57 protein-coding genes and 4 tRNA genes are annotated in these 55,775 nt (G+C 59.7%); 38 read left to right on the top strand and 23 right to left on the bottom strand.

The annotated features are described in order from the left end of the window. Positions 1-127 precede the first annotated feature (127 nt). The gene (locus tag KGA98_RS19175) at positions 128-646 is read right to left on the bottom strand and encodes an ankyrin repeat domain-containing protein (RefSeq protein ID WP_150812353.1); all 519 of its coding nucleotides are present in this window, start codon (positions 644-646) and stop codon (positions 128-130) included. A gap of 97 nt (positions 647-743) precedes the next feature. Beyond that, a complete protein-coding gene (locus KGA98_RS19170; protein ID WP_218542831.1) occupies positions 744-2,582 on the bottom strand; it encodes a long-chain-acyl-CoA synthetase in 1,839 nt (612 codons plus the stop codon). 370 nt (positions 2,583-2,952) lie between these two features. Between KGA98_RS19170 and KGA98_RS19165 the strand changes: the two genes are divergently transcribed. Continuing rightward, on the top strand, positions 2,953-3,231 hold the full coding sequence (locus tag KGA98_RS19165) for a DUF3509 domain-containing protein (protein ID WP_057715744.1): 279 nt from the start codon (positions 2,953-2,955) through the stop codon (positions 3,229-3,231). Between the two features lie 122 nt (positions 3,232-3,353). Here KGA98_RS19165 and mtnC read toward each other — a convergent pair whose 3' ends face one another. Genes mtnC through aroC form a run of 5 tightly spaced genes read right to left on the bottom strand, consistent with a single transcriptional unit; the run spans position 3,354 to position 7,497 of the window. Then, entirely contained in the window at positions 3,354-4,037 is a 684-nt protein-coding gene (mtnC, locus tag KGA98_RS19160; RefSeq protein ID WP_218542829.1) for an acireductone synthase, read from the bottom strand. Between the two features lie 4 nt (positions 4,038-4,041). Next, positions 4,042-4,587 carry a 1,2-dihydroxy-3-keto-5-methylthiopentene dioxygenase gene (locus tag KGA98_RS19155; protein ID WP_102672392.1) on the bottom strand — a complete coding sequence of 182 codons (546 nt, stop codon included), beginning with the start codon at positions 4,585-4,587 and terminating at the stop codon, positions 4,042-4,044. 20 nt (positions 4,588-4,607) lie between these two features. Then, positions 4,608-5,228, bottom strand: coding sequence for a methylthioribulose 1-phosphate dehydratase (locus KGA98_RS19150; protein ID WP_057715747.1), 621 nt, complete (start codon positions 5,226-5,228; stop codon positions 4,608-4,610). Further along, positions 5,225-6,376 carry an MFS transporter gene (locus KGA98_RS19145; RefSeq protein ID WP_090453989.1) on the bottom strand — a complete coding sequence of 384 codons (1,152 nt, stop codon included), beginning with the start codon at positions 6,374-6,376 and terminating at the stop codon, positions 5,225-5,227. The genes KGA98_RS19150 and KGA98_RS19145 overlap by 4 nt, the downstream gene beginning before the upstream one ends. 29 nt (positions 6,377-6,405) lie before the next feature. Continuing rightward, on the bottom strand, positions 6,406-7,497 hold the full coding sequence (gene aroC, locus KGA98_RS19140; protein WP_057715749.1) for a chorismate synthase: 1,092 nt from the start codon (positions 7,495-7,497) through the stop codon (positions 6,406-6,408). Between the two features lie 128 nt (positions 7,498-7,625). On the opposite strand from aroC, the gene KGA98_RS19135 reads away from it, so the two are divergent. Then, the gene (locus tag KGA98_RS19135; protein ID WP_150812350.1) at positions 7,626-8,579 is read left to right on the top strand and encodes an alpha/beta hydrolase; all 954 of its coding nucleotides are present in this window, start codon (positions 7,626-7,628) and stop codon (positions 8,577-8,579) included. Between the two features lie 88 nt (positions 8,580-8,667). Continuing rightward, positions 8,668-9,459 carry a hypothetical protein gene (locus tag KGA98_RS19130; RefSeq protein WP_150812349.1) on the top strand — a complete coding sequence of 264 codons (792 nt, stop codon included), beginning with the start codon at positions 8,668-8,670 and terminating at the stop codon, positions 9,457-9,459. Between the two features lie 162 nt (positions 9,460-9,621). Here the strand turns inward: KGA98_RS19130 and prmB are convergent, their stop codons facing one another. Further along, complete coding sequence (prmB, locus tag KGA98_RS19125; RefSeq protein ID WP_057715752.1) at positions 9,622-10,530, bottom strand: 50S ribosomal protein L3 N(5)-glutamine methyltransferase; 909 nt, start codon at positions 10,528-10,530, stop codon at positions 9,622-9,624. A 238-nt stretch (positions 10,531-10,768) separates the two neighbouring features. On the opposite strand from prmB, the gene KGA98_RS19120 reads away from it, so the two are divergent. From KGA98_RS19120 to KGA98_RS19100, 5 genes are all read left to right on the top strand, one after another. Next, positions 10,769-11,359 (top strand): cysteine hydrolase family protein, encoded by a 591-nt coding sequence (locus KGA98_RS19120; protein ID WP_056721821.1) that lies wholly within the window; start codon positions 10,769-10,771, stop codon positions 11,357-11,359. Between the two features lie 131 nt (positions 11,360-11,490). Then, on the top strand, positions 11,491-11,811 hold the full coding sequence (locus KGA98_RS19115) for a hypothetical protein (RefSeq protein ID WP_008048404.1): 321 nt from the start codon (positions 11,491-11,493) through the stop codon (positions 11,809-11,811). A gap of 78 nt (positions 11,812-11,889) precedes the next feature. After that, positions 11,890-12,447: a Smr/MutS family protein gene (locus KGA98_RS19110; RefSeq protein WP_057715753.1), complete on the top strand. Its 558-nt coding sequence runs from the start codon at positions 11,890-11,892 to the stop codon at positions 12,445-12,447. A 77-nt stretch (positions 12,448-12,524) separates the two neighbouring features. Then, positions 12,525-13,070 (top strand): GTP cyclohydrolase I FolE, encoded by a 546-nt coding sequence (gene folE / locus KGA98_RS19105; protein WP_007988130.1) that lies wholly within the window; start codon positions 12,525-12,527, stop codon positions 13,068-13,070. Positions 13,071-13,174: 104 nt separating this feature from the next. Further along, entirely contained in the window at positions 13,175-13,546 is a 372-nt protein-coding gene (locus KGA98_RS19100; RefSeq protein WP_218542828.1) for a glutathione S-transferase N-terminal domain-containing protein, read from the top strand. A 157-nt stretch (positions 13,547-13,703) separates the two neighbouring features. On the opposite strand, the gene KGA98_RS19095 is transcribed toward KGA98_RS19100, so the two are convergent. Continuing rightward, complete coding sequence (locus KGA98_RS19095; RefSeq protein ID WP_218542827.1) at positions 13,704-14,870, bottom strand: PLP-dependent aminotransferase family protein; 1,167 nt, start codon at positions 14,868-14,870, stop codon at positions 13,704-13,706. Positions 14,871-14,952: 82 nt separating this feature from the next. Here KGA98_RS19095 and KGA98_RS19090 point away from each other — a divergent pair, with 82 nt between their 5' ends. From KGA98_RS19090 to KGA98_RS19080, 3 genes are all read left to right on the top strand, one after another. Next, entirely contained in the window at positions 14,953-15,399 is a 447-nt protein-coding gene (locus tag KGA98_RS19090) for a MarR family winged helix-turn-helix transcriptional regulator (RefSeq protein WP_102671808.1), read from the top strand. 317 nt (positions 15,400-15,716) lie between these two features. Next, a complete protein-coding gene (locus KGA98_RS19085) occupies positions 15,717-17,066 on the top strand; it encodes an NCS2 family permease (protein WP_057715756.1) in 1,350 nt (449 codons plus the stop codon). A gap of 72 nt (positions 17,067-17,138) precedes the next feature. Continuing rightward, on the top strand, positions 17,139-17,765 hold the full coding sequence (locus KGA98_RS19080) for a LysE family translocator (protein ID WP_150812347.1): 627 nt from the start codon (positions 17,139-17,141) through the stop codon (positions 17,763-17,765). Positions 17,766-17,974: 209 nt separating this feature from the next. Here KGA98_RS19080 and uraH read toward each other — a convergent pair whose 3' ends face one another. Continuing rightward, complete coding sequence (uraH, locus tag KGA98_RS19075) at positions 17,975-18,328, bottom strand: hydroxyisourate hydrolase (RefSeq protein WP_003223171.1); 354 nt, start codon at positions 18,326-18,328, stop codon at positions 17,975-17,977. 434 nt (positions 18,329-18,762) lie between these two features. Here uraH and puuE point away from each other — a divergent pair, with 434 nt between their 5' ends. From puuE to KGA98_RS19030, 9 genes are all read left to right on the top strand, one after another. Beyond that, on the top strand, positions 18,763-19,689 hold the full coding sequence (gene puuE, locus KGA98_RS19070) for an allantoinase PuuE (protein ID WP_057715758.1): 927 nt from the start codon (positions 18,763-18,765) through the stop codon (positions 19,687-19,689). After that, positions 19,686-20,201, top strand: a complete 516-nt coding sequence (gene uraD / locus KGA98_RS19065) for a 2-oxo-4-hydroxy-4-carboxy-5-ureidoimidazoline decarboxylase (RefSeq protein ID WP_057715759.1) — start codon at positions 19,686-19,688, stop codon at positions 20,199-20,201. Before puuE ends, uraD begins: the two co-directional genes overlap by 4 nt. Before the next feature lie 91 nt (positions 20,202-20,292). Next, positions 20,293-21,288, top strand: a complete 996-nt coding sequence (alc, locus tag KGA98_RS19060) for an allantoicase (protein ID WP_057715760.1) — start codon at positions 20,293-20,295, stop codon at positions 21,286-21,288. 120 nt (positions 21,289-21,408) lie between these two features. Next, a complete protein-coding gene (locus KGA98_RS19055; RefSeq protein WP_007993087.1) occupies positions 21,409-21,912 on the top strand; it encodes an ureidoglycolate lyase in 504 nt (167 codons plus the stop codon). A gap of 50 nt (positions 21,913-21,962) precedes the next feature. Next, positions 21,963-23,267, top strand: a complete 1,305-nt coding sequence (locus tag KGA98_RS19050) for a urate hydroxylase PuuD (protein ID WP_057715761.1) — start codon at positions 21,963-21,965, stop codon at positions 23,265-23,267. A gap of 164 nt (positions 23,268-23,431) precedes the next feature. Next, on the top strand, positions 23,432-24,790 hold the full coding sequence (locus tag KGA98_RS19045) for a nucleobase:cation symporter-2 family protein (RefSeq protein ID WP_159389546.1): 1,359 nt from the start codon (positions 23,432-23,434) through the stop codon (positions 24,788-24,790). Between the two features lie 167 nt (positions 24,791-24,957). Further along, entirely contained in the window at positions 24,958-25,743 is a 786-nt protein-coding gene (locus KGA98_RS19040; RefSeq protein ID WP_150812346.1) for an outer membrane protein OmpK, read from the top strand. Next, positions 25,743-26,087, top strand: a complete 345-nt coding sequence (locus KGA98_RS19035; RefSeq protein WP_218542826.1) for a hypothetical protein — start codon at positions 25,743-25,745, stop codon at positions 26,085-26,087. Before KGA98_RS19040 ends, KGA98_RS19035 begins: the two co-directional genes overlap by 1 nt. Positions 26,088-26,119: 32 nt before the next feature. Then, the gene (locus tag KGA98_RS19030; RefSeq protein WP_057715764.1) at positions 26,120-26,905 is read left to right on the top strand and encodes an outer membrane protein OmpK; all 786 of its coding nucleotides are present in this window, start codon (positions 26,120-26,122) and stop codon (positions 26,903-26,905) included. 115 nt (positions 26,906-27,020) lie between these two features. Here KGA98_RS19030 and KGA98_RS19025 read toward each other — a convergent pair whose 3' ends face one another. After that, positions 27,021-28,193 carry a patatin-like phospholipase family protein gene (locus KGA98_RS19025; protein WP_090453970.1) on the bottom strand — a complete coding sequence of 391 codons (1,173 nt, stop codon included), beginning with the start codon at positions 28,191-28,193 and terminating at the stop codon, positions 27,021-27,023. A gap of 132 nt (positions 28,194-28,325) precedes the next feature. Continuing rightward, complete coding sequence (locus KGA98_RS19020; RefSeq protein ID WP_090453969.1) at positions 28,326-29,258, bottom strand: lipid A biosynthesis lauroyl acyltransferase; 933 nt, start codon at positions 29,256-29,258, stop codon at positions 28,326-28,328. Between the two features lie 118 nt (positions 29,259-29,376). Between KGA98_RS19020 and minC the strand changes: the two genes are divergently transcribed. From minC to KGA98_RS18985, 7 genes are all read left to right on the top strand, one after another. After that, positions 29,377-30,114, top strand: a complete 738-nt coding sequence (gene minC, locus KGA98_RS19015; RefSeq protein ID WP_090457784.1) for a septum site-determining protein MinC — start codon at positions 29,377-29,379, stop codon at positions 30,112-30,114. A gap of 202 nt (positions 30,115-30,316) precedes the next feature. Further along, positions 30,317-31,129: a septum site-determining protein MinD gene (gene minD, locus KGA98_RS19010; protein ID WP_090453967.1), complete on the top strand. Its 813-nt coding sequence runs from the start codon at positions 30,317-30,319 to the stop codon at positions 31,127-31,129. Between the two features lie 3 nt (positions 31,130-31,132). Next, the gene (minE, locus tag KGA98_RS19005; RefSeq protein WP_007974947.1) at positions 31,133-31,387 is read left to right on the top strand and encodes a cell division topological specificity factor MinE; all 255 of its coding nucleotides are present in this window, start codon (positions 31,133-31,135) and stop codon (positions 31,385-31,387) included. Positions 31,388-31,478: 91 nt separating this feature from the next. Beyond that, positions 31,479-32,114, top strand: a complete 636-nt coding sequence (locus KGA98_RS19000) for an RluA family pseudouridine synthase (protein WP_046037585.1) — start codon at positions 31,479-31,481, stop codon at positions 32,112-32,114. 199 nt (positions 32,115-32,313) lie between these two features. After that, positions 32,314-33,603, top strand: a complete 1,290-nt coding sequence (locus tag KGA98_RS18995; RefSeq protein ID WP_150812344.1) for a M18 family aminopeptidase — start codon at positions 32,314-32,316, stop codon at positions 33,601-33,603. A 36-nt stretch (positions 33,604-33,639) separates the two neighbouring features. Next, positions 33,640-33,954 carry a hypothetical protein gene (locus KGA98_RS18990; RefSeq protein WP_150814116.1) on the top strand — a complete coding sequence of 105 codons (315 nt, stop codon included), beginning with the start codon at positions 33,640-33,642 and terminating at the stop codon, positions 33,952-33,954. Between the two features lie 126 nt (positions 33,955-34,080). Then, the gene (locus tag KGA98_RS18985; RefSeq protein ID WP_256355572.1) at positions 34,081-36,192 is read left to right on the top strand and encodes a mechanosensitive ion channel family protein; all 2,112 of its coding nucleotides are present in this window, start codon (positions 34,081-34,083) and stop codon (positions 36,190-36,192) included. Positions 36,193-36,315: 123 nt separating this feature from the next. Here the strand turns inward: KGA98_RS18985 and KGA98_RS18980 are convergent, their stop codons facing one another. After that, the gene (locus tag KGA98_RS18980) at positions 36,316-37,029 is read right to left on the bottom strand and encodes a UTRA domain-containing protein (protein WP_057715771.1); all 714 of its coding nucleotides are present in this window, start codon (positions 37,027-37,029) and stop codon (positions 36,316-36,318) included. A gap of 361 nt (positions 37,030-37,390) precedes the next feature. Between KGA98_RS18980 and KGA98_RS18975 the strand changes: the two genes are divergently transcribed. From KGA98_RS18975 to KGA98_RS18950, 6 genes are all read left to right on the top strand, one after another. Continuing rightward, entirely contained in the window at positions 37,391-38,455 is a 1,065-nt protein-coding gene (locus KGA98_RS18975; protein ID WP_218542825.1) for an ABC transporter substrate-binding protein, read from the top strand. A 153-nt stretch (positions 38,456-38,608) separates the two neighbouring features. Then, positions 38,609-39,415 (top strand): alkaline phosphatase family protein, encoded by an 807-nt coding sequence (locus tag KGA98_RS18970; protein ID WP_154860713.1) that lies wholly within the window; start codon positions 38,609-38,611, stop codon positions 39,413-39,415. A gap of 5 nt (positions 39,416-39,420) precedes the next feature. Further along, entirely contained in the window at positions 39,421-40,257 is an 837-nt protein-coding gene (locus KGA98_RS18965) for an ABC transporter permease (protein ID WP_218543198.1), read from the top strand. After that, positions 40,244-41,044: an ABC transporter permease gene (locus tag KGA98_RS18960; RefSeq protein ID WP_090453956.1), complete on the top strand. Its 801-nt coding sequence runs from the start codon at positions 40,244-40,246 to the stop codon at positions 41,042-41,044. Before KGA98_RS18965 ends, KGA98_RS18960 begins: the two co-directional genes overlap by 14 nt. Further along, positions 41,041-42,030 carry an ABC transporter ATP-binding protein gene (locus tag KGA98_RS18955; RefSeq protein ID WP_057715776.1) on the top strand — a complete coding sequence of 330 codons (990 nt, stop codon included), beginning with the start codon at positions 41,041-41,043 and terminating at the stop codon, positions 42,028-42,030. The genes KGA98_RS18960 and KGA98_RS18955 overlap by 4 nt, the downstream gene beginning before the upstream one ends. Before the next feature lie 34 nt (positions 42,031-42,064). Continuing rightward, positions 42,065-42,718 (top strand): HAD family hydrolase, encoded by a 654-nt coding sequence (locus KGA98_RS18950; protein WP_218542824.1) that lies wholly within the window; start codon positions 42,065-42,067, stop codon positions 42,716-42,718. A 114-nt stretch (positions 42,719-42,832) separates the two neighbouring features. Here KGA98_RS18950 and KGA98_RS18945 read toward each other — a convergent pair whose 3' ends face one another. Beyond that, positions 42,833-43,795, bottom strand: a complete 963-nt coding sequence (locus tag KGA98_RS18945; protein WP_150814122.1) for a zinc-binding dehydrogenase — start codon at positions 43,793-43,795, stop codon at positions 42,833-42,835. 138 nt (positions 43,796-43,933) lie between these two features. On the opposite strand from KGA98_RS18945, the gene KGA98_RS18940 reads away from it, so the two are divergent. Together KGA98_RS18940 and KGA98_RS18935 are read left to right on the top strand one after the other, a co-directional pair. After that, on the top strand, positions 43,934-46,015 hold the full coding sequence (locus KGA98_RS18940) for a carboxy terminal-processing peptidase (protein WP_218542823.1): 2,082 nt from the start codon (positions 43,934-43,936) through the stop codon (positions 46,013-46,015). A 145-nt stretch (positions 46,016-46,160) separates the two neighbouring features. Further along, complete coding sequence (locus tag KGA98_RS18935) at positions 46,161-47,951, top strand: bifunctional diguanylate cyclase/phosphodiesterase (RefSeq protein ID WP_218542822.1); 1,791 nt, start codon at positions 46,161-46,163, stop codon at positions 47,949-47,951. 24 nt (positions 47,952-47,975) lie between these two features. On the opposite strand, the gene KGA98_RS18930 is transcribed toward KGA98_RS18935, so the two are convergent. The 5 genes from KGA98_RS18930 to KGA98_RS18910 all read right to left on the bottom strand — a co-directional run bounded on the left by KGA98_RS18930 (position 47,976) and on the right by KGA98_RS18910 (position 50,672). Beyond that, entirely contained in the window at positions 47,976-48,383 is a 408-nt protein-coding gene (locus tag KGA98_RS18930) for a sel1 repeat family protein (RefSeq protein WP_154947266.1), read from the bottom strand. Continuing rightward, positions 48,384-48,755 (bottom strand): hypothetical protein, encoded by a 372-nt coding sequence (locus KGA98_RS18925; RefSeq protein ID WP_007898892.1) that lies wholly within the window; start codon positions 48,753-48,755, stop codon positions 48,384-48,386. It lies immediately after the preceding gene. After that, a complete protein-coding gene (locus KGA98_RS18920; RefSeq protein ID WP_007974980.1) occupies positions 48,752-49,093 on the bottom strand; it encodes a helix-turn-helix transcriptional regulator in 342 nt (113 codons plus the stop codon). The genes KGA98_RS18925 and KGA98_RS18920 overlap by 4 nt, the downstream gene beginning before the upstream one ends. A 114-nt stretch (positions 49,094-49,207) precedes the next feature. Further along, positions 49,208-49,663: a YkvA family protein gene (locus KGA98_RS18915; RefSeq protein WP_057715782.1), complete on the bottom strand. Its 456-nt coding sequence runs from the start codon at positions 49,661-49,663 to the stop codon at positions 49,208-49,210. A 292-nt stretch (positions 49,664-49,955) separates the two neighbouring features. Continuing rightward, the gene (locus KGA98_RS18910; RefSeq protein WP_057715783.1) at positions 49,956-50,672 is read right to left on the bottom strand and encodes an FKBP-type peptidyl-prolyl cis-trans isomerase; all 717 of its coding nucleotides are present in this window, start codon (positions 50,670-50,672) and stop codon (positions 49,956-49,958) included. Positions 50,673-50,942: 270 nt separating this feature from the next. Between KGA98_RS18910 and KGA98_RS18905 the strand changes: the two genes are divergently transcribed. After that, positions 50,943-52,745: a di-heme-cytochrome C peroxidase gene (locus KGA98_RS18905; protein ID WP_150814126.1), complete on the top strand. Its 1,803-nt coding sequence runs from the start codon at positions 50,943-50,945 to the stop codon at positions 52,743-52,745. A gap of 28 nt (positions 52,746-52,773) precedes the next feature. After that, the gene (locus tag KGA98_RS18900; protein ID WP_218542820.1) at positions 52,774-53,910 is read left to right on the top strand and encodes a catalase family protein; all 1,137 of its coding nucleotides are present in this window, start codon (positions 52,774-52,776) and stop codon (positions 53,908-53,910) included. Positions 53,911-54,079: 169 nt separating this feature from the next. Here the strand turns inward: KGA98_RS18900 and KGA98_RS18895 are convergent. The 4 genes from KGA98_RS18895 to KGA98_RS18880 all read right to left on the bottom strand — a co-directional run bounded on the left by KGA98_RS18895 (position 54,080) and on the right by KGA98_RS18880 (position 54,617). Further along, positions 54,080-54,156, bottom strand: a tRNA-Asp gene (locus KGA98_RS18895). 15 nt (positions 54,157-54,171) lie between these two features. After that, a tRNA-Val gene (locus KGA98_RS18890) sits at positions 54,172-54,247 on the bottom strand. A gap of 198 nt (positions 54,248-54,445) precedes the next feature. Further along, positions 54,446-54,522 (bottom strand) — tRNA-Asp (locus KGA98_RS18885). Positions 54,523-54,541: 19 nt separating this feature from the next. Next, positions 54,542-54,617 (bottom strand) — tRNA-Val (locus KGA98_RS18880). A gap of 159 nt (positions 54,618-54,776) precedes the next feature. On the opposite strand from KGA98_RS18880, the gene rdgC reads away from it, so the two are divergent. After that, positions 54,777-55,697, top strand: a complete 921-nt coding sequence (gene rdgC / locus KGA98_RS18875; RefSeq protein ID WP_218542817.1) for a recombination-associated protein RdgC — start codon at positions 54,777-54,779, stop codon at positions 55,695-55,697. Positions 55,698-55,775: the final 78 nt, after the last annotated feature.

The following is a 55,775-nucleotide window of genomic DNA, read 5'->3' as shown; positions in this document are numbered from 1 at the left end:
GGCCCCAAAACATTCAATTGGGGTGTATCAGAAAGACCGCACATGCTGATTCTACGACTGCTTCGCAGCCGAACGGGGGCAAGCCCCCTCGCCACAATTGGGATTAACAGCCTCAAGTCATTCGATATCAGCCAATCAGCTTCTCAAGTTGCGCAACAGTATCGGAAGCCCCCATGGTCCTGGCAGCCTCCAGCGCGGTGATGCCATTGGCGTCCTTGGCTTTCGGGTCGGCGCCCTTGCTGATCAGGTAATCAACCACTTCGACGCGGTTGAACATCGCCGCCATCATCAGCGCCGTGCGGCCATCGAAGGACGAGCCTTCAACCTGGGCGCCACCATCGACCAAGGCCTTGATCACCGCCAGGTCGCCCTTGAAGGCGGCACCGGCAATCGGGCTCTGGCCGTTGTCGTTGCGGATCTCCGGGTCGGCCTTGTGCTCCAGCAGGACTTTTACCGTGTCCACATGCCCGTGATACGCGGCCAGCATCAGCAAGGTATCGCCCTTGTGGTTACGCAGGTTCGGCGGCAAACCCTTGGTCAGCAGCGCGGCCATCATCGCCGCATCGCCCTCCCGTGCCTTGTTGAATACCTGATTGGTAAATTCGGCGGCTTCTTCGGGGGTCATCTGGCGGCTTTTGTCTGACATTGGGCACTCCCTTTTCTGTCATTCGTAAAAGCCGACAGTTTCCCGAGCGCCCCCGGCACTGTCACTTGTTTTTTCTCATGGGCCGCCATAGCCAGATTCAATAGCGGTACTTGCCGCCGTGAATGTCGGACAACAACTGCTCCGTGACCTGTACATAAGTCTGCGTCCCCGGCAGCCAGGCATAGATCGGGTCATCGCCGGTTTTACCCGGGTCGAAGGCCTCGTCCTTGAGTCGGGTCTTCTGATATTTGAACGTCCCGGTGGTTTCCATTTTCACTTTCACCCGCAGGAACAACGGCACCGCATAGGCCGGCATCTGCTCGCGGGCGAAGGCCAGCAACTCACTGAAGTCCAGGGTTGCCAGGGATTCGGCGGGAGTGATCGCCGCCATCCCGGCCCGGCCATTGGTGTTGCGGATTTCCACGCCATAGGCCACGGCTTCGGAAATAAGCGGGTGTTGCAGGAGGATGTTTTCGACCTCCGTGGTCGAAACGTTTTCACCCTTCCAGCGGTAGGTGTCGCCCAGGCGGTCGACAAACTGCGCATGCCCAAAGCCGATGTTGCGCAACAGGTCGCCGGTGTTGAAGTAGCGGTCTCCCTTTTCGAACACATCCTGAAGCACGACCTTGGCGGTTTTCTGCGGATCGGTGTAACCGTCCAGGGGGGCCTTGTCGTCGATTTTTGCCAGCAACAACCCCTGCTCACCCTTGGCGACCTTGCGCATCAGGCCATTGGCCTGTCGAATCGGCGCGCCGCTGTCATGGTCGTACGCGACCAACTCCCAGGACATCAGGGAAAAGCCGATGGTGTTGTCGAAATTGAGAATGTTGGTGAAACCGATATTGCCGTCGCTGGCAGCGTACAGCTCGCAGATGTGATTCACCGCAAAGCGGGTCTTGAACTCGCTCCAGGCGCCGGGGCGCAAGCCGTTGCCGATCATTTTCTTCACATCGTGCCGGCTGTCCTCGGAGCTGGGCGGTTGATCGACCAGGTAGCGGCACAGTTCGCCGACATAACCGATGGTGGTCGCCCGGTACTTGCGCGCATCGTTCCAGAACTGACTGGCGCTGAATTTGCGGCGAATGGCGAATCCGCTGGCCCCACTGACGGCCGAACCCCAGCACACGCAAAGGCCCGTGGCGTGGTACAGCGGCAAGGTGCAATAGACGACATCGTCGGGGCGCATGTCCAGGGCGATCATGCCGAAACTCGCAGAGCTGCGCATCCAGCGACCGTGCTTGAACACGCCGGCCTTGGGCAGCCCCGTGGTGCCCGAGGTGTAGATATAAAAGCAGGGGTCGTCGAAGAAAATCTGCTGGCTGCTGGCCGGGTTGTCGCTGGCGTCGTCGAGGCTGACGGTCATCAGGTTGATGAAACCTTCAGGTGCGATACCGGGTTGGCGAGAGGTGTCCTGATCGGCAACGAACCAGGTTCGCGCAGCCTTGATCGACACCCGCTCACGCACCGCCAGGTACGCCGGGACCAACTCCTCACCGACAATGATCGCCACCGGCGCCACCAGGTTCACGCTGTGCACCAGGGTGTCGCGGGTTTGCGAGGTATTGAGCAGCGCACTGATCGCGCCGACCTTGGCCACCGCCAGAATCGTCACCAGCAATTCCGGGCGGTTCTCGATGAAGACCGCCACCACATCACCCTTGCCGATGCCTTGGCCAATCAGGTGATGGGCGATGCGATTGGCCCATTGGTTGACCTCGGAGTAACTGAGCGTTACGTCGCCTTGCAACAGCGCCGGGCCATCCGGGTTGCGCAACGTGGCTTGCTCGAAACTCCAGCCCAAACCACACGCCTGGGTCGGGTCCTTGACGTTGGCGGCCTTCATGCCCCTCACCACCCGGGGGATGGCCTTGGCGATGGAAGGCAGCTTGCGGAGCATCATGCTCCAGGTAATCGTGTCGTTCGACGTGCGACTCATGATGCTCCCGTTCGATCTTTTTATTGTCGGGCTGCGATGACTGAGCCCGAAAATACGTCAACGGTTCTTGAGCTGTACACGCGGTTTTTGAAATGTTTTGTATCCGCGATCTTGATCTGCGATCTTGATCCGCGATTGATACAAGGCCAATCGTGAACCCCCGCACACGCAATGGTTCCATCGAATCGCCGAGCGACCTCGCAAAATGCAGGATGCACGACGGCCGTTCATGCAGAATGCACGAAAGCAAAAATCACCATAGATACTAACTTATTGTTTTATAAGATTATTTACAAACAACCCAGGCTGGCACAATCACTGCAACCTTCTCCGTATGCTTGCCATTCAAGAGCCAACGGAGCTGAAAGAAATGAACCTGATTCAGGAAAAATTTTCGTCCCTGTTCTCCAACTTCGAAGTCACCACCCATGCCCGGCCTGACGGTGGGATCCTGCTGACCCTGAGCGGCGGCGAAGGCAAGGTGTTCAAGCGCTCGATTTCCTATCAACAATTGCACAATGGCGACCAACTGACGTGGGTCATCAGTGCGATTCGCCGCGACCTCGCCGAACAAGCCAGTGAACTGCCGCAGATATCCATGCTGCAGAGCCAGCAACGGTTTGCCCTGCCGACCTATCACTCGCTGTAAACAGTTGTGGGAAAAACACTGTGGGAGCGAGCTTGCTCGCGATAGCGGAGTGTCAGTCAACATCAATGTTGGATGACATATCGCTATCGCGAGCAAGCTCGCTCCCACAGGTTTTGCGGCGTTTAGAAACTAGCGGGATTTATCCGCGCAAAGCTGTCCACGGTGACATGCCCCGCCAGTTCCCCACCCTCGCGGGCCAGCCCGCAAGTGGCCATCCCCGCCATGCGCGCCGCGTCGAGTTCTTCGACGATGTCCGACAGAAACAGAATCTGCCCCGCCTCAAGGTTGATCGCCTGGGTGATGTTGGCGTAGGACTGCGCCTCGCGCTTGGGGCCCGAAGTGGTATCGAAATAGCCGCTGAACAGTGGCGTCAGATCCCCCGCCTCTGAGCAGCCGAAGATCAACCGCTGGGCCTGGATCGAACCGGACGAGTAAACAAACAGTTGAAAGCCCTCCCGATGCCAGCGCTTGAGCGCTTCAACGGCGTCCGGGTACACGTGCCCCTTCAACTGCCCGGCCTGATAGCCCTGCTCCCAGACCATGCCCTGCAACGCTTTCAGCGGCGTGGCCTTGCGGTCTTCAGCGATCCAGCCCAACAGGATCTCGACGACCCGCTCGACGTCGGCGTCCGGTTCATTGCTGTCGCGGCGCACGGCAGCCAGTTGCTCCGCCACATCGGCGCGTTCGGCATGCTGACGGACAAACGCCGGCAAGTGTTTGGCGGCATAGGGGAACAGCACGTCGAACACAAAACTCACCGCGCTGGTGGTGCCTTCGATGTCGGTGAGAATCGCTTTGATCGGCATCGACTCAGTCCTCCAGGCGCGGGAATCGGCTGGCGATGTCTTCGCCGGTGAAATTGGCCACCCAACCTTCCGGGTTGTTGAACAGACGGATCGCGACGAAGTGCGGATGTTCGCCCATGTCGAACCAGTGTTTGGTTCCGGCCGGCACCGAGATCAGGTCGTTTTTCTCGCACAGCACCGCGTAGACGTAATCGTCGATGTGCAGGGTAAACAGGCCACGGCCGGCAACGAAAAATCGTACTTCATCTTCGCCGTGGCGATGTTCGTCGAGGAACTTGGCACGCAGTTCGGCTTTTTGCGGGTGATCGCTGTTGAGGCTGATCACGTCGACAGTGACGTAACCGCGCTCGGTCATCAGCTTGTCGATTTGCTCCTGGTAGGCGGCAATCACTTCGTCCTGAGTGGCGCCCGGCTGGATCTTCGCCGCGGCTTGCCAGCGGTCGAAGCGTACGCCCTGCTCGGCCAGGGTCGAGGCGATGTCTTCGAAATGGGTCAGCACCTTGTTGGGGATTTCAGGGCTGGAGACGTGATAGACGGACAGGCTGCTCATCAGGGCAACTCCTTAACGGTTCATGCTTTAAAGAGCGAGCGCATCTTCAACTCGCACTCGAACAAAAATTCAAAGGCCTCGATCTGCCGCAGGGCATCGCTCATGCGCGCGCCCCAGGTGTACAGGCCATGGCCACGGATCAGGTAGCCGACGCAATCGGGATGGGCGTCGAGCCAAGGCTGCACCTTGGCGGCCAGTCGCGCAATGTCCTGGTCGTTGTCGAAAATCGGCACCCGCACCCGGGATTCGTGGGTCGTCACACCGCTGAAGGCCTTTTGCAGTTCGTAGTCTTCGAACTCGATGAAGTCTTGCGGCGTCAGGCGCGACAGCACGGTGGCGTTCACGGAATGGGTGTGCAACACGGCACCGATCTCCGGGCGCCAGCTGTAGAGCTGAGTGTGCAACAGGGTTTCGGCGGACGGTTTCTTGCCCGGCTCCAGGCTGTTGCCGGACAGGTCGGTGGCCAACACGTCGTCCATGCCCAGTTGCCCCTTGTGCTTGCCGGACACGGTCAGCAAGGCTTCGCTCGGCGACAGGCGGGTCGAGTAATTGCTGCTGGTGGCCGGCGACCAGCCGCGGCCATACAGAAAACGCCCGGCGTCGATGATTTCCTGGGCGAGTTGTTCACGGGTAAGGCTCATGGCCTGTCCTCTTGCATACGTGTGGCAATGATAACGGCAGCCGCGACGGCTGCGAGACTGGCAATACTAAATGTCCATGCCGCGCCGAGGGCGTTCCAGCTGTAGCCGGAATACAACGCGCCCAACGCACCGCCGGTGCCGGCCAATGCAGCGTACAGCGCCTGGCCCTGGCCTTGCTGGCGCGCACCGAAGCTACGTTGCACGAATGAAATGGCAGCGGCGTGAAAGCTGCCGAACGTCGCCGCGTGCAGGATCTGGGCAAACAACAGTACCCAAAGAAACTCTGCCAGCGAACCCAGCAACAGCCAACGCAACGCCGCCAGCAGAAAGCTGGCCATCAGCACCCGGCGCAGTGAAAAGCGCGCGAAGATCCGGCTCATGGCCAAAAACATCAGGACTTCGGCGACCACGCCGACCGCCCAGAGCATGCCGATCACACCCCGACTGTAACCCAGGCGCTCAAGGTGCAGGGTCAAGAACGTGTAATACGGTCCGTGGCTCATCTGCATCAGCGCCACGCAGCCGTAAAACGCCAAAACACCGGGGTTGCGCAGTTGCTTGAGGAATCCCTCCCCCGCCACCCGGTTGCCCGGGGCCGGTTGGGCATTGGGCACCCACAGACTGCTGAGCACGATGCCCACCATGATCAGCACCAGCGCCGCCGGATAGATGTCCAGGCTCAGCCATTCAAACAAACGGCCCAGCGCGACCACGGTGATGATGAAACCGATCGAGCCCCACAGGCGAATCTGGCTGTAGCGCGAGGTCTGGCTCTGCAAATGCGCCAGGGTGATGACTTCGAACTGCGGCAACACCGCATGCCAGAAGAACGCATGCAAGGCCATGACCATCGCCAGCCAGGCGTAGGTCTTGCTGACGAAGATCAACGAAAAGGTCAGCAGCGTGCACACCGCGCCGAAGCGCACGATGGCCAGTCGCCGACCGGTGTAGTCGCCCAGCCAGCCCCAGATGTTCGGCGCCACACAGCGCATCAGCATCGGGATCGCCACCAGCTCGCCGATCCGCGCGGCGCTGAACCCCAGGTGATCGAAGTACAGCGCCAGAAACGGCGCTGTCGAACCGAGCAAGGCGAAATAGAACAGATAGAAACTGGAGAGCCGCCAGTACGGGAGCGCCGCAGTCGCCATCAGACGGCTGCGACCATGATGCCGGCCATTTACAGCTGACCCAGCACCGGCGTGCTCACACGCACGTCGGCGTTTTGCCCACGATGGCGCAGCAGGTGATCCATCAGCACGATGGCCATCATCGCCTCGGCAATCGGCGTGGCGCGGATGCCCACGCACGGGTCGTGACGGCCCTTGGTGATCACTTCCACCGGGTTGCCATGGATGTCGATGGAACGGCCCGGCGTTGTGATGCTCGACGTCGGCTTCAGCGCCAGGTGCGCAACGATGGGCTGACCGGAGGAAATACCGCCGAGAATGCCGCCCGCGTTGTTGCTGAGGAAACCTTCCGGGGTCATTTCATCGCGATGCTCGGTGCCACGCTGGGCGACGCTGGCAAAACCGGCGCCGATTTCCACGCCCTTGACCGCGTTGATGCTCATCAGCGCATGGGCCAGCTCCGCGTCGAGGCGGTCGAAGATCGGCTCGCCCAGGCCCGGCATCACGCCTTCGGCGACCACGGTGATTTTCGCACCGACCGAATCCTGGTCGCGACGCAACTGGTCCATATAGGCCTCCAGCTCAGGCACTTTGTCCGGGTCCGGGCTGAAGAAGGCGTTCTGCTCGACCGAATCCCAGGTCTTGAACGGGATTTCAATCGGCCCCAACTGGCTCATGTAGCCGCGAATGACGATGCCCTGGCTGGCCAGGTATTTTTTTGCAATCGCACCGGCCGCGACGCGCATCGCGGTTTCACGGGCCGAGCTGCGACCGCCGCCGCGATAATCGCGCTCGCCGTACTTGTGGTGGTAGGTGTAATCGGCGTGGGCCGGGCGGAACAGGTCCTTGATCGCCGAGTAGTCCTTGGACTTCTGGTCGGTGTTGCGGATCAACAGGCCGATGGCGCAACCGGTGGTGCGGCCTTCGAACACGCCGGAGAGGATTTCGACTTCGTCGGCTTCCTGGCGTTGGGTGGTGTGGCGGCTGGTGCCGGGCTTGCGGCGGTCCAGGTCACGCTGCAGATCCTCCAGGGAAATCTCCAGCCCCGGCGGGCAGCCATCGACAATGGCGACCAACGCCGGGCCATGGCTTTCGCCCGCGGTGGTGACAGTGAACAGCTTGCCGTAGGTATTGCCGGACATGCAGGACGCTCCGTGAAATGAACCTGAATACGTAATGCGCGCCAGTATACGCAGGCTACCCAAGTAGTTCATCCTCGAACCTTACGGGTGCCCGTGAGTCCAACCGGCATCTTCTTGATAATGGCGCGATGATGCTGCGAGTTCTAGCCTTGAGCCTTACCCTGATTTCCGGCTTCGCCCAGGCGACTGTCCTGCAACGACCGATCACATTGGATACGGGCACCGGCGAGCTTTTCGGCTCGCTGTTGCTGCCAAAATCCGACAATCGAGTGCCGGTTGTCCTGATCATTTCAGGCTCCGGCCCTACGGATCGTGACGGAAACAACGCCGACGGCGGGCGCAATGACAGCCTCAAGCGCCTGGCCTGGGTGCTGGCCAAACATAACATCGCCAGCGTGCGTTACGACAAGCGTGGCGTGGCCGCGAGCCTGGCGGCGACCCCGGATGAACGCAATCTGACGGTGGAAGCTTATGTGGCCGATGCCCAAGCCTGGGGCCGGAAACTCAAGACCGATCCGCGTTTTGGCCAGTTGATCGTGCTGGGTCACAGCGAAGGCGCCCTGATCGCCAGCCTCGCTGCGCCGGATATCGATGCCGACGCGGTGATTTCTGTCTCCGGCAGCGCAAGACCGGTGGATCAGGTCATTCGCGAGCAACTGGGCAATCGCCTGCCTCAACCGCTGATGCTGCGCAGCAATCAATTGCTCGACAGCCTCAAGGCCGGAAAAACCGACGACAATGTGCCGCCACCCTTGCAGGTGATTTTCCGTCCGAGCGTGCAGCCTTACCTGATTTCCCTGTTCCGCCAGGACCCGGCCGCGGCATTTGCGAAGTTGAAGATGCCAGCACTGATCATCCAGGGCAGCAACGACATCCAGGTCGGCGTCAATGACGCAAGGCTGCTCAAGGCGGCCAAACCGGACGCCGAACTGGCGCTGATCGAGGGCATGAACCACGTCATGCGCATCGTGCCCAACGACGTCAAACGCCAACTGGCCTCCTATAAGGACCCGCAGCTGCCCCTGGCGGCGGAACTGGGCACACGAATCCTCGGTTTTATTGACGGACTTCGCGCCAGTTAACCTCCAGTCTTGAAAAAAACGGCCGATAAGCCTTTGTCGCCAACACATTGGTTGGCGACAAGCTGAGCTTGGACAGGATCTCGCCGTTATGACTGACACCCAGACTTCACCCGACACCAGCGCTGAAAAAGACGCACCGCCAGCGGTCGAGCTGCCCTGGGCGGACGTCCACGTCGAGCACCACAAGATGCTCCGTCTGGCGCCGCTGCAGACTGACCGCAACACAGGCGGACGCCCATTGCGCTTTGTCGAGTTAGGCTATGCCGAACGCAATGACAAGACGCACAGCCTGATGCGCATGAGCATCACCCTGCCCGGCCAGCGCGTACGCAAGGAACAAAATCATCTGGACGTGTGGGTCGATCACGCCGAAAAACGCGTGCATTTCGGTCCGGAAAGCGGACTGCAGATTGAACCGCTGAACCGTGGCATTGGTCGCTACATGGCGGCCCAGGGCATCAATTGGGCGAAAAAGCGCTGGCCGACCTACACCGTCGACGGCTTCGACCTGAACAACAAGGATGCACTGAACGAAGACACCCGCCTGCGCCGCGATCATTTTTTGCGCGTGCACGGTTTCGACGTGGTGTATGCCGATGCCCAGCATTTGAAAGGCAGCGTCAAGCCGGTCAAGGTCGGCGACCTCTCTGGCGACTGGAACAGCGAAAAACTGCAGGTCGTGGAAATCCTCGAGGCGGCGCAGATGCTCCAGCAAGCCGAACAGAACCTGGCCGAGCAGGAAGTCAAACTCAAGAAACACGAAGAAAAAGTCAGCAAGTACAAACGCGAAGACGCCGGACTGCGATTCACCATCACCTGCCTGGTGGCGTTTGCGGTGTTTCAGGCGGGGTTGTTGATCTGGATTGCCACGCATCGATGAAGGCTTGAGTTACTGCACCTTGTGGCGAGGGGGCTTGCCCCCGTTCGAGCACGAAGCGGTCGCAAAACAGCTACCACAGACATATCTGGATAAATCTGGTGTGAGGGTTCAGGGCTGCTTCGCAGCCCAACGGGGGCAAGCCCCCTCGCCACAAATGCCCGGTCAGACGCGAGAAGCGAACAACGCCTGATGCTCACGACACTGCTGCGCGCTGAGCATGAACACACCATGGCCGCCACGCTCGAACTCCAGCCAGGCGAAGTCGACTTCCGGGTACAACGCCTCGACGTGCACCTGGCTGTTGCCCACTTCGACAATCAGCAAGCCCTTCTCGGTCAGGTGATCCGCCGCCTCGGCAAGCATGCGCCGCACCAGGTTCAAACCGTCGTCACCGCAGGCCAGGCCCAGTTCCGGTTCGTGCTGGTATTCGTCCGGCATGTCGGCGAAATCTTCCGCATCGACGTAGGGCGGGTTCGACACGATCAGGTCGAAACGTTGACCCGGCAAGCCCTCGAAACCGTCGCCCTGCACCGTGTACACACGCTCATCGACACCATGGCGCTCGATGTTCTGATTGGCCACTTCCAGCGCTTCGAACGACAGGTCCGCCAACACCACCTCGGCATGCTGGAACTCATAGGCGCAGGCGATGCCGATGCAACCGGAACCGGTGCACAGGTCGAGAATCCGCGCCGGCTCGGTAGCCAGCCACGGGGTAAAACGGTTTTCGATCAACTCGCCGATGGGGGAGCGCGGGATCAGCACACGCTCATCGACGATGAACGACATGCCACAAAACCAGGCCTCGCCCAGCAGATACGCGGTAGGCACCCGATCTTCGATGCGGCGCTTGAGCAAAAGCTGCAGGTGAACCACTTCGTCTTCTTCCAGATTGCAGTCGAGGTAGCTGTCGGATATTTCCCACGGCAGGTGCAACGCGCCCAACACCAATTGCCGGGCTTCGTCCCAGGCGTTGTCAGTGCCATGGCCGAAAAAAAGATCCTCCCCATGGAAGCGGCTGACGGCCCAACGGATATGGTCACGCAGGGTACGAAGGCGGGAAGTGATCACGACGGCAAACTCCAGAAAAATCGACGGGGGATTCTACCAGTCAAACGACTTCACGACGACGCGGGAAAGTACCGATTCAAATGTAGGAGTTATCCATTTTTTCGCTAGGCTATTGAACAAAACGTGACTATTGACAAGGCTACAGGCCAGCAACGACGGCACCTACGATCGTAGCGATTCACAGAACCGCTCAGCCAGAGGACAATGGCGCAAAAGCCCCACTCCAAGGAGCCCCAGAATGTCTGTTCCAAAAACGATGTTTCAACTCAGCGGCCGCGGTTATGCAGCGGCCAATCTGAGCCATGCCACCCTGGTCATTATCGATGCCCAGAAAGAATACCTCAGTGGCCCACTGGCCCTGAGCGGCATGGATGAAGCTGTCGCGAACATCAAGCAACTGCTCGCCGCTGCCCGCGCCGCCGGCCGGCCGATCGTGCATGTCCGCCACCTCGGTACCCTCGGCGGGCTGTTCAACCCACAGGGCGTAGGCGGTGAGTTCATTCCGGGCCTGGAGCCACAGAGCGATGAAACCGTCATCGGCAAATTGTTGCCAAGCGCGTTTCACGGCACCGAACTGGCACAACGCCTGGAAGACCTCGGCGCCCTTGACCTGATCGTCTGCGGCTTCATGAGCCACTCCAGCGTCAGCACCACGGTGCGTGCGGCCAAGAACCTGGGCTTCCGCTGCACCCTGGTGGAAGACGCCTGCGCCACCCGCGACCTGCCTTACAAGGGCGGCGTGCTCAGTGCCGCACACGTCCATCAGACGGAAATGGCGATCATGGGCGACAACTTCGCCACCCTCGCGCTGACCCGCGAACTGATCTGATCGACGCTCAATGAGCGGCCCGGAACGCCGCTCATCCGCAAAAGCCTCCCATTTGCCGTAATTGTCTTAGCCTCAGGAACATCCCGGTCAACTCCCGGTCGAAGGGCCGATACCCATTGAGGAAGGTCGGAATGAAGTTATCCGATGGTTTTGACGCTCGCCGCTTGCGGCCCAAAGGCCAAAGCAACTGGCGTTTTCGAATCGGCGCGACGTTCGCGGCGTTGCTGGCGATGTGCGGCGTGTTGCTCGCCATGGCCGGTGCCGCCAGCCTGCTCGGCCACGCACCTGCCCTGGGTGAATTGAACACAAGCCGCACCGGTGCTGCCGTGATCCTGGCCATCGGCCTGTTCGTGCTGTACCTCGGTGTCTGGCTATGGCGCCGTTGCCGTCGTCGCTCACGGCAGTCGCGGGAGCTGGCCATGTCCCCGCACCTGATGAAAAAACACGACTGAGCCTGGCATCGCGCGCGTTTTTGTCGCGCCCGATTCGCTTCGAGTTGGGTAAACTGGCCGCCCTTCGCGGAGGCTGACATGCAAGACGACGATTTTTCCCTGTTCAAAAGCGCGATCCAAGGCGTCAAGCCGATCAAGCACGATCGCGCCGAAACCGGCAAACCCAAGGCTGACCGCGCGCAGATTGCCAAACTGCGTCAAGCGGCCACCGTGCGCACCGAATCCACCACCGTCGACGGGCTGTCCGATCAGTTCGTCATCGACGTCGGCCCTGAAGACGAGCTGATGTGGGCCCGCGATGGCGTGCAGGAAAGCCAGATGCGCAAGCTCAAGGTCGGGCAGATTCCTTTCGAAGGCAGCCTCGACCTGCACGGCATGAGCGTGGAAAAGGCCCGGGAAACCCTCTGGGCATTTTTGGCTGAAGCCACCAAATTCGAAATCCGCTGCGTGCGCGTCACCCATGGCAAGGCTGTTCGCCTGGACGGCAAGCGGCCGATGATCAAAAGCCACGTCAACACCTGGCTGCGCCAGCATCCACAGGTACTCGGCTTCACCTCGTGCCAGGCGAAACATGGTGGTGCCGGCGCGGTTTATGTGATGCTCAAACGCACCATGATGGAAGGTCGTGACGAGTAAAGCTGACGCGTCACGCTTGCAGCGTCGTGTCCGTCACCGTACCCTTGCCCTTTGCGTAAAATCCCACAGGTAGTTTCATGTCCCTGGAACAGAATTACACGGCGATCCTCGGCCAGCTCGGCGAGGACGTTTCCCGCGAAGGCCTGCTCGACACGCCAAAACGTGCCGCCAAAGCCATGCAGTACCTCTGCCGCGGCTATGAACAGACACTGGAAGAGGTCACCAACGGTGCCCTGTTCAGCTCCGACAACAGTGAAATGGTGCTGGTCAAGGACATCGAGTTGTACTCGTTGTGCGAACACCACTTGCTGCCGTTCATCGGCAAGGCTCACGTCGCCTACATCCCGAGCGGCAAGGTCCTGGGCCTGTCGAAAGTCGCGCGGATCGTCGACATGTACGCCCGCCGCCTGCAGATCCAGGAAAACCTCAGCCGCCAGATCGCCGATGCGGTCCAGCAGGTTACCGGCGCCCTGGGCGTTGCGGTGGTGATCGAGGCCAAGCACATGTGCATGATGATGCGCGGTGTGGAAAAGCAGAATTCGACGATGATCACCTCGGTGATGCTCGGTGAGTTCCGCGAGAACGCCGCCACCCGCAGCGAATTCCTCAGCCTCATCAAGTAATTTGCGGCACGAAGAAAACCGGCGTTCATCGCCGGTTTTTTTTCGCCCGCAAAAAATCAGGTAAGCTGCGCGCCCTTATTCGTTTGCACCGTGAGGCTTTCAACGTGTTCGTAAAAGCGCTTCGTGTCGGCCTTGGCCAACTGATCATCTTCATCGACTTCATCACCCGCCCAGGCAAGAAGCAGCGCCCGGCGGAAGTTCAGGCACAGGTCAATTCAGCTGCCAAGAGCCTGACGCTGTATCAATTCCACGCCTGCCCGTTCTGCGTGAAGACTCGCCGTACCCTGCGCCGCCTGAATGTGCCGGTGGCCCTTCGCGACGCGAAGAACAACGAACAGGATCGCCAGACCTTGCTGGAGCAAGGCGGCAAGATCAAGGTGCCGTGCCTGCGCATTGAAGAGAATGGCCAGACCACCTGGATGTACGAGTCCAAGGTGATCATTGATTATCTGGACAAGCGTTTTGCGGCGGCCTGATGTTTTTGTGGTGATCTGACTGACGCCTTCGCGAGCAAGCCCGCTCCCACAGTTGACCGCATTTCCCTGTGGGAGCGGGCTTGCTCGCGAAGAGGCCGGCACAGGCACCATAAATTCAGACAAAAATAAACCGGCCCATGCGCCGGTTTATTTGTTTCTAGGCTGCTTTTGCGGCCTGGGCAGCACGCACCACCGCCGCCAACCGCTTGAGCCCCTCATCCAGCCGCGCCGGATCAATGTGGCTGAAGTTCAATCGCAGATACCCCGGATGGTTGTCCGGTTCGGGGAAGAACGGCTCCCCTGGCATGAACGCCACGTCGTTGGCCAGCGCGGCATTCAGCAAGGTGCGGGTGTCTTGCGGCTGCTTGAGTTTCAACCAGAAGAACAGCCCGCCCTGCGGCACGTTCCAGTCCGCCAGATCGGAGAAGTGCGTTTCCAGCGCAGCCTGAAACGCATCCCGACGCCCCCGATAAAAATCGCGCAACTCACTACGGTGTTGCTGATATTTCTCGGTGCCGATCCATTGCAGCGCCTGCCACTGGCCGACCCGATTGGTGTGCAAATCCGCCGATTGCTTGAGTTTCAACAGATGTGGAAACAGGTCCGGGCTGGCGATCAAGTAGCCGACACGCAAACCCGGCAACAGGGTTTTCGACACGGTCCCGGTATAGATCCAGCTGGCCTTCTTCAAGCGACTGACAATCGGCGTGGCGCTGCCACCGTCGAAGGTCAGCTCGCGGTAAGGCTCATCCTCAATCAGCGTCACGCCAAACTCATCGAGCAATGCCGCCACCGCGTTGCGTTTGGCTTCGCTGTAACGCACCGCCGATGGATTCTGGAAGGTCGGGATCAGGTAGATGAAAGCCGGGCGGTGTTGTTCCAGGCGAGCGCGTAGCGCCGTCAAGTTCGGTCCGTCAGCCTCCAGCGGCACGGTCAGGCAGTCGGCGCCGAGCAGCTGGAAAATCTGCAATGCCGCCAGATAAGTCGGCGCTTCGAGCAGGATTTCGGTGCCCTTGTCGATGTACAGCTTGGCGGCCAGGTCGAGGGTCTGCTGTGAGCCGCTGACCACCAGTACCTGGCTTGCCTCACATGGCACTCCCAACGCTCGCGCCTCGGCGGCCAGCGCTTCGCGCAACGCCGGTTCGCCCTCGCTCATGCCGTATTGGCCCATGGAAACCGGCATCTCGGTCCACTCGACCTTCGGCAACATGGTTTCGGCCGGCAAGCCGCCGGCAAACGACATCACCTGCGGACGTTGGGCCGCAGCGAGGATTTCACGGATCAAAGAACTTTTAAGGCGTGAGACACGTTCGGAAAAAGCCATGGGGATCACCGGTAGCGAGGCATGTGAAAAATGAGTCAAACTTGTTGACCGAAATTACGCCTCCCCGAACGGATACGTCAATATGCTTGACCTTAAAAACCCGCTTTCCCAGCAGCAAGCCATGGAAGCGTTTTTCTTCGGCTACCAGGCCTTCACCGCCAAGGCCGATGAAATGCTCGAACGTCGCGGCCTGAGTCGGGTGCATCAGCGCATCGTGTTTTTCATCGCCCGCTATCCGAACCTGAGTGTCAAGGAACTGCTGGCTTTACTCGGTGTGAGCAAGCAGGCGTTGAACATGCCGTTGCGTCAGTTGGTCGAGATGCATCTGGTGGACAGCGTCGCGTCCGAGTCGGACAAGCGTAAGCGGCTGCTGGAACTGACCGATGACGGCGCTCGTTTCGAACAGTCGTTGCGCCGTGAGCAGGTGAAATTGCTGGAGCGGGTGTTTGCCGAGGCCGGGGAGACAGCGGTGAATGGGTGGTTGACGGTGAACCTGGCGTTGGGAAAAGGCCAGTTGTCGGCAGACTGAGTATTCAATCTGCTGGATTTGCAGTGGCTGAACCGATGCCTTCGCGAGCAAGCCCGCTCCCACAGGTGACCGCATTCCCCTGTGGGAGCGGGCTTGCTCGCGAAGGGGCCAGAACAGGCGATATATCCCTATTGCCAAACTTTTCGTCTACAAAATCAAAAACATTATTTGCTTTCTTTGTATACAAAAGCATAATCCACTTCGTGCGAGTTCCTGACCAAGCGGTCAACAAATTCGCAAGTACCTCAAAGGGCCGCTGCCACCCCTCTCGGATCCGGCCCTGGAAATAAAAATAAAACTCTTGAGGAGTACTCGCTGTGGAAAGCCGCAAATCCGAAGCACCGACGCTGGAAATCTCGCCGCCATTACGCAATGGCTTGCTGGAACGTCTGTTCAAACTCAGCTTGCACGGCACCACGGTGAAGACCGAGCTGATTGCCGGTCTGACAACCTTCATCACCATGGCTTACATCATTTTCGTCAACCCCAACATCATGGCCGACGCCGGGATCGATCACGGGGCGGCGTTCGTCGCCACCTGTATCGCCGCGGCACTCGGTTGCCTGTTGATGGGCCTGTACGCCAACTGGCCGGTCGGCCTGGCACCAGGCATGGGGCTGAACGCCTTCTTCACCTACACCGTGGTTGGCACCATGGGCTACAACTGGGAAACCGCCCTCGGCGCGGTGTTTGTGTCCGGTGTGTTGTTCATGATCCTGACCTTCTCGCGGATCCGCGAATGGCTGCTCAACAGCATCCCGGTCAGCCTGCGCTTCGCCATGGGCGCCGGCGTGGGTCTGTTCCTGGGGCTGATCGGCCTGAAAACCGCAGGTATCGTCGTCGATAGCCCGGCGACCCTGATCAAGCTCGGCTCCCTGCGCGAACCCGGTCCGCTGCTCGCCGCCGTGTGCTTCCTGATGATCGCCATCCTCAGCTATCACAAGGTGTTCGGCGCGATCCTCATCAGCATCATCACCGTGACCCTCGCCGGTTGGGGCCTTGGGCTGGTGCACTACGAGGGCATCATGTCCGCCCCACCGAGCCTGGCTCCGACCTGGATGGCCATGAACGTTGTGGGTGTATTCAACATCAGCATGGTCAGCGTGGTCCTGGCCTTCCTCTTCGTGCACATGTTCGACACCGCAGGCACCCTGATGGGCGTTGCCCAGCGTGCCAACCTGGTGGGCGCTGATGGCAGGATCGAAAACCTCTCCCGCGCCATGAAAGCCGACAGTGCTTCCAGCGTATTCGGTGCGGTAGTCGGCGTTCCGCCGGTCACCAGCTACGTGGAAAGTGCTGCCGGTGTCGCAGCGGGTGGTCGGACTGGTCTTACCGCAGTGACCGTAGGTGTGCTATTTATTGCAGCCATGTTCTTCGCACCGCTGGCCGGCATGATCCCTGCCTATGCAACCGCGGGTGCGCTGATTTATGTAGCGATGCTGATGATGGGCGGCATGGCCCACATCGAATGGGACGAAGCCACCGACAGTATTCCGGCGATCGTTACCGCAATCATGATGCCGCTGACCTTCTCGGTCGCCGACGGCATCGCACTGGGCTTCATCACCTATGTGGCGATGAAGGCCGGTACCGGCAAGTACAAGGAAATTTCGGTGAGCCTGTGGGTGCTCTGCGCGATCTTCATCGCCAAGTTCATCTTCTTGTAAACCACACGCGGTACACGCTTGAAAACAGCCTCACCCCGTCGGGTGGGGCTTTTGTGCAAATGGAGGAAAGTGATGAGTCTGGAAACCTGGCTGCTGTTCAGCGGCGCTGCGCTGATAGTGATCCTGATCCCGGGGCCGCTGTCGTTGCTGATGATCAGCAACAGTCTGAATTACGGCCTGCGCCGCTCTTACCCGGCCTTTCTCGGCGGCGTGTCGGCATCGATCTGCCTGCTGAGTGCTTCGGCGCTGGGTCTGGGGGCGTTGTTGCTGGCGTCGGAACAGCTGTTCAGTGCCCTGAAGATTCTTGGCGCCCTTTACCTGTTCTACCTCGCCTGGCAGAGCTGGCAGCAATCGCGCCTGCCTTCCCATGGCGCTGAAGTGCCACAGGCCGCGCCGGTGCCACGCTTTCGCGCACTGTTCGGGCGTGCGTTCATGCTGGGCGCAAGCAACCCGAAAGATATCCTGTTCTTCGCCGCTTTCCTGCCGCAGTTCTTGAGTGCCGAACAGCCGTTCCTCCCACAACTGCTGGTGATGATCGTGACCTGGACCGTGCTCGACCTGCTGTGCAAACTGGCCTACGGCCTCGGCGCCCATGGTGCGGCACGGTATCTGCGCAGCGGCAAGGGCCAGAGCTGGTTCAACCGGATCAGTGCGGGGCTGTTCAGTGGTGCGGGGGCTGCATCGTTGTTGAGCCGATAACAGTTGTAGGAGCGAGCTTGCTCGCGATGGACGTTAACGATGACGCGGGCCATCTGAATGCCCGCGTTGTCTGGGCCTCCATCGCGAGCAATCGAGCGTCGACCGGCTGCTCCTACAGAAGACGAAAAAAAGCCCGCAGTGTGAGCGGGCGAAAGACCAAAGAAGCTATATGCGCAGTCGCTTCCAGGTTGCAGCAGCTGCCTGGGGGATCAGCTGCCGCGATAGGTGGAGTAGCTGTAAGGCGAAATCAACAACGGCACATGGTAGTGATCCTGCTCGGCGGAGATGCCAAAACGCAGCACCACCACATCAAGGAATGCAGGCTCCGGCAGCTGAACGCCACGGGCGCGGTAGTAATCGCCGGCATGAAACTGAACCTGATAGACCCCGGTGCGGTAGTCATCGCCTTGCAGCAGCGGTGCATCGACACGGCCATCGCTGTTGGTTATCGCGCTGGCGACCAATTCCAGGTGCGATCCTTCAACGCGGTACAACTCGACCTTGATCGAGCTGCCCGGGCAACCGTGTGCTGCGTCCAAAACGTGTGTAGTCAAACGTCCCATTGATTCTGCGCGCCTGCCTGCGTGGAGCAGTCAGACTTCGCGCCTCCCGAAGTCAGTTGAAAAGGAGACCGCACCGATTCGGAGCACGAAAAGCTGCGGCGAGCGACTGATTAAGACACTTTTCAAAAAAATTGTACACAATAAAAACGACATTTTTCGTATGACGTCCGCCATCTGCATATTTACCGCCGATTTCCCGCCAAACCGCACAGTCTATGAACCCTTCAATCAATAATTGACCAGTCAGGCAGATTTCTTGCAGGCTCACGCCAATAGCAGTAAAAGATGACAGTCGGTGAAAAATGCGAAAAATCAGGCTTACAAAGTGAATATAAAGTTGTATACAATCAGCCCATCGCTGTGACGCAAGCCCGCCATCCCATTTTCAGCTGCGTCACACCAACCGTCATCATCGAATAAGAAGGAAGCCTGCAGTGAGCGCTGACTACCCACGCGACCTGGTCGGTTACGGCAGTAACCCTCCTCACCCCCACTGGCCGGGCAATGCCCGTATTGCCCTGTCGTTCGTACTCAATTACGAAGAAGGCGGCGAGCGCAACATCCTGCACGGCGACAAAGAATCCGAAGCGTTCCTCTCGGAGATGGTTTCAGCCCAGCCGCTGCAAGGCGCGCGCAACATGAGCATGGAATCCCTCTACGAGTATGGCAGCCGTGCCGGCGTGTGGCGGATCCTGAAGCTGTTCAAGGAATTCGACATTCCACTGACCATCTTCGCCGTGGCCATGGCCGCCCAGCGTCACCCGGACGTGATCCGCGCCATGGTCGATGCCGGCCACGAGATCTGCAGCCATGGCTATCGCTGGATCGACTACCAGTACATGGACGAAGCCCAGGAACGCGAGCACATGCTCGAAGCGATCCGCATCCTTACCGAAATCACAGGCACTCGCCCGCTGGGCTGGTACACCGGCCGCACGGGCCCGAACACCCGTCGCCTGGTGATGGAAGAAGGTGGTTTCCTCTACGACTGCGACACCTACGACGACGACCTGCCCTACTGGGAACCGAACAACCCGACCGGCAAGCCGCACCTGGTGATCCCGTACACCCTGGACACCAACGACATGCGCTTCACCCAGGTCCAGGGTTTCAACAAGGGCGACGACTTCTTCGAATACCTGAAAGATGCGTTCGACGTGCTCTACGCCGAAGGCGCCGAGGCTCCGAAGATGCTGTCGATCGGCCTGCACTGCCGCCTGATCGGCCGTCCGGCGCGTCTGGCTTCACTCAAGCGCTTTATCGAATACGCTAAAAGTCATGAACAGGTGTGGTTCAGCCGTCGCGTCGACATCGCGCGTCACTGGCAAGAAACCCACCCGTACACAGGGGCTGCCAAATGAGCACCTTTCAAACCGTCAAACCTTCGGCCCTGAGCCGCGACGCCTTCGTCGCCGCTTTCGCCGACATCTACGAACATTCGCCATGGGTGGCCGAGAAGGCCTACGACCTGGGCCAGGATGCCTCGATCGATGAGATCGAAACCCTGCACCAGCGCATGAGCGACATCCTGTTGAGCGCCGATCACACCAGTCAGCTGGCATTGATCAACGCTCACCCGGATCTGGCCGGCAAAGCCGCCGTCCAGGGCCAACTTACCGAAGCCAGCACTAATGAACAGGCTGGCGCCGGTATTCACCAATGCACGGCCGAAGAGTTTTCTCGCTTCACCGAGCTGAACGACGCCTACAAAGCCAAGTTCAAGTTTCCCTTCATCATGGCGGTAAAAGGCAGCAACCGGCATCAGATCCTCGCAGCGTTCGAAACGCGCATCCACAACCCGGTCGACACCGAGTTCAAGTGCGCGCTGGCGGAGATCAACAAGATCGCCCTGTTCCGATTACTGACCCTATAGCAAGCCTGGCCCCAGCGGATTCAAGAACGCCGAAACCGCCCGGGGGCCTGGCAAGTATCCCAAGCCACTTATTTAAAGGCAGACAAGAAGAATGAAAGCTTACGCCGTACCTTTCGAGAAGTTCGTCAACCTGGCCGATGCCCGCCTGGGCACCAAAATCATCTCGGTCACCGATGACTGGTTCGCAGACGCCAACCGTCTGTTCCAACCGACCCCGGCCGTATGGAAGGAGGGCGTGTTCGATGACAACGGCAAGTGGATGGACGGCTGGGAATCGCGCCGCAAGCGCTTCGAAGGCTTCGACAGCGCAGTGATCCGCCTGGGCGTACCGGGTTCGATCAAGGGCGTCGACATCGACACTTCATTCTTCACCGGCAACTTCCCGCCATCGGCGTCCCTGGAAGCCTGCTTCCTGACCGAAGGCGAGCCGAACGAAAACACCCAGTGGGTTGAAGTGCTGTCGGCCGTCGAGCTGCAAGGCAACAGCCACCACTACCACGAAATCAACAACGACCAGGCCTTCAGCCACCTGCGCTTCAACATCTACCCGGATGGCGGCGTGGCCCGTCTGCGCGTGTACGGCGTGCCGTTCCGTGACTGGTCGGCTACCGGCGACAACGAGCAAGTCGACCTGGCTGCGGCCCTTAACGGTGGTCGCGCCCTCGCCTGCTCCGATGAACACTTCGGTCGCATGAGCAACATCCTCAACCCGGGCCGTGGCATCAACATGGGCGATGGCTGGGAAACCGCGCGTCGTCGTACCCCGGGTAATGACTGGGTCATCGTCGCGCTGGGTCATGCCGGCGAAGTCGAGAAAGTCATCGTCGACACCCTGCACTTCAAAGGCAACTACCCGGACAGCTGCTCGATCCAGGGCGCGTTCGTGAAGGGCGGTACCGACAGCCAGATCGAAACCCAGTCGCTGTTCTGGCGCGAACTGCTGCCAAGCCAGAAGCTGGAAATGCACGCCGAGCACACCTTCGCCGAGCAGATCAAGGCACTGGGCCCGATCACCCACATCCGCCTGAACGTGTTCCCGGATGGTGGTGTGAGCCGCCTGCGCGTTTTGGGCAAGGTCGCCAAATAAGCGGCGCGCCCTTCGCGAGCAAGCCCGCTCCCACAGGGGAATGCGGTCGAATGTGGGAGCGGGCTTGCTCGCGAAGGCGTCAGAACCAACAACACAGAACTCAACGAAAAGAAGACCAGCATGCGCACACTGACGATTGAACCGCTGACCAAAGAAGCCTTCGCCCCTTTCGGTGACGTGATCGAAACCGACGGCAGCGATCACTTCATGATCAACAACGGTTCGACCATGCGCTTCCATAAACTGGCTGTGGTCGAAACCGCTAAGCCAGAGGACAACGCGATCATCAGCATCTTCCGCGCCGATGCGCAGGACATGCCGCTGACCGTCAGCATGCTGGAGCGCCATCCGCTGGGCAGCCAGGCTTTCATTCCGCTGCTCGGCAACCCCTTTCTGATCGTGGTCGCGCCACTTGGCGATGAACCTGTATCAGGCTTGGTCCGCGCCTTCGTCACCAACGGCAGGCAGGGCATTAATTACCATCGCGGCGTCTGGCACCACCCGGTGCTGACGATCGAAAAGCGGGATGACTTCCTGGTGGTTGATCGCAGTGGCACAGGCAATAACTGCGATGAGCATTTTTTCAAAGAGGATGAGCGTTTGATCCTCGCCCCCCACCAATAAGAGAAGGTCTGATCACTCGACAACAGAGTGACAGGCGAGAGGTAAAGACTGTGGAAGCACATCTGTTGGAATGGCTGAACCTGAGCGTGCGCTGGGTTCACATGATTACTGGCGTGGCCTGGATCGGTGCGTCGTTCTACTTCGTCTGGCTGGAAAACAACCTCAATCGGGTCAATCCGAAAAGCGGTCTGGCCGGTGATTTGTGGGCGATCCACGGCGGCGGTATCTATCACCTGGAAAAATACAAACTGGCTCCACCGACCATGCCGGACAACCTGCACTGGTTCAAATGGGAAGCCTACTTCACCTGGATGTCGGGTATCGCGCTGCTGTGCGTGGTGTTCTACTCCAACCCGACGCTCTACCTGCTGGCTCCGGGCAGCACCCTGAGCGGTCCTGAAGGCGTGGCCATCGGCCTCGGCTCGCTGTTCATCGGCTGGTTCATCTACTCCTTCCTGTGCGACTCGGCCCTGGGCAAACGCCCTGCCCTGTTGGGTTTCATCCTGTTCGTCCTGATCATCGGCGCGGCCTACGGCTTCAGCAAAGTGTTCAGCGGTCGGGGTGCGTACCTGCACGTCGGCGCGATCATCGGCACCATCATGGTCGGCAACGTGTTCCGCATCATCATGCCGGCACAGCGCGCACTGGTTGCGGCGATTGCCGAGAACCGCACGCCGGATCCGGCGCTGCCGGCCAAAGGCCTGTTGCGTTCGCGTCACAACAACTACTTCACCTTGCCGGTGCTGTTCATCATGATCAGCAACCACTTCCCGAGCACCTACGGCAGCCAGTACAACTGGTTGATCCTGGCCGGGATCGCGGTACTGGCGGTGTTGGTGCGTCACTACTTCAACACCCGTCACGACAGCCACAAGTTTGCCTGGACCCTGCCGGTGGCAGCGGTGGGCATGATCTGCCTGGCTTATGTGTCCGGTCCGAAGCCGATGTCCAGCGCCCCTGAAGTGGCGAACGCTCCAGCGAAAATCGAATACCAGCCGCTGCCGGAAACCGCAGTGGGCGGTGGTTTGAAACCTGCTGAAGCCAAACCTGCACAAGCACCTGCTGCCGCTCCGGCTCAGGCATCCAATGCCGGCCCGGGTTTCGACAAGGTGCACAGCGTGATCCAGGAGCGTTGCACGGTCTGCCACTCGGCCAAACCAACCAGCCCGTTGTTCAGCGCGGCCCCGGCCGGGGTGATGCTGGACACTCCCGAGCAAATCCGTCAGAACGCACCGCGGATCCAGGCGCAAGCCGTCACCAGCCAGATCATGCCACTGGGCAACATCACGCAGATGACTCAGCAGGAACGTGACCTGATCGGTGCCTGGATTGTGCAGGGAGCCCAGACCAATTAATCGCTAAAAGCTTCGCGGGCAAGCTCGCTCCCACAGGTTTTGCATGGCCTGTGTGGGAGTTGGCTTGCCTGCGATTGGCCGCAACGCGGTCCACCTGATTCGAATACAGCTGCCAGCAGCACTGCAGCTGTAAATCACAAGAATAAAAAGATCCGAGGTGTTGCATGTCCGAGCTATCCGAAGCGCGCATCCCCGACGCACCCGCCATTCAGCGTTTGCCCCTCTTGCAACTGATCCTGGTCGGTTTGCAACATGTTCTGCTGATGTACGGTGGTGCCATCGCGGTACCGCTGATCATCGGACAGGCCGCTGGCCTGAGTCGTGAAGAAATCGCCTTCCTGATCAACGCCGACCTGTTGGTGGCGGGTATCGCCACCATCGTCCAGTCCCTCGGCATCGGCCCCATGGGCATTCGCATGCCGGTGATGATGGGCGCCAGTTTCGCCGCCGTCGGCAGCATGGTCGCCATGGCCGGCATGCCCGGTATCGGCCTGCAAGGGATCTTCGGCGCGACCATCGCCGCCGGCTTCTTCGGCATGATCATCGCCCCGTTCATGTCCAAAGTCGTACGCTTCTTCCCGCCGCTGGTGACCGGCACAGTCATCACCTCGATCGGTTTGTCGCTGTTCCCCGTGGCTGTGAACTGGGCCGGCGGCGGTGCCGGCGCCACTCAATTCGGTTCACCGATTTACCTGACCATCGCCGCACTGGTGCTGGGTACCATTTTGCTGGTGCATCGCTTCATGCGCGGTTTCTGGGTCAATATTTCCGTGCTGATCGGCATGTGCCTGGGTTATGTGCTCTGCGGCCTGCTCGGCATGGTCGACCTCAGTGGCATGGCTCAGGCGCCATGGCTGCAATTCGTCACTCCGCTGCACTTCGGCATGCCCAAATTCGAACTCGCGCCGATCCTCTCGATGTGCCTGGTGGTAGTGATCATTTTCGTCGAGTCCACCGGGATGTTCCTGGCGCTGGGCAAGATCACCGGCCAGGAAGTCTGTCCACGGATGCTGCGTCGAGGCTTGTTGTGCGATGCCGGCGCTTCGTTCTTCGCCGGGTTCTTCAACACCTTCACCCACTCCTCCTTCGCCCAGAATATCGGTCTGGTACAGATGACCGGCGTGCGTTGCCGTTCGGTGACCATCGTTGCCGGCGGGTTGCTGATCGTCTTGAGCCTGCTGCCCAAAGCCGCGTTTTTGGTGGCGTCGATTCCTCCGGCAGTACTGGGCGGCGCAGCGATTGCGATGTTCGGCATGGTCGCCGCCACCGGAATCAAGATTCTCCAGGAGGCCGACATCGGTGACCGTCGCAACCAGTTACTGGTGGCGGTGAGCATCGGCATGGGCCTGATCCCGGTTGTACGCCCGGAGTTTTTCGCCCACCTGCCCGTGTGGATGAGCCCGATCACCCACAGCGGCATCGCCATGGCCACCCTCAGCGCGCTGACGCTGAACCTGCTGTTCAACATCCTTGGTGGCGCCGAACGCGCGGCCATCAACGACTGCCACGCTCACACGCATTAACCCGGAAACACACGCCCCCTGTAGGAGCGAGCCTGCTCGCGATGAACCCGAGAACACCGCGTTTATCCAGATAACACGCGTAATCGTTGACGACCATCGCGAGCAGGCTCGCTCCTACAGGGTAAGGGTTTCCTGCGCCTTAAAATAAAAACAAGAGGGAGCAACAGATGATTCGGACACAAACCAACCTGCTGTTGGGTGCTGGCCTGCTGGCCGCGAGTCAGGCCATGGCCGGTGATCTACTGCTGTGGCAGACCAACAGCCTGAGCTATCTGTATGGCAAGAACTTCGCGATCAACCCGGCGATCCAGCAGACGATAACCTTCGAACACGCCGACCGCTGGAAGTACGGCGACAACTTCATGTTCATCGACAGCACCTACTACAACGGCGAGAAAGACCGAAACAAAGGCGTTCATGCCTATTACGGCGAGTTCAGCCCACGCCTATCCTTCGGCAAGATCCTCGACCGCCGTTTCGAATTCGGCCCGATCAAGGACGTGCTGCTGGCCATGACCTACGAGAACGGTGAAGACGACACCGAGGCCTATATGATCGGTCCCGGTTTCGACCTCGCGGTACCGGGCTTCAACTTTTTCACCTTGAACTTCTATTACCGCCAGACCGAAGGCTCGCGCCCTGGCGATGATGTCTGGCAAATCAGCCCGGCCTGGTCCTACACCCTGCCACTGGGCAACTCGAACCTGTTGATCGACGGCTACATCGACTGGGTCGTGGATAACGACCAGAACTCCCGCGGCACCTATCACGCCAACCTGCACTTCAACCCGCAGATCAAATACGACCTGGGCAAAGCCCTGGGCTGGCGCGAGAAACAGGTGTATGTCGGCACCGAATACAGCTACTGGAAAGACAAATACGGCGTCCAGGACAGCTCCCGTTTCAACACCAATGAAAACACCGCCAGCCTGCTGGTAAAGGTGCACTTCTGATGCTGCTCCGCAACCGTGCCCAAAACCTGCCGTCGGTGCGCCGTTGCGGAGCACTTGAGACCTGGCCGAGGAGTCAGTATTCTCCGCGGCCGCCCGAATCCGGTTTAAAAAAAAGCCCGGATGTAAAACCTGACCAGAAAGCCAACTTATCCCGGCTCTGGCAGGCACCAAGGCACTCCAAAACCCCTCTCAATCGACCGCTCTTGAGCCGTCGAACGGGAGTTTTTTTGCTTTTTGAAAGCCTTGGCTCAGCTCTTGCTAACAGCATTAAAGCTGACCGAATGGATGATTTTTTACCGCTACAGAAAAAGGCGCCACACCAGAGCGCCGACCTTAAAAAATAACGTGGAACCACCTACTTTTTGGGAGCAACCGAATGAAACGTACGTGCACTAGCCTGATGCTGGCGGGATCGATGCTGGCCGGGGGCCAGGCCATGGCCGGCGATTTGCTGCAGTGGCAAAACAACAGCCTGACCTATCTGTATGGCAAGGACTTCCAGGTCAACCCGCGCATCCAGCAGACGGTGACCTTCGAACACGCCGATGCCTGGAAGTACGGCGACAACTTCTTCTTCATCGACAAAATCTTCTACAACGGCAAGGAAGACCATTTCGCGGGTGAAAACACTCACTACGGCGAATTCCAGCCACGCCTGTCGTTCGGCAAGATCTTTGACCAGAAGCTGGAGTTCGGCCCGATCAAGGACGTGCTGCTGGCCATGACGTATGAGTTCGGCGAAGACGACACCGAGTCGTACCTGGTCGGTCCTGGTTTCGACCTGGCCATTCCTGGTTTCGATTACTTCCAGTTGAACTTCTATAATCGTCACACCGAGGGTGGCCGTCCGGGTGACGATGTCTGGCAGATCACTCCGGTCTGGTCCTACACCATTCCGGTGGGTGGCTCGGACGTCCTGATCGACGGCTTCATGGACTGGGTGGTAGACAACGACGTCAACAGCAAAGGCGAGTACCACGCCAACCTGCACTTCAACCCGCAGGTCAAATACGACCTGGGCAAGGCGTTGAATCTGGGTGCCAAGCAGCTGTACGTCGGTGTCGAGTATGACTACTGGAAAAACAAATACGGTATCGAAGACAGCGAGGGCTTCAAGACCGATCAGAGCGTGACCAGCTTCCTGGTCAAGGTTCACTTCTGATCTGAAAACCTCCTGTAGGAGCGAGCCCGCTCGCGATGGTCGTGAACGATAACGCTGGGGTCCTGATACCCCGCGGTGTCCTTTCGTCCATCGCGAGCGGGCTCGCTCCTACATCTCAAGCCGAAACCAAAGACTCTCCAATTCCAAGAAACCGGCACAACTCCCCGCGCTTGGCCAACGCATCCCGCCGCCCCAGTTCAATCAACTCGCTGCAATACCCCGCCTCGAACAGCAGGTAGCTCAAAACCCCCGCCCCGCTGGTCTTGGTCGCCCCCGGCCCGCGCAGAAACAGGCGCAATGCCGCCGGCAATTCCTGGCGATGACGCGCGGCAATCTCATCGATAGGCTGGCTCGGTGAAATCACCAACACGTCCACCGGCGCCACGCCCAAAGCGCGGGTGGGTGTACCGTCGGGCATCAGGTGACTGAACTGGTTCAGGCGCTGCAACAGCTCGATGTCGCTTTCCAGGCTGTCAATGAACGTACTGTTGAGCATGTGCCCGCCGATCTGCGCCAGTGACGGCTGCTGACCGGTGTAGCTACGCAACAAGGGTTGTCGCGGGTCAATCCCGCGGGGGTTGCCACTGACGCCCACCACCAGCACCCGACTGGCACCCAGATGCAACGCCGGACTGATCGGCGCCGACTGACGCACCGCGCCATCCCCGAAATACTCTTCGCCGATTTTCACCGGGGCGAACAGCAGCGGAATGGCCGAACTGGCGAGCAGGTGTTCAACGGATAAACGGGTGGGAACACCGATACGCCGATGGCGCAACCAGGCATCGATCTTGCCGCCGCCCTCATAGAAGGTGACGGCCTGGCCGGACTCATAGCCGAACGCGGTGACCGCCACCGCATGCAATTGCTTCTGTGCGATCGCTTCGGCGATGCCACCCATATGCAGCTTGTCGTTGAGTAAATCCCGCAGCGGAGAACTGTTGAGCAGCGCCACCGGAACCTGGGCACCGATGCCGAGCAAACTGTGGCTGACAAAGCGGCTGGCCTGGCGGATCACCCCGGGCCAGTCGCTGCGCAACACCAGATGACTGCGAAAGCCCTGCCAGAATGCCGTCAGGCGTTCGATGGCGTTACGAAAGTCCATCGCCCCGCTGGCGAGGCTGACGGCGTTGATCGCGCCCGCCGAGGTGCCGACGATCACCGGGAACGGATTGCGGGCCCCCGGCGGCAGCAATTCGGCAATCGCCGCCAGCACCCCGACCTGATAGGCCGCCCGAGCCCCGCCACCGGAAAGAATCAACCCTGTAACCGGTTCGCCTGGACTCATGCACAACTCTCCATGGTGCTTGATGGGATTTCGTTGTTTCAACCTGTTCCCTTGCTCGCGATGGTTGTGAAAACGCCGCGGGGGTCAGGTGTCCCGCGTTATCGTTGGCCACCATCGCGAGCGAGCTCGCTCCTACACGCGTTTGGCGTACAGCTTGGGCTCGCCCGGTGGGCGGCTCTTGAAGCGGCGATGGGCCCACAGGTATTGCTCGGGATGCTCGCGCAGAACGCTTTCGATCCATTGGTTGATGCGCAGGCAGTCGGCCTCCTCGGTTTCGCCGGGGAAGCCTTCGAGCGGCGCATGGATCACCAGGCGATATCCGCTGCCGTCCGCCAGACGTTCCTGGGTGAACGGCACCACCAGCGCCTTGCCCAGTCGCGCAAACTTGCTCGTGGCGGTGACGGTCGCGGCCTGAATGCCGAACAGCGGCACGAAAATGCTTTGCTTGGCGCCGTAGTCCTGATCCGGTGCGTACCAGATCGCCCGGCCCGAGCGCAGCAGTTTGAGCATGCCGCGCACGTCTTCGCGTTCCACCGCCAGCGAATCGAGGTTGTGCCGCTCGCGGCCCTGGCGCTGGATGTAGTCGAACAGCGGATTCTTGTGCTCGCGGTACATGCCGTCGATGGTGTGCTGTTGACCGAGCAACGCTGCGCCGATTTCCAGTGTCGTGAAGTGCAAGGCCATCAGGATCACGCCCTTGCCCTCACGCTGAGCCTGCTGCAAATGCTCCAGCCCTTCGATATGAGCAAGATTTGCCAGGCGCTTGCGCGACCACCACCAGCTCATCGCCATCTCAAAGAACGCGATGCCGGTGGAGGCGAAGTTTTCCTTGAGCAGGCGTTTGCGTTCGGCGGCGGTTTTTTCAGGAAAACACAGTTCCAGATTGCGCTTGGCAATGCGCCGTCTGTCGCCGGCCACGCGATACATCAATGCGCCCAGTGCGCGACCGATCCACAGCAGTGCCGGGTACGGCAGCTGGACGATCAGCCACAACAGCCCCAGGCCACACCACAGTGGCCAGAAACGTGGAGATAGAAATGCTTTTCGAAAACGCGGGCGGTCCATTAATGCTTCCGGAATGACAATGGCCGCGCATTCTACATCGTTCGACCCGGCTTGCGGCCCGCGGGCGTTCTCGTTATAAGTCTCGGCACTTTTAGTGACAAGTCGTTGTATGCCGACCATGAGCCAAACCGAACCGCTAGACCAAGATCCCGTGTTCCAGTTGAAGGGCAGCATGCTGGCCATTACGGTGCTGGAACTGGCCCGTAACGACCTCGAAAGCCTTGATCGGCAACTGGCCGCCAAGGTCGCCCAGGCGCCCAACTTCTTCAGCAACGCGCCACTGGTACTGGCCCTGGACAAACTCCCGGCCAACGGAGGCGCGGTCGATCTGCCAGGGCTGATGCGCGTCTGCCGCCAGCATGGCCTGCGTACCCTGGCGATCCGCGCCAGCCGCATCGAAGACATTGCCGCCGCCATCGCGGTCGACCTGCCGGTGCTGCCACCGTCCGGTGCCCGGGAGCGTCCACTGGACCTGACCGAAGGCGAACCGAAGAAAAAACCGGAAAAACCGCCCGAGCCGACCATCAAGCCGACGAAAATCATCACCTCGCCGGTACGCGGTGGCCAGCAGATTTATGCCCAGGGCAGCGATCTGGTGGTGATCTCCTCGGTAAGCCCGGGGGCGGAACTTCTCGCCGATGGCAACATCCATGTATACGGCCCGATGCGTGGTCGCGTGTTGGCCGGCGTCAAGGGCGACACCAAGGCGCGGATTTTCTGTCAGCAAATGAGTGCTGAACTGATTTCCATCGCCGGGCATTACAAGGTTTCCGAAGATCTGCGCCGCGACCCGCTATGGGGTTCGGGTGTGCAGGTCAGCCTGTCCGGCGACGTGTTGAACATCATTCGGCTTTAACGGATACTGCCGCATTTTCCAAGCATCTCTAAAACGTAGCGAAAACGGCTCAAACGAAGTAGGAAAAAGGCCGAAAGCAGTGTTTACCGGGGGTAAACGCCGCTCAAAACCGGATTCCAGCCAAGGCTGTCCGACTGCAGTAGTTTTTCAGGAGATGTTTTTCAGGGACTGAAAAGTCCTTTTTCCTTAGGGGTGAAACACCTTGGCCAAGATTCTCGTGGTTACATCCGGCAAGGGTGGTGTGGGTAAGACCACCACCAGCGCCGCTATCGGTACCGGTCTCGCTCTGCGCGGCCACAAAACAGTGATCGTCGACTTCGACGTGGGCTTGCGCAACCTCGACCTGATCATGGGATGCGAGCGCCGCGTGGTGTATGACTTCGTCAACGTGGTCAACGGCGAAGCCAACCTGCAACAGGCCCTGATCAAAGACAAGCGCCTGGAAAACCTCTACGTGCTGGCCGCCAGCCAGACCCGCGACAAAGACGCGCTGACCGTCGAAGGCGTGGAAAAAGTCCTGATGCAACTCAAGGAAGACTTTGAGTTCGTGGTCTGCGACTCCCCGGCAGGCATCGAGAAAGGCGCCCACCTGGCCATGTACTTCGCCGATGAAGCGATCGTCGTGACCAACCCGGAAGTCTCCTCGGTACGTGACTCCGACCGCATGCTCGGCCTGCTGGCCAGCAAGTCCCGTCGCGCCGAACGCGGCGAAGACCCGATCAAGGAACACCTGCTGATTACCCGTTATCACCCGGAACGTGTGAGCAAAGGCGAAATGCTCGGCGTAGAAGACGTCAAGGACATCCTTTCGGTGACCCTGCTCGGCGTGATCCCTGAATCCCAGGCGGTGCTCAAGGCATCCAACCAGGGTGTTCCGGTGATTCTCGACGACCAGAGCGATGCCGGCCAGGCCTACAGCGATACCGTGGACCGCCTGCTGGGCAAGACCGTGGATCATCGATTCCTTGATGTACAGAAGAAGGGATTCTTCGAGCGCCTGTTTGGAGGCAACTAAGCAATGAACCTTTTTGACTTCTTTCGTGCCAACAAAAAGCAAAGCACCGCGTCGGTAGCGAAAGAGCGTCTACAGATCATCGTGGCGCACGAACGCGGCCAACGCAGTACCCCGGACTACCTGCCAGCCTTGCAGAAGGAACTGGTCGAGGTGATCCGCAAGTACGTCAATATCGGGTCCGATGACGTGCACGTCGCACTGGAAAGCCAGGGCAGCTGCTCGATTCTGGAACTCAATATCACCCTGCCAGATCGCTGAGTCGATCCGGCTGGAGCCACGGCGGCTCAGGCCCCTTGCGCGACTGCAAGGGACCTGAGCCGCCGTTGGCGTTTGTTACGAGGCTGTTTTAATGCCGCTGTCCAACATCCACATCATCCATCAGGATGCCGCCGTACTGGTGGTGAACAAACCGACCCTGTTGCTCTCTGTCCCTGGCCGGGCCGACGACAACAAGGACTGCCTGATTACCCGCCTGCAGGAAAACGGCTACCCGGAAGCGCGAATTGTCCATCGCCTTGACTGGGAGACTTCCGGCATCATCCTGCTGGCCCGCGACCCGGACACCCATCGCGAACTGTCCCGGCAATTTCACGACCGCGAAACCGAAAAGGCCTACACCGCCCTGTGCTGGGGTCAGCCGGAACTGGACAGTGGCAGCATCGACCTGCCCTTGCGCTACGACCCGCCGACCAAGCCGCGCCACGTGGTCGACCATGAGTTCGGCAAACACGCGCTGACCTTCTGGCGAGTGCTGGAGCGTTGCGGCGACTGGTGCCGCGTTGAGCTGACACCGATCACCGGCCGCTCCCACCAGTTGCGCGTGCACATGCTCTCGATTGGTCATCCGCTGCTGGGTGACGGGCTCTATGCCCATGAGCAGGCGCTGGCGGCCTGGCCGCGCCTGTGTCTGCACGCGAGCATGCTCAGCTTCACCCATCCGCAAAGTGGCGAACGCCTGCGCTTCGAGTGCCCGGCACCGTTCTAAAACTGTGGGAGCGGGCTTGCTCGCGAATACGGTGTGTCATTCAACGATGTATTGACTGACTCGACGCCTTCGCGAGCAAGCCCGCTCCCACAAGGGATCTCCTCCAGATTCAATTTCGATGGTCAGCCCCACAATCAGTGCGACGCCATTTACCAGGCCAATACGTTAAACTGGCGCCACTGCTGTCTGGAGCTACTTTATGCGCGAAGAGTTGAACCAAGGCCTGATCGATTTCCTCAAGGCCTCCCCTACCCCGTTCCATGCCACCGCCAGCCTTGTTCAGCGCCTGGAAGCGGCGGGCTACCAACGCCTCGACGAGCGCGAGCCGTGGAATACCGAAGCCAACGGTCGCTACTACGTCACCCGCAACGACTCTTCGATTGTCGCGATCAAGATGGGCCGCCATTCACCGCTGCACGGCGGCATTCGCCTGGTCGGCGCCCACACCGACAGCCCGTGCCTGCGCGTCAAGCCGCAACCGGAACTGCAACGCCAGGGCTTCTGGCAACTGGGCGTTGAAGTCTATGGCGGCGCGCTGCTGGCGCCGTGGTTCGACCGCGACCTGTCCCTGGCGGGCCGCGTAACCTTCCGTCGTGATGGCAAGGTCGAGAGCCAGTTGATCGACTTCAAGGCACCGGTCGCGATCATTCCGAACCTGGCGATTCACCTCAACCGTGAAGCCAACATGGGTTGGGCAATCAACGCCCAGACCGAACTGCCGCCGATCCTCGCGCAATTTGCCGGTGACGAGCGCGTGGACTTCCGCGCGGTGCTCACCGACCAGCTCGCCCGCGAACACGGCCTGAATGCCGACGTGGTGCTCGATTACGAGTTGAGTTTCTACGACACCCAAAGCGCTGCGGTCATTGGCCTGCATGGCGACTTCATCGCCGGCGCGCGCCTGGACAACCTGCTGTCGTGCTACGCCGGCCTGCAAGCGCTGTTGACGGCCGACACCGACGAAACCTGCGTGCTGGTCTGCAACGACCACGAAGAAGTCGGTTCCTGCTCGGCCTGCGGTGCCGACGGCCCGATGCTTGAGCAAACCTTACGTCGCTTGCTGCCTGAAGGTGATGAATTCGTACGCACCATTCAGAAATCCCTGCTAGTTTCGGCTGACAACGCCCACGGCGTGCATCCGAACTACGCCGACAAGCACGATGCCAACCACGGTCCGAAACTCAACGCCGGCCCGGTGATCAAGGTCAACAGCAACCAGCGCTACGCCACCAACAGCGAAACCGCCGGGTTCTTCCGTCACCTGTGCATGGCTGAAGAAGTGCCGGTGCAAAGCTTCGTAGTGCGCAGCGACATGGGCTGTGGTTCGACCATCGGCCCGATCACCGCCAGCCACCTGGGCGTGCGCACCGTGGATATCGGCTTGCCGACGTTCGCCATGCACTCGATCCGCGAACTGTGCGGCAGCCAGGACCTGGCGCATCTGGTCAAGGTGCTGAACGCGTTCTACGCCTGCCGCGAATTGCCGTAAACCCCGCAATACCCTGTAGGAGCGAGCCTGCTCGCGATGGACGTGAACGATTACGCGTGTTTTCTGGATAAACGCGGCGCCCTGAAGTTCATCGCGAGCAAGCTCGCTCCTACAGACAACACGGTGCAAAAAAGCCGCCTAGACTTCCAGTATCCCTTCGACAAGGCCGTCTCCATGATTTCGATGTCTACCTTTCACGCCATGCTGATTCCGATTCTTGCCGGGATGCTCCTGCTGGCCGTCGGCTTCAACTTTCGCGACAAGAATGCCGGCGTGTTTGCCATGTGGATCGGCATGCTGACCATTCTCGCGACCGTTGTTCTCAAGATCCTCGCCAAACTCAACGAATAATTCCTCGCCCTTGGCTCGCATTGATTTTGACGGGCTCGTACACTCGGTCGATCCGCTCCCTGCGAGGTTGACCGCCTAGTGTTCGCTCGTCTTTTTTCCCTCCCGTGTATTGTCCTTGTCTGCCTGATGACGCTGCTGTCAGTGACGCCTGCCCAGGCGGCCGGCCTGCCGGGCCTGCTCAACAACCAGGCCAAGGCGCAGCCCGAAGCACAGGAACCGCTGGGGCAATCTCTGGACGAAGTGATCAAGTCACTGGAGAACGACCAGCAACGCTCCAAGCTGCTGGCCGACCTGAAAAAGCTCCGCGACACCACCAAACAGGCCCAGCCGATTACCGAAGAAGGCGTACTGGGTCTGATTGGCGGAACCCTGGCCAATTTCGAGAAGAAATTTTCCGGCGTCGACAGTCCGCTCACGCTCTGGTCCAGTGAATTCGATCAGGCCAGGGAAGAACTGGTGGCGCTGGCGCTGCCGGCCAATGAATGGCTGCCCATGCTGTTCGCCTTTGCCATGATCCTGATGGTCTGGAGCCTGCTGGCCGCCGCCCTGATCTGGATCAGCCACCGCGTGCGGATGCGTTTCGGCCTGACCGAAGAACTGCCGCAGCATCCCAGAGCCCTGGACATGTTGCGTTTTGCGCTGCGCAAACTCGGGCCATGGCTGATCGCCCTGGTGATCACGGTCTACATGAGCTACGCCCTGCCCTCGTCCCTGGGCAAAAGCCTGGCGATGGTGCTGGCCTATGCACTGGTGGTCGGCACCTGCTTCTCGGCCATCTGCGTGATTGCCTTTTCCCTGCTCGACGGCCCACACCGCCACCGCGCCTTGTACATCCTGCGGCACCAGGCGTTTCGGCCGCTATGGCTGATCGGCAGCTTCGCCGCGTTTGGCGAAGCGCTGAGCGATCCGCAACTGGTCAACAGCCTCGGCAGCCATCTGGCCCATACCGCCGCGACTGCCGCCAATGTCCTGGCCGCGCTCTCCACGGGGCGCTTCATCCTGCGTTTCCGCCGGCCGATCGCCCACCTGATCCGCAACCAGCCACTGTCCCGACGCCTGACCCGACGCGCCCTCAACGACACCCTGTCGATTCTCGGCACCTTCTGGTACGTACCGGCGCTGGTGCTGGTGGCCATTTCCCTGTTCGCGACGTTCATTTCCGCCGGCGACACCAGCACCGCCCTGCGCCAGTCGCTGATCTGTACCGTTTTGCTGGTGTTGTGCATGGTCATCAACGGCCTGGTACGCCGTCACGCCCTCAAACCGCAGCGCGGCATCCGGCGCTACGCGGTGTATTCGGAACGGCTGAAAAACTTCTTCTACACCATCGTTCACTTGTTGGTGTGGCTGGCCTTTATCGAACTCGGCCTGCGGGTCTGGGGCATGTCGTTGATCCGCTTTACCGAAGGCGACGGCCACGAAGTCAGCGTCAAACTGTTCAGCCTCGCCGGCACGCTGCTGTTTGCCTGGCTGATCTGGATTCTCAGCGATACCGCCGTGCACCACGCACTCACCCGCTCGCGCAAAGGCCTGGCCAATGCCCGCGCACAGACGATGATGCCGCTGATCCGCAATGTGTTGTTCATAGCGATTTTCATCATCGCGCTGATCGTTGCCCTGGCGAACATGGGCATGAACGTCACGCCCCTGCTGGCCGGTGCCGGTGTGATCGGTCTGGCCATCGGTTTTGGTGCGCAGTCGCTGGTAGCCGACCTGATTACCGGGTTGTTCATCATCATCGAAGACTCCCTGGCCATTGACGACTACGTGGATGTCGGAGGCCACCTCGGCACGGTCGAAGGCCTGACCATCCGTACCGTGCGCCTGCGGGACATCGACGGCATCGTCCACACCATTCCGTTCAGCGAAATCAAAAGCATCAAGAACTACTCCCGGGAATTCGGCTACGCGATCTTCCGGGTAGCGGTGCCGGCCAACATGGACATCGACAACGCAATCAAACTGATGCGCGAAGTCGGCCAGAAAATGCGCACCGACCCGCTGCAGCGGCGCAATATCTGGTCGCCGCTGGAGTTCCAGGGGGTGGAAAGTTTCGAGTCGGGCAACGCGATCCTTCGCGCCCGGTTCAAGACGGCGCCGATCAAGCAGTGGGAGGTTTCGCGGGCGTTCAACCTGTCACTCAAGCGGCACATGGATGAAGCCGGACTGGATCTGGCGACACCGCGGATGAGTATTCAGGTGATTACCGCGGGTGGTGCGCCAGAACAGTCCGTGTAGGAGCGAGCTTGCTCCGGGCGGCGTTCCGACGATGAAACTCAAGAACGCCGCGTTTAGCCAGTAAACACGCGTAATCGTTAACGACCATCGCGAGCAAGCTCGCTCCTACAGGAAGGTCGGACGTTAGACGACATCCACCCCGACATGAATCGCATCATGCCGCCAAAACTCCAGGTCGCAGTCGATCAAGCGTTCATGCTGGTCATAGTTGACCCGGGCAATCTGCAAGCCCGGGCTACCCACCGACACCTTCAACGCCGCTGCCGCATCCACCGACAACGCCGTAGGTACAATCTCGAAGCGCACCCGCCCGTAGTGCAAGTCGTAATGCCGCGCATACAACTCGGTGATCGACTGATTCAGATCGAACTCAAGAATCCCCGGGAAATACTGTGGGTTCAGATAGTGCTCCACGTACAACACCAGTCGCCCGTCAATCCGCCGTGAACGGCAGATCTGAATCACGCTCGACAGCGCCGGCAATTGCAGCCAGGCACACACCGCCGCCGACGCCGGCTGCAATCGCGCTGAAATCACCTCGGTCGACGGCACCCGCCCCTGGGCGCTGACCATCGCGTGAAAGTGGCTACGCTGCATGAGGTTGTAGGCCAGGCGTGGCGGCGAGACGAACCAGCCGCGACGCTCCTCGCGATAAATCTGCCCCTGGGACTCCAACTGCAACAACGCTTCACGCAAAGTGATCCGTGTGGTGCCAAACAATTCGCTGAGCTTGCGTTCGGCCGGCAATTTGCTGCCGGGGGTCAACAGTCCATGGTCGATCTGCTCCTGAAGCACCTGGCCGATGGCTGTTACCGCTTTTGTTGCCTCTTCACGCATCAACGTTTCCTTTCTGGACTAGACCAGCACCATTTCAGGGCAGAACCGCAGTGTAAACCGGCTCATTCAATAGTCTGCAAGCGTAGGCAGCGCAGATGAACCAGATGTGACAAAGCCGCCCAACGGTCGCCATTCCCTGCCTTCAACAACTTGCAATTCATCGGCCAAGTCCCTTGTCTTCCGGGGCCTTGACCATGGTCTACGCTTAGCAGGCCAGTCGCGATACCGATGAACAAAAAGTCATTCCGGGCGACGAACGACATCAAAGTGTCATCCAGCCTCCTTAAATTGGCTCAGGTATTGCTGACCTAGACCAACAAACCGTAATCGCAGCGTTGAACACGACCCAAGGAGCTTCGGAATGAAAAAGCTTTTCCTGGCATCACTGTTAGGCTCGACCATCGCAATGTGCACCGCCGCCATGGCGGCCGATGATCTGAAAACCCTGGAAGCCGCTGCGAAAGCGGAAGGCGCCGTCAACAGCGTTGGCATGCCCAATGACTGGGCCAACTGGGCCGGCACCTGGAAAGACCTGAGCGACAAGTACGGCCTCAAGCACATAGACACCGACATGAGCTCGGCCCAGGAGATCGCCAAGTTCGCCGCGGAAAAAGACAACGCCAGCGCCGACATCGGCGACGTCGGTGCAGCGTTCGGACCGATCGCGGTCAAGCAAGGCGTGGTCCAGCCTTACAAGCCTTCGACCTGGGATCAGATTCCGGACTGGGCCAAGGACAAAGACGGCAACTGGGCACTGGCCTACACCGGCACCATCGCTTTCATCGTCAACAAGAAGTTGCTGCATGGCTCCGAGGCGCCAACCAAGTGGGCTGACCTCAAGGACGGCAAATACAAGGTCTCCATCGGCGACGTGAGCACCGCGGCCCAGGCAGCCAACGGCGTATTGGCCGCGGCACTGGCCAACGGTGGCGACGAGAAAAACCTCAAGCCTGCCCTGGATCTGTTCGCCGACATCGCCAAGCAAGGTCGCCTGTCGATGTCCAACCCGACGATTGCCACCATGGAAAAAGGCGAAATCGAAGTCGGCGTGGTCTGGGACTTCAACGGCCTGAGCTACAAGGCCAAGATGGCCAACCCGGATGACTACGTGGTGCTGATCCCGTCCGACGGCTCGGTGATCTCCGGCTACACCACCATCATCAACAAGTACGCGAAAAACCCGAATGCAGCCAAGCTGACCCGCGAATACATCTTCAGTGACGCCGGCCAGATCAACCTGGCCAAGGGCAACGCCCGTCCGATCCGTGCCGAACACCTGACCCTGCCAGCCGAGGTGCAGGCCAAGCTGCTGCCTAACGAGCAGTACAAGAAGGTCACGCCGATCAAGGACGCGGACGCCTGGGAGAAGACTTCCAAGGCCCTGCCTCAGAAGTGGAATGAAGAAGTCATCGTTGAAATGAAATGATGCGGTAGATCCCTGTGGGAGCGAGCTTGCTCGCGATAGCGACCTGACATTCAGCATTGATGTTGAATGGAAGTCCCTCATCGCGAGCAAGCCCGCTCCCACAAGGGATTGGTTGCGTACTTGAATCATCTGTTTTGCGGAGTTTTTGCCCCTATGAAGCACAACGTCATCCTTGTCGTGCTCGACGGCCTCAACTACGAGGTTGCCCGCCACGCCATGGGGCACCTGCAGGCCTACGTCAGCGCAGGACGCGCGGCACTCTACAAACTGCAGTGCGAGTTGCCGGCCCTGTCCCGCCCCCTGTACGAATGCATCCTGACCGGCGTCGCGCCGATCGACAGCGGCATCGTCCACAACAACGTCTCGCGCCTGTCCAACCAGCGCAGCATCTATCACTACGCCACTGACGCAGGTCTTGTCACCGCGGCGGCGGCCTATCACTGGGTCAGCGAGCTGTACAACCGTTCGCCCTTCGTCGCAGCCCGGGATCGTCACACCGATGACCCGCAACTGCCGATCCAGCATGGGCATTTTTACTGGAACGATCACTACCCGGATTCGCACCTGTTCGCCGACGCCGAAAACCTGCGCCTGCGCCATGCACCGAATTTTCTGCTGATCCACCCGATGAACATCGACGACGCCGGGCACAAGCACGGCCTCGACACCCCGCAGTACCGCAACAGTGCCCGCTCGGCCGACATCATCCTGGCCGACTACCTGCAAGGCTGGCTCGATGCCGGTTACCAAGTGCTGGTCACCGCCGACCACGGCATGAACAACGACCGCTCCCACAACGGGCTGCTTGCCGAAGAGCGCGAAGTACCGCTGTTCGTCCTCGGCGACGCTTTCAGTTTCGATTCGGGCGCTGTGCCCGAACAGACTGACATTTGCGGCACCGTCTGCGAACTGCTGGGCGTGCCTCACGACAAGCCGGTGTGCCGGGAGCTTCTGAAGTGAATTCCATGACTCGCGGTAAATGGCTCGCAGCCTTGTGCCTGGTGCCATTTGCGCTGTTCTTCATCGTGTTCGAAATCGCACCGCTGACCTGGGTGATGATCAACAGCCTGCAATCGGAAGAGTTCGGCTGGGGCCTGGCCAACTTCAGCAAGATCTTCAGCTCGAAGTTTTACCTGCAGGCCATCCAGTACAGTCTCGAGATCAGCTTCTGGTCCAGCGTGTTCGGGATCGTCATCGCGGTACTCGGCGCCTATTCCCTGCGCCGGGTGGACTCGAAACTGCGCAATTTCGTCAACGCCTTCGCCAACATGACCAGTAACTTCGCCGGCGTGCCCCTGGCCTTCGCGTTCATCATTCTGCTCGGCTTCAACGGCAGCTTCACCATCATGCTCAAGCAGGCCGGAATAATTCAGGACTTCAACCTGTACTCGAAAACCGGGCTGATCCTTCTCTACACCTACTTCCAGATTCCCCTCGGCGTGCTGCTGCTGTATCCGGCCTTCGATGCACTGCGCGAAGACTGGCGTGAGTCCGCTGCGCTGCTCGGCGCCGACGGTTGGCAGTACTGGCGGCACATCGGCTTGCCTGTTTTGACGCCGGCACTGCTGGGCACCTTCGTGATCCTGCTGGCAAACGCCCTCGGTGCCTACGCCACGGTGTACGCCCTGACCACCGGTAACTTCAACGTGCTGCCGATCCGCATCGCGGCGATGGTGTCCGGTGACATTTCCCTGGACCCGAACCTGGCCAGCGCCCTGGCCGTGGTGCTTGTGGCCTTGATGACCCTGGTGACCATCGTGCATCAGTTGCTGTTGAAGAGGAGCTACCATGTCTCGCGCTGAACTGGGGCCCGCCGGTGTCTACCACCGCGTCGTGGTGTATCTGCTGTTTGCCATCCTGCTGTTGCCGCTGCTCGGCACGCTGATCTATTCGATCTCCAGCAGTTGGTCGGCGACCATTCTGCCCAGTGGCTTCACCCTCAAGTGGTACATCCAGCTGTGGAGCGATCCGCGCTTCCTGAATGCGTTCGGGCAGTCGCTGCTGGTCTGCGTCGGTTCGCTGATTCTTTCGGTAGTGCTGATTCTGCCGTTGCTGTTCGTGGTGCATTACCACTTCCCGAAACTCGACGCACTGATGAACATCCTGATCCTGCTGCCCTTCGCCGTGCCGCCGGTGGTGTCGTCGGTGGGGCTGTTGCAGCTTTATGGTTCCGGACCATTCGCCATGGTCGGCACGCCGTGGATCCTGATCGGTTGCTACTTCACCGTGGCGCTGCCGTTCATGTACCGGGCGATCACCAACAACCTGCAAGCGATCAACCTGCGCGACCTGATGGATGCCGCCCAGTTGCTCGGCGCCAGCACCTTTCAAGCCGCCTTCCTGGTGGTGCTGCCGAACTTGCGCAAGGGCCTGATGGTGGCGTTGCTGCTGTCGTTCTCGTTCCTGTTCGGTGAGTTCGTGTTTGCCAACATCCTTGTCGGTACCCGCTACGAAACCCTGCAGGTCTACCTCAACAACATGCGCAACAGCAGCGGTCATTTCACCAGTGCGCTGGTGATTTCCTACTTCTTCTTTGTGCTGGTTCTGACCTGGATTGCCAATATCTTGAACAGGGACAAAAGCGAATGAGCTATGTCAGCGTCCAACATCTTCAGAAAAGCTTCGCCGGCACCACGGTGTTCAGCGACATCAATTGCGAAATCCAGAAAGGTGAATTCGTCACCCTGCTCGGTCCGTCCGGTTGCGGCAAATCCACCCTGCTGCGCTGCATCGCCGGCCTGACTTCGGTGGATGGCGGCAAAATCCTGCTCGATGGTGCCGATATCGTGCCGGTGAGCCCGCAGAAACGCGGGATCGGCATGGTGTTCCAAAGCTATGCGCTGTTCCCCAACATGACCGTGGAGCAAAACGTCGCCTTCGGCCTGCGCATGCAAAAGGTCAATGCCGATGACAGCCGCAAACGCGTCGCAGAAGTGCTCAAACTGGTGGAGCTCAATGACTTTGCCGCGCGTTACCCGCACCAACTGTCGGGCGGTCAGTGCCAGCGCGTGGCCCTAGCCCGCTCCCTGGTGACCCGGCCACGCCTGTTGTTGCTGGATGAACCGTTGTCGGCCCTGGACGCGCGGATTCGCAAACACCTGCGCGAACAGATCCGTCAGATCCAGCGCGAACTGGGCTTGACCACGATTTTCGTCACACACGATCAGGAAGAAGCCCTGACCATGTCTGACCGGATTTTCCTGATGAATCAGGGAAAGATCGTACAAAGTGGCGACGCCGAAACCCTCTACACTGCGCCAGTCGATGTGTTCGCCGCCGGGTTCATCGGCAACTACAACCTGCTGGACGCCGACAGCGCCTCGAAGCTGTTGCAGCGACCGATCAACAAGCGCATTGCCATTCGCCCGGAAGCCATCGAACTGAGCCTTGACGGTGAACTGGACGCGCAAGTGCGCAGCCACAGCCTGCTGGGCAACGTGATTCGCTACCGGGTCGAAGCCCGGGGCGTAGAATTGGTGGTGGATGTGCTGAACCGCTCGGCGGCCGACCTGCATCCCGATGGTCAGCGCCTGGCGCTTTCCATCGATCCGACGGCCCTGTGTGAGGTAGCCTGATGCCTTTGCTGACGCTGAAGAGAGAACTGCACTGATGGCCCTGGCAATTTTTGATCTGGACGAAACCCTGATCCACGGCGACTGCGCCTCACTGTGGAGCGAGCAAATGGTCCGCCTCGGCTGGGTCGATGGCGAGTCGTTCCTGCGTCGCGACAAGGAATTGATGGATGCCTACGGCAGGGGCCATCTGGCCATGGAGGACTACATGGCCTTCAGCCTGGATCCGTTGATTGGTCGTACGCCTGAAGAAGTCGCGCACCTGGTTGGTCCGTGGGTAGAGGACTTCATCGAGCCGATCATTTTCAGCGATGCCACCAAAGCCATCGCCGCGCACCGCAAGGCCGGCGACCGGATCCTGGTGATCTCGGCCTCGGGCACCCACCTGGTCGGTCCCATCGCCGAGCGCCTGGGCATCGACGAGATTCTGGGCATCGAACTGGAAGTGGCCCATGGCGTCTACACCGGCCACACCGTTGGCACCCTGACCTACCGCGAAGGCAAGATCACCCGCTTGCTGGAGTGGCTGGATGCAGAGGAGGAAAACCTCGAAGGCGCGAGCTTCTATTCCGACTCCCGCAATGACCTGCCGCTGTTGCTGAAGGTGGATTTCCCTCACGTGGTCAACCCGGATCCGGTGTTGCGCGAGCAGGCTGAAAAAGCCGGCTGGCCGATCCATATCTGGAAGTAACCCGGATCCCCTGTGGGAGCGAGCTTGCTCGCGATAGCAGTGTGTCAGTCAACGTTAATGCCGACAGACAGAGCGCCATCGCGAGCAAGCTCGCTCCCACAGTTTTTTGTGTTGTCAGGTGAGGCTTTCGTCAATCACCAGCACCACTTTCCCCGCCACGGTATTACTCGCCAACTCGGCAAACGCCGCCTCGGCATCCTTGATCGGGAATGTCCCGGCCAGTTGCGGGCTCAAGCGCCCCTCGGCAAACAACGGCCACACATGCTGGCCCAAATCACTGAACAGATCGGCCTTGAACTGATCGTCGCGACTGCGCAAAGTCGAACCCAGCAACTGCACACGCTTGGCCAGCACCTGGGCCAGATCCAGCTTGGCCTCGCGGCCGCCCATCAGACCGATCAACACCCAGCGGCCATCCTGCGTCAGCAGCTTGAGGTTCAAGGCCGCGTAATTGCCGCCCACCGGATCGAGAATCACATCGAACGGCCCCAGATCCCGCAGGCTCTCCAGATCGCCATTACGCACCACGCCGCCCTGGGCGCCCAGCGCTTCGCAATACGCCAATCGCTCTGCGGAGCCGACACTGACCCAACACGGATTGCCGAACGCCTTGCACAGCTGAATGGCAGCTGAACCGATTCCACTTGCCCCGGCATGCAGAAGAACTTTCTGACCCGGTTTGAGCGCAGCCAGTTGAAACAAATTCAGCCAGACTGTTGCATAAACTTCGGGCAATGCAGCCGCTTCGAACAGTGACATTCCATCGGGAACCGGCAGCACATGCCGCCCGTCGACAACCACCTCTTCGGCCATCCCGCCCCCGGCCAGCAAGGCGCAAACCCGATCGCCAACCTGCCAGGAGGACCCGGCGCCCACCTCGCTGATGACCCCCGAGCACTCTAGACCGAGCACTTGACTGGCCCCTGGCGGGGGCGGGTAAAGGCCGGCCTTCTGCAACAAATCGGCACGATTGAGGCCCGCTGCCGCCACTCGTATACGAACTTGTCCTACATCGCATGCAGGACTCGGCTCATCAACCCATACCACTTGACCGTCAACGCCTTGCAATGCTTTCACAGTGCCTCCATAGTGAGTCTGGACTGAGCCCGAAGCTATAGCGTCGGGTTTTTTGCATTATGCGACCGGCTCCCAAAGAACCGGCGACTTCAAAGACGGCCTAATATGCGTTATCAATTGTCCCCGCGTCGAATCAGCATGAAGCATCTGTTCCCCAGCACTGCCCTCGCTTTATTCATCGGTATCGGCTTGCTGCCGATGTCGAGCAATACATTCGCAGCCAATAGCTGGGACAAGCTTCAACCCGATCGTGACGAAGTGATCGCCAGTCTGAACGTCGTGGAGTTGCTCAAGCGCCACCACTACAGCAAGCCGCCGCTCGATGACGCACGCTCGGTAATCATCTACGACAGCTACCTCAAGCTGCTGGATCCGTCGCGCAGCTACTTCATGGCCAGCGACATTGCCGAATTCGACAAGTGGAAGACGCAGTTCGACGATTTCCTCAAGAGCGGCGACCTGAACGCCGGGTTCACCATCTACAAGCGCTACCTGGACCGCGTCAAAGCGCGTCTGGACTTCGCTATTGCCGAGCTGAACAAAGGCGTCGACAAGATCGACTTCACCACCAGGGAAACCTTGCTGATCGACCGCAAGGACGCCCCTTGGCTCAAATCCACCGCAGAACTCGACGACCTGTGGCGCAAACGCGTCAAGGACGAAGTCCTGCGTCAGAAGATCGCCGGCAAGGATTCCAAGCAGATCCAGGAAACCCTGACCAAGCGCTACAAGAACCAGCTGGCGCGCCTGGACCAGACCCGCGCGGAAGACATCTTCCAAGCGTACATCAACACCTTCGCCATGTCCTACGACCCGCACACCAACTATCTGTCGCCGGATAACGCGGAGAACTTCGACATCAACATGAGCCTGTCCCTCGAGGGCATCGGTGCCGTGTTGCAAAGCGATAACGACCAGGTGAAAGTCGTGCGCCTGGTGCCGGCAGGTCCGGCGGACAAGACCAAGCAGGTTGCACCGGCCGACAAGATCATCGGCGTTGCCCAGGGCAACAAGGAAATGGTCGACGTCGTGGGCTGGCGCCTGGACGAAGTGGTCAAGCTGATCCGTGGTCCGAAGGGCACCGTAGTGCGCCTGGAAGTTATCCCGGCCAGCAATGCTCCGAACGACCAGACCACCAAGATCGTGCCGATCACCCGTGAAGCGGTGAAACTCGAAGATCAGGCCGTGAAGAAGTCGGTCTTGAATCTGAAGCAGGACGGCAAGGACTACAAGCTCGGTGTCATCGAGATCCCGGCGTTCTATCTGGACTTCAAGGCCTTCCGTGCCGGCGATCCGGATTACAAGAGCACCACCCGCGACGTCAAGAAACTGCTGACCGAATTGCAGAAAGAGAAAGTCGACGGCGTGGTCATCGACCTGCGCAACAATGGCGGCGGCTCCTTGCAAGAGGCCACCGAGCTGACCAGCCTGTTCATCGACAAAGGCCCGACCGTGCTCGTGCGTAACGCCGATGGCCGGGTCGATGTCCTGGAGGATGAAAATCCGGGCGCGTTCTACAAAGGCCCGATGGCGTTGCTCGTCAACCGCCTGTCCGCCTCGGCTTCGGAGATTTTTGCCGGCGCCATGCAGGACTACCACCGCGCGCTGATCATCGGCGGCCAGACCTTCGGCAAAGGCACCGTGCAGACCATTCAGCCGCTCAACCATGGCGAACTGAAACTGACCCTGGCCAAGTTCTACCGGGTTTCCGGGCAGAGCACCCAGCATCAGGGCGTCTTGCCGGACATCGATTACCCGTCGATCATCGACACCAAGGAAATCGGTGAAAGCGCCCTGCCGGAAGCCATGCCGTGGGACACCATCAAGGCGGCGATCAAGCCTGCGGTCGACCCGTTCAAGCCGTACATTTCGCAGCTCCAGTCCGAGCATGACGTGCGTACGGCCAAAGATGCGGAGTTCGTGTTCATCCGCGACAAGCTGGCCCTGGCGCAGAAACTGATGGCCGAGAAAACCGTCAGCCTCAATGAAGTCGAGCGTCGTGCCCAGCACGCCGACATCGAAGCCAAACAGCTGGCCATGGAAAACATCCGTCGCAAGGCCAAGGGCGAAGAGCCGCTCAAAGAGCTGAAGAAAGAAGACGAGGACGCCCTTGCGGCCGAGGATGACAAGACCAAACCGGAAGACGACGCCTACCTCAGCGAAACAGGGCGGATTCTGCTGGACTACCTGAAACTCAACACGGCAGTGGCCAAGCACTGAGTTTGTACAAACAACTGATGGCAATTTAATGCTGACGCCCCGGTAGCGTCATCAAACAGTCATCATTCTGTCGTGAAATAAAGGACCGGGCGTGCTCTTTTTACCAAGGGCACGCCCGGTCCTTTTTTTATTGCCAGAGATCGCCATGACCACAACCGAACAGCTGAGTGCCTTGAGCTCGATCCTGAGTCAAAGCGGTTTACACAGCCTGTTCCAACCGATCATCAGCCTCTCTGAACGACGCATCCTCGGTTACGAAGCCCTCAGTCGTGGCCCCTCCAACAGCCCTCTGCACTCCCCTGTCGCCCTGTTCGCCGTCGCCCGCCAGGCCGGACGCCTGAGCGAACTGGAAATTGCCTGCCGCAAAAGCGCTTGCCGACGCTTCAATGAGCAACAACTGCCAGGCCTGCTGTTCCTTAACGTGTCCCCGGAGTCCCTGCTCGAAGCGGCCCATCAACCGGGGCGCACCCTGCAATTGCTGCAGGATTTCGGCATTGCGCCAAGCCAGGTGGTCATCGAGCTCACGGAACAGACGCCGACGGATGATTTCCAGCTGCTGCAAACCGCCCTGCATCACTATCGGGCGATGGGGTTTTCGATTGCGCTGGATGATCTGGGCGCGGGCTATTCGAGTTTGCGCTTGTGGTCCGAGCTACGGCCGGATTACGTGAAAATCGACCGGCATTTCATTGATGGCATTCATCAGGATGCGCTCAAGCGCGAGTTCGTCGGCTCGATCCTGCAAATCGCCAAGGCCTCGCGGGCGCAAGTCATCGCCGAAGGTATCGAGCTCCCCGAAGAACTCACGGTGCTGACCGAAATGGGCGTGGACCTGGTGCAGGGCTATCTGCTCTGCCGCCCCCAGGAACACCCGCCACGGGATGCCCGGACATTGATGCCCCGACAGGACAGCACCGCCGTTGCACTGAGCGAAGACGGCAGCGACCTCAGCGCCCTGCTCAACGAGCTGCCCGCAGTGAACCGCGACACGCCGACCGCCACGGTGCTCGAAGCCTTTCGCCGCCAGGCCAACCTGAACTCGCTGGCAGTCCTGGATGAACAGGGTCAACCCTGCGGCATTGTCCATCGTCATTCGCTCTCCGACGCCCTGCTCAAACCCTTTGCCACCGACCTGTTCGCCCGCAAGCCCATCAGCCGCCTGATGAACGATGACTTCCTCGCCGTCGAGCTGAGCCAGTCGCTGCAACAAGTCAGCCGCCTGATCACCAGCCGTGCCCGCCAGCGCATCGAAGAAGATTTCATCATTACCCTCAACGGCGGTTACCTGGGGTTGGGCCGGGTGATCGACGTGCTCAAGCTGATCACGGAACTGAAGATCCAGCAGGCCCGCTACGCCAACCCGTTGACCTTGCTTCCGGGCAACGTGCCGATTCAGCAATGCCTGACGCGACTGCTGCAACAGCGAAGGGAATCGGTGATCTGCTACGTGGACATTGATAGCTTCAAACCTTTCAACGACATCTACGGCTATGGTCGCGGCGACGAAGTCCTGCTGTGCCTGGCGCAATGCCTGAACGATCGCGTCGACCCGTCCCGCGACTTCGTCGGCCACATCGGCGGCGATGATTTCCTGCTGGTGCTAGGCCCGGAAGACTGGCGCAAACGTTTGAACCAGTTGCTCGACGACTTCCAGAGCCAGTGCCGGCGCTTCTACCGCAGCGAGCACCTGGAAGCCGGCTGCTTCATCGCACCCAATCGCCAGGGGCAGCGCCAGGAGTTTGCGTTGTTGTCGCTGTCGATCGGCGTGGTGCATTTGCATCCACAGGCCTGTGGACAACTCGATGCGAGCCAGTTGGCCGAGATGGCATCACAGGCCAAGCACCATGCGAAGAATGTGCAGGGCTATAGCGTGCATGTGGTTGATAGCCGGGTGGTTTCGACTGTTGAAGAGCTGCTCGTTTCCGGGCATCGATAAGGGCGCTTTCCGGTTTCACTCGGATCAACGAGGCGCCGAGGAAGACTTCAGCTCTTCGAGCTTGATCGGCGCCAATGGATGCCCGGCCTTCGCCGCCATCTCCCAGAATCGCGCCGCTTCGACCGGATCGGGAGCCTTGCTCGCCGTCCCGGCCAGTGTGATCACGCCCACCTGATACGCCGCCTTGCCATCGCCCGCCAACGCCGCCAGACGCAACAAACGCACGCCCTCCTCACGAGCACCGAGGCCGACGCCTCGAAACGCCAGGATGTGCCCATAGAAGCTCTGGGCGCCGACATTGCCCAGGTTGGCCATGCGTGCGAACTGGCCTTCGAGCCAGCGCCAGCCACGTGGCTGACGGACAAACCATGACCAGTGAAACAATCGGCGCGCGAGCCAGTAACCAGCCCGCGCCTTGAGTTGTAAAAACACTCAGGCCTCGGCCGATTCCGGGTATTCGTACTCGAACACCCGCACCACTTCCGAAGCATGCCAGGACGCGGCGGCAACGCCGTCAGACGGCCCGGAAAAACGCCCGAGACGCTCGACACATTCAAAGAATCCAGTGCGCGGCAAGCGGCTGGCGCCCTGACTGATCACCAGTGAACTGCGCAATGGCTGCTCCGCCCTGGCGTCCAAGGCCGCCAGATGCTCAAGGGCCGCCGTCAGGGTCTGCATGGCCGGGGTCGGCAGCTGCAAACGTTCCAGCAATGCCCGATACGTCAACAGATGGCGCTGGCGACGCGCCTGATCCAGTTCGCCGAGCAATCCGTCCCAATGTTGACGACTGATGCGTACGCTCACGATTCATCCCTCCACCCTGGCACCGTCAATTCCCAGGCCAGGCTACGGCGAATCGCGGCGTCGGGCAGACGCTCGCCACTTTCGATCATGGCTAGGTAAGACGGGCTGATGCCTACCGTGCGGGCCAACGCCTCGATGGCGATGCCCTTCCCCTCGCGCAAACTGCGTAGTTGATCCAGACCCGGAAGTATCGCGTCTGGTGTCGCCGCCTGAGGCTTCGTGGCTTGAGGCGACGCTTGCTCTTTGATGCCCGCTGCTTTCAATAACGCCTGATACTGAGCCCATGGCAGAACCGCATATTCGGGCTCGCCTTCGCGTGTAATTATCTGAATATCCATCACTACCCCGTAGGACAACAACACTTAGCGAGTCGGCACTTTTCCCTAGAAGTGTAATCCTAACAGCGGCCAAGGTCGCGGGGGGCATCAATCTATGAACTCATCAAAATCGAATCAGTGTTTTTTCGGGCCTTGAAGTTGAAGTTGCTCGGGGGTATCAGGCAGACGCTCAACCACCGCGAGCTTCTCCGGCACCTGCCGTTTGCGCCAGGCGCGGAAGGCATTGAGCTCGTCGTCGAGCACTTTCATCAGCCATGCCAGTACCGCGATGTCATCGAGCATGCCAAATACTGGAATGAAATCCAGGATCGCATCCACCGGACTGAGGAAATACATCAGGCCCGCGACAACCGAAACCAACGCCTTGGGACTGATGGCGCGATACTCACCACGCCAATAGGCCAGGCAGAGTGCCTGCAACAGCTTCAAGTCGTCCTTGATCTTGCCCAATCGATTACCCTGGCTTGCGCCTTTACTGGCGACCGCGAACAACAGGGTTGGCAATCGACCGCGTGCCAGCAGACGTCCGGCCAGTGGCAGGAAACGAGCGAAACTCCAGGGCGTTTTCATCATTCCTCCCGTTGAAATGTTATCCACACAAATTGTGGATAACCTTGTGAACAGAGCTGCTTTTCATCGCTGTAAGCCCCGTTTTACAAGGCCCGCGTTCAGATCGGGCGTTTTTTACTCATCAAAAAAAACCCATAATTTCATTGACTTGGCGGCCTTGTGCGTCTACCGCCAACACTACTATGCCTAAGACTCCAGCCTAGAGCGTCTGTTCGTTTTGTTTACCCGTGCCGAACGCCAGATGCAACAACGCCCCGCATGAGCGAGGCGTTGTTATCGAAGCAGGCGCTGGTTACTTGGCAGCGGCGTCTTCTTTTCCCGGATCCTTGATGGCCAGCAGTTCCAGGTCGAATACCAGCACCGAGTTGGCTGGAATCGCCGGGCTTGGGCTTTGAGCGCCGTAAGCCAGGTCAGCAGGGATGTACAGCTTGTACTTCTCGCCAACGTGCATCAGTTGCAGGCCTTCGACCCAACCCGGGATCACACCGCTGACCGGCAGATCAATCGGGCTACCGCGCTCGACGGAGCTGTCGAATACGGTGCCATTGGTCAGCTTGCCGGTGTAGTGAACGGTCACTACGTCAGTCGGCTTTGGCTGAGGACCATCGGCTTTCTGCACGACTTCGTACTGCAAGCCCGAAGCGGTGGTGGTCACGCCAGCTTTCTTGGCGTTGTCTTCGAGGAATTTCTTGCCGGCAGCCGCCGACTCTTCGCTCATCTTGGCCATGCGCTCTTCGGCACGCTTTTGCAGTGCGGCGAACGCCTCGACCAGTTCTTCGTCTTTGAGCTTCTGCTCTTTCTTGCCAACGGCGTCTTCGATGCCCTGGGCTACAGCCTTGGAATCCAGGTCATCCATGCCTTCCTGAGCCAGGCTCTTGCCCATGTTCAGGCCAATGCCGTAGGAAGCTTTTTGCGCCGGAGTTTTCAGCTCTACGCTGGTCTGCGAATCACAACCCGCGAGTACCAGGCCAACCAGGGCTACCGCCGCCGCCAACCGATGCTGTTTCATGCTATTTCCTTGTTCATGCGCCTAAAGGGCAATCGAGTAAAGCCGCGAGCTTATCAGGCCGCCACGACCAATGGCTACCGGCATGAGAGCCGGAAACAATTGATAAGTTCAGGTGTTTAAACGCATTTCACAATTCGTGTCGATGAAGCTTCTTTCATCTTGTTCCGACGCAGGCTGATTCCTGAACCTACAATATCTGGCGTAATGGCCTCTTGCCCCACCCTGAGTGCTCGGGCATAACGGCATGATCATTCGACAAGGAAGTTTATTTTGCGCCTCTTCTTTCGTTTGCTGATTCTCATCGCACTACTGCTCGGGCTGGTCATCGCCGTGGTTCTCTATTACGTCGCCAACCCGAAATTGCCGGCCTGGTCGCCCGCACAACAGGTGCATTACCTGGAGCAATGGAGCGCCGCCGATCGAGATACTTATTACTTCACACCCCAGGGCACTCAGGTCAAAGGCTTGCGCTATGACTGGTTCACTGCCCTCGAACTGCCCTTCTCGCAACAACGCTTCGCCACCCCCGAATACCTCGCCCGCTTCGGTTTCCTGGTGGACCCCGGCCAGGCACCAACACCGAACAACCCCGGCAACCTCCCGGCAGGCTTTACCCGGCACCAGAACGCGGGTAGCCCGGATGTGTTTCTGGATATCACGTGCGCGGCCTGCCACACCGGTGAACTGCGCTACAAGGGTCAAGCCCTGCGTATCGACGGCGGCTCGGCGCAGCATGTGCTGCCGTCCAGTGTTCCTACGCTCAAAGGCGGCAGTTTCGGACAGGCCCTGGTGGCCAGCCTCGCCTCCACTTACTACAACCCGTGGAAATTCGAGCGCTTCGCACGCAACGTGCTTGGCCAGGACTACGAGACGCGCCACAAACAGTTGCGCAAAGATTTCAAATCTTCACTGGATACATTCCTCAAAGTGGCCTGGAACGACACCCATCGCGGGCTCTATCCGACCGAGGAAGGCCCGGGGCGCACAGACGCCTTCGGGCGCATCGCCAACGCCAGCTTCGGTGATGCGATTTCCCCCGACAACTACCGCGTGGCCAATGCCCCGGTCGATTATCCACAGCTGTGGGACATGTGGACGTTCGAATGGGTGCAGTGGAACGGCTCGGCGAAACAACCCATGGCCCGCAACATCGGCGAGGCGTTGGGCGTCGGCGCCACGCTGAACTTCTTCGACAAGAACGGCCAGCCGCTGATGGGCGATGCCCGCTATCCGTCCAGTGTCCGCGTGCGCGATCTGCACCTGATCGAAGAAACCCTGCAACGACTCTCGCCTCCGGCCTGGCCGGAAGATCTGTTGGGCGCGGTCGACAAGCCTCTGGCAGCCCAGGGGCGCACCTTGTTCGCCGAAAACTGCGCGGGTTGCCATGTACCGCGCACCAGCCAGGGCGACGGACGATACGTCCAGCACCTGAAAATGCTCCCGGTGGATTACATCGGCACTGACCCCGGCGCGGCCAACAACATCGCCGACCACCGCTTCGACCTGACAGCGCTGCAATGGAAGCAGGCCGAACTGGAAAAACTCGATGTCGAACCAAAACCCGACGAGCCTCTGGACCTGAGCAAGATGTCCGTGGCCAAGGGACTGGCCTATGTCACCGCCTATGTCCAGGACCGTGCGTATCAAGACGCCAATGTCACCCCTGTCGAGCGCCCTGAAATGGACGGTTTCGGTCTGCCAATCGGAGTGCGCGAATTGCGTTCGTACAAGGCCAGGCCATTGGCAGGTGTATGGGCGACACCGCCGTTTCTGCACAACGGTTCGGTACCGAGTATTTATCAACTGCTGTCGCCTCAGGATGAGCGTGCGACCACGTTCTATAAAGGCACTTTCGAATACGACCCGGGACACCTGGGTTACCGCACCGAAGCCTTTGCCAATGGCTTCCTGTTCGACACGCGTATCACCGGCAACCACAACGGTGGCCATGAATTCCGTGCCGGCAAACTTGGCAATGGCGTGATCGGCCGCGGGTTGCAGCCGCAAGAACGCTGGGCATTGCTGGAGTATCTGAAAGTGCTGGGCGGCCCGCTGGAGGCGCAATTGCCATGACCACTGCCTCAGTCAGGAGAACGTTCCCATGCTGATAACGCTCTGGCTGCGCCTGGGCGCCTTCCTCGCCAGGCTGTTGCTGTGGTCACTGGTCCTCGGCGTGCTGGGCTGGGCCCTGGCCAGCGCCTGGTTTGCCTGGCAGCATCGCGGGCCGGTCTCGGCGCAGGAGTTGATTGCGGACGACGAAGCGGCGATGACCCAGGACATCATCCAGACCGCCGTGCGCATCGTCGATCAGCACCGTGAAAGCACCCGCTACCTGCGCGACGCCCATGCCAAGGCCCATGGCTGTGTGAAGGCCGAGGTTCAGGTGCTGCCGGAACTGCCAGGTGAACTGCGCCAGGGTGTGTTCAGCGAGCCGGGCAAAACCTGGCAAGCGACAATGCGCCTGTCCAACGGCAATGCCTACCCGCAGTTCGACAGCATCCGCGACGCCCGGGGCATGGCGATCAAACTGTTCGATGTGCCGGGCAAGCAACTGTTGAGCGACCGGCAGGGCCGAGGCGAACAGGACTTTGTGATGTTCAACCACCCGAACTTCTTTGTCAGTAATGTCGCCGAATACCGTCAGAACGTCGCCGCCCAGGCCAACGGTAAAAAGATGATGGCCTTCTTCCCCGGCCGGGACCCACGCACCTGGCAGGTTCGCCACCTGTTCATTGCCCTGGCGACACTGGCCCCTGCCCCGTCGAGCCCGACCCAGACGACGTACTTTTCGGTTTCACCCTACAAATTCGGTGAAGCCAATGCGAAGTTCCGGGTCATGCCCGATCCCGATGGCTGCCCGGCCTACAACCTGCCGGAACAGAATCGCAAGCTGCCGAACTTTCTGCGCAATGCGCTGAACCAACAGCTGTCGACCGACCGGGTGCCTGCGTGTTTCGCTTTGCAAATCCAGCGACAGGACGCCAACAGGTACATGCCGATTGAAGACACCAGCATTGAGTGGCGCGAGAGCGATGCGCCCTTCGAGACGGTGGCGCGGATCAAGGTTCCGGCGCAGGACTTCGATACACCGGCGCTAAACCTGCAATGCGACAACCAGTCGTTCAATCCCTGGTTCGGCATCGAGGCGCACCGACCGATTGGCGGGATCAATCGCCTGCGCAAGGCCGTGTATGAAGCCGTCAGCGACTACCGGCACAGCCGTAACGCCGAACTGTAGGAGCGAGCTTGCTCGCGAAAAACCCATGGGCGCCGCAGGCTATCTGAATCTACGCGTTATCGTTAACGACCATCGGGAGCGAGAAAAGCCAAATCCCGGACAGCAAAAAGCCCGCACAAGGCGGGCTTTCTGTGGTGACCTGGCGTTCAGTGTTCCAGATTACCGAATATGGCGCAGCGGACGGGACTCGAACCCGCGACCCCCGGCGTGACAGGCCGGTATTCTAACCGACTGAACTACCGCTGCGCGTAGCGTTGAAAGTGGTGGGTGATGACGGGATCGAACCGCCGACATTCTGCTTGTAAGGCAGACGCTCTCCCAGCTGAGCTAATCACCCTTTACCTTCGTTGCGGGGCACATTATGCCACAGGTTTTTATAAAGTGTTGATTTATTTGAAGTTTTTTCAAAAAAATCTAAAAACCGGTGAAACGATGCAACCTGCAGGAACAACATACAAACTTGGAACAGAAAAAAACCCGCGTTAGCGGGTTTTTCCGTGGTGACCTGGCGTTCAGTGTTCCAGGTTACCGAATATGGCGCAGCGGACGGGACTCGAACCCGCGACCCCCGGCGTGACAGGCCGGTATTCTAACCGACTGAACTACCGCTGCGCGTAACACTGAAAACGAATGGTGGGTGATGACGGGATCGAACCGCCGACATTCTGCTTGTAAGGCAGACGCTCTCCCAGCTGAGCTAATCACCCTTCGCTTCGGTGTGGCGCGCATTCTACGGAGCGACCCAACCTCTGGCAAGCACTTTTTAAAATAATTTTCTCAGCCCTTCCAAAGGCTTAGAGAAAGGTTGGCCTATGGCACGGCGAAGACAATAATGCCCCCCTTTGTATAAAGGAGAGACTCACCCCATGTGGTTCAAAAACCTGCTTATCTATCGCCTGACCCAAGATCTGCCTGTTGATGCCGAGGCGTTGGAAACTGCACTGGCCACCAAACTGGCGCGCCCATGTGCAAGCCAGGAGTTGACCACCTACGGTTTCGTCGCGCCATTCGGCAAAGGCGAAGATGCACCACTGGTACACGTCAGCGGTGACTTCCTGCTGGTGTCCGCACGCAAGGAAGAACGTATTTTGCCGGGCAGCGTCGTGCGTGACGCCGTCAAGGAAAAGGTCGAAGAGATCGAAGCCGAGCAAATGCGCAAGGTCTATAAGAAGGAGCGCGATCAGATCAAGGATGAAATCATCCAGGCCTTCCTGCCCCGCGCCTTTATCCGCCGCTCGTCGACCTTCGCCGCCATCGCGCCGAAACAGGGCCTGATCCTGGTCAACTCGGCCAGCCCGAAACGCGCCGAAGACTTGCTGTCGACCCTGCGCGAAGTGATCGGCACCCTGCCGGTGCGCCCGCTGACCGTGAAGATGTCCCCGACCGCGACCATGACCGAGTGGGTCACCACCCAGAAAGCCGCGAACGACTTCTTTGTGCTGGACGAGTGCGAACTGCGCGACACCCACGAAGACGGCGGCATCGTGCGTTGCAAGCGCCAGGACCTGACCAGCGAAGAAATCCAGCTGCACCTGAGCACCGGCAAAGTGGTCACTCAACTGTCCCTGGCCTGGCAGGACAAACTGTCCTTCGTCCTCGACGACAAAATGGTGGTCAAGCGCCTGAAGTTCGAAGACCTGCTGCAAGACCAGGCGGAACAGGACGGCGGCGACGAAGCCCTGGGCCAACTGGACGCCAGCTTCACCCTGATGATGCTGACCTTCGGCGATTTCCTGCCGGCGTTGGTTGAAGCGCTGGGTGGCGAAGAGACTCCGCAGGGGATCTAAAAGCTTGTGATCTCAAACTGTGGGAGCGGGCTTGCTCGCGAAAGCGGAGTGTCAGTCAGTATCTATGTCGACTGACAC

The organism is Pseudomonas sp. BF-R-24, from assembly GCF_019947335.1.
Classification (GTDB): domain Bacteria; phylum Pseudomonadota; class Gammaproteobacteria; order Pseudomonadales; family Pseudomonadaceae; genus Aquipseudomonas; species Aquipseudomonas jessenii.
This window is presented reverse-complemented; position numbering and strand designations above follow the sequence as displayed.

Coding starts and splice junctions, on each gene's coding strand:
- KGA98_RS19175 (WP_150812353.1), bottom strand. CDS start 646: ATGTCAGACAAAAGCCGCCAGATGACCCCCGAAGAAGCCGCCGAATTT.
- KGA98_RS19170 (WP_218542831.1), bottom strand. CDS start 2,582: ATGAGTCGCACGTCGAACGACACGATTACCTGGAGCATGATGCTCCGC.
- KGA98_RS19165 (WP_057715744.1), top strand. CDS start 2,953: ATGAACCTGATTCAGGAAAAATTTTCGTCCCTGTTCTCCAACTTCGAA.
- mtnC (WP_218542829.1), bottom strand. CDS start 4,037: ATGCCGATCAAAGCGATTCTCACCGACATCGAAGGCACCACCAGCGCG.
- KGA98_RS19155 (WP_102672392.1), bottom strand. CDS start 4,587: ATGAGCAGCCTGTCCGTCTATCACGTCTCCAGCCCTGAAATCCCCAAC.
- KGA98_RS19150 (WP_057715747.1), bottom strand. CDS start 5,228: ATGAGCCTTACCCGTGAACAACTCGCCCAGGAAATCATCGACGCCGGG.
- KGA98_RS19145 (WP_090453989.1), bottom strand. CDS start 6,376: ATGGCGACTGCGGCGCTCCCGTACTGGCGGCTCTCCAGTTTCTATCTG.
- aroC (WP_057715749.1), bottom strand. CDS start 7,497: ATGTCCGGCAATACCTACGGCAAGCTGTTCACTGTCACCACCGCGGGC.
- KGA98_RS19135 (WP_150812350.1), top strand. CDS start 7,626: ATGATGCTGCGAGTTCTAGCCTTGAGCCTTACCCTGATTTCCGGCTTC.
- KGA98_RS19130 (WP_150812349.1), top strand. CDS start 8,668: ATGACTGACACCCAGACTTCACCCGACACCAGCGCTGAAAAAGACGCA.
- KGA98_RS19120 (WP_056721821.1), top strand. CDS start 10,769: ATGTCTGTTCCAAAAACGATGTTTCAACTCAGCGGCCGCGGTTATGCA.
- KGA98_RS19115 (WP_008048404.1), top strand. CDS start 11,491: ATGAAGTTATCCGATGGTTTTGACGCTCGCCGCTTGCGGCCCAAAGGC.
- KGA98_RS19110 (WP_057715753.1), top strand. CDS start 11,890: ATGCAAGACGACGATTTTTCCCTGTTCAAAAGCGCGATCCAAGGCGTC.
- folE (WP_007988130.1), top strand. CDS start 12,525: ATGTCCCTGGAACAGAATTACACGGCGATCCTCGGCCAGCTCGGCGAG.
- KGA98_RS19095 (WP_218542827.1), bottom strand. CDS start 14,870: ATGGCTTTTTCCGAACGTGTCTCACGCCTTAAAAGTTCTTTGATCCGT.
- KGA98_RS19090 (WP_102671808.1), top strand. CDS start 14,953: ATGCTTGACCTTAAAAACCCGCTTTCCCAGCAGCAAGCCATGGAAGCG.
- KGA98_RS19080 (WP_150812347.1), top strand. CDS start 17,139: ATGAGTCTGGAAACCTGGCTGCTGTTCAGCGGCGCTGCGCTGATAGTG.
- uraH (WP_003223171.1), bottom strand. CDS start 18,328: ATGGGACGTTTGACTACACACGTTTTGGACGCAGCACACGGTTGCCCG.
- uraD (WP_057715759.1), top strand. CDS start 19,686: ATGAGCACCTTTCAAACCGTCAAACCTTCGGCCCTGAGCCGCGACGCC.
- alc (WP_057715760.1), top strand. CDS start 20,293: ATGAAAGCTTACGCCGTACCTTTCGAGAAGTTCGTCAACCTGGCCGAT.
- KGA98_RS19055 (WP_007993087.1), top strand. CDS start 21,409: ATGCGCACACTGACGATTGAACCGCTGACCAAAGAAGCCTTCGCCCCT.
- KGA98_RS19045 (WP_159389546.1), top strand. CDS start 23,432: ATGTCCGAGCTATCCGAAGCGCGCATCCCCGACGCACCCGCCATTCAG.
- KGA98_RS19040 (WP_150812346.1), top strand. CDS start 24,958: ATGATTCGGACACAAACCAACCTGCTGTTGGGTGCTGGCCTGCTGGCC.
- KGA98_RS19035 (WP_218542826.1), top strand. CDS start 25,743: ATGCTGCTCCGCAACCGTGCCCAAAACCTGCCGTCGGTGCGCCGTTGC.
- KGA98_RS19030 (WP_057715764.1), top strand. CDS start 26,120: ATGAAACGTACGTGCACTAGCCTGATGCTGGCGGGATCGATGCTGGCC.
- KGA98_RS19025 (WP_090453970.1), bottom strand. CDS start 28,193: ATGAGTCCAGGCGAACCGGTTACAGGGTTGATTCTTTCCGGTGGCGGG.
- KGA98_RS19020 (WP_090453969.1), bottom strand. CDS start 29,258: ATGGACCGCCCGCGTTTTCGAAAAGCATTTCTATCTCCACGTTTCTGG.
- minC (WP_090457784.1), top strand. CDS start 29,377: ATGAGCCAAACCGAACCGCTAGACCAAGATCCCGTGTTCCAGTTGAAG.
- minE (WP_007974947.1), top strand. CDS start 31,133: ATGAACCTTTTTGACTTCTTTCGTGCCAACAAAAAGCAAAGCACCGCG.
- KGA98_RS19000 (WP_046037585.1), top strand. CDS start 31,479: ATGCCGCTGTCCAACATCCACATCATCCATCAGGATGCCGCCGTACTG.
- KGA98_RS18995 (WP_150812344.1), top strand. CDS start 32,314: ATGCGCGAAGAGTTGAACCAAGGCCTGATCGATTTCCTCAAGGCCTCC.
- KGA98_RS18990 (WP_150814116.1), top strand. CDS start 33,640: ATGGACGTGAACGATTACGCGTGTTTTCTGGATAAACGCGGCGCCCTG.
- KGA98_RS18985 (WP_256355572.1), top strand. CDS start 34,081: ATGACGCTGCTGTCAGTGACGCCTGCCCAGGCGGCCGGCCTGCCGGGC.
- KGA98_RS18980 (WP_057715771.1), bottom strand. CDS start 37,029: ATGCGTGAAGAGGCAACAAAAGCGGTAACAGCCATCGGCCAGGTGCTT.
- KGA98_RS18975 (WP_218542825.1), top strand. CDS start 37,391: ATGAAAAAGCTTTTCCTGGCATCACTGTTAGGCTCGACCATCGCAATG.
- KGA98_RS18970 (WP_154860713.1), top strand. CDS start 38,609: ATGAAGCACAACGTCATCCTTGTCGTGCTCGACGGCCTCAACTACGAG.
- KGA98_RS18965 (WP_218543198.1), top strand. CDS start 39,421: ATGACTCGCGGTAAATGGCTCGCAGCCTTGTGCCTGGTGCCATTTGCG.
- KGA98_RS18960 (WP_090453956.1), top strand. CDS start 40,244: ATGTCTCGCGCTGAACTGGGGCCCGCCGGTGTCTACCACCGCGTCGTG.
- KGA98_RS18955 (WP_057715776.1), top strand. CDS start 41,041: ATGAGCTATGTCAGCGTCCAACATCTTCAGAAAAGCTTCGCCGGCACC.
- KGA98_RS18950 (WP_218542824.1), top strand. CDS start 42,065: ATGGCCCTGGCAATTTTTGATCTGGACGAAACCCTGATCCACGGCGAC.
- KGA98_RS18940 (WP_218542823.1), top strand. CDS start 43,934: ATGAAGCATCTGTTCCCCAGCACTGCCCTCGCTTTATTCATCGGTATC.
- KGA98_RS18935 (WP_218542822.1), top strand. CDS start 46,161: ATGACCACAACCGAACAGCTGAGTGCCTTGAGCTCGATCCTGAGTCAA.
- KGA98_RS18920 (WP_007974980.1), bottom strand. CDS start 49,093: ATGGATATTCAGATAATTACACGCGAAGGCGAGCCCGAATATGCGGTT.
- KGA98_RS18915 (WP_057715782.1), bottom strand. CDS start 49,663: ATGAAAACGCCCTGGAGTTTCGCTCGTTTCCTGCCACTGGCCGGACGT.
- KGA98_RS18910 (WP_057715783.1), bottom strand. CDS start 50,672: ATGAAACAGCATCGGTTGGCGGCGGCGGTAGCCCTGGTTGGCCTGGTA.
- KGA98_RS18900 (WP_218542820.1), top strand. CDS start 52,774: ATGCTGATAACGCTCTGGCTGCGCCTGGGCGCCTTCCTCGCCAGGCTG.
- rdgC (WP_218542817.1), top strand. CDS start 54,777: ATGTGGTTCAAAAACCTGCTTATCTATCGCCTGACCCAAGATCTGCCT.